The 57671-nt window shown below is 36.2% G+C and carries 62 protein-coding genes (1 of these 62 running past the window's edge); 52 read left to right on the top strand and 10 right to left on the bottom strand.

What is annotated here, in order from left to right; all coding sequences use genetic code 11:
* The 4 genes in view from RV15_RS07305 to RV15_RS07290 are tightly spaced (at most 32 nt apart) and all read right to left on the bottom strand, a layout consistent with a single transcriptional unit that may run on beyond the window.
* Positions 1–499, bottom strand: the start of a protein-coding gene (locus RV15_RS07305; RefSeq protein WP_071877403.1) for a hypothetical protein. Its footprint begins 671 nt before the window's first position; 499 of the gene's 1170 nt are visible here — the first part of the coding sequence; the start codon lies at positions 497–499; its stop codon lies beyond the left edge, outside the window.
* A 32-nt stretch (positions 500–531) separates the two neighbouring features.
* The gene (locus tag RV15_RS07300; RefSeq protein ID WP_071877402.1) at positions 532–1377 is read right to left on the bottom strand and encodes a YitT family protein; all 846 of its coding nucleotides are present in this window, start codon (positions 1375–1377) and stop codon (positions 532–534) included.
* Entirely contained in the window at positions 1374–2513 is a 1140-nt protein-coding gene (locus RV15_RS07295) for a M20/M25/M40 family metallo-hydrolase (RefSeq protein WP_071877401.1), read from the bottom strand. The genes RV15_RS07300 and RV15_RS07295 overlap by 4 nt, the downstream gene beginning before the upstream one ends.
* 29 nt (positions 2514–2542) lie before the next feature.
* Complete coding sequence (locus RV15_RS07290) at positions 2543–2752, bottom strand: hypothetical protein (protein WP_071877400.1); 210 nt, start codon at positions 2750–2752, stop codon at positions 2543–2545.
* 327 nt (positions 2753–3079) lie between these two features.
* Between RV15_RS07290 and cls the strand changes: the two genes are divergently transcribed.
* Together cls and RV15_RS07280 are read left to right on the top strand one after the other, a co-directional pair.
* The gene (gene cls / locus RV15_RS07285) at positions 3080–4576 is read left to right on the top strand and encodes a cardiolipin synthase (RefSeq protein WP_071877399.1); all 1497 of its coding nucleotides are present in this window, start codon (positions 3080–3082) and stop codon (positions 4574–4576) included.
* A gap of 99 nt (positions 4577–4675) precedes the next feature.
* Positions 4676–6157, top strand: coding sequence for an AcpB/EbpR/MafR family transcriptional regulator (locus RV15_RS07280; RefSeq protein WP_071877398.1), 1482 nt, complete (start codon positions 4676–4678; stop codon positions 6155–6157).
* A 68-nt stretch (positions 6158–6225) separates the two neighbouring features.
* Here the strand turns inward: RV15_RS07280 and RV15_RS07275 are convergent, their stop codons facing one another.
* From RV15_RS07275 to RV15_RS07265, 3 genes are read right to left on the bottom strand one after another with little or no spacing between them, the layout of a single operon-like run.
* The gene (locus RV15_RS07275) at positions 6226–7371 is read right to left on the bottom strand and encodes an ArgE/DapE family deacylase (RefSeq protein WP_071877397.1); all 1146 of its coding nucleotides are present in this window, start codon (positions 7369–7371) and stop codon (positions 6226–6228) included.
* Between the two features lie 13 nt (positions 7372–7384).
* Entirely contained in the window at positions 7385–8785 is a 1401-nt protein-coding gene (locus tag RV15_RS07270) for an MFS transporter (protein WP_071877396.1), read from the bottom strand.
* Between the two features lie 2 nt (positions 8786–8787).
* A complete protein-coding gene (locus RV15_RS07265) occupies positions 8788–9984 on the bottom strand; it encodes a M20 family metallopeptidase (RefSeq protein ID WP_071877395.1) in 1197 nt (398 codons plus the stop codon).
* Positions 9985–10171: 187 nt separating this feature from the next.
* Between RV15_RS07265 and RV15_RS07260 the strand changes: the two genes are divergently transcribed.
* The 11 genes from RV15_RS07260 to RV15_RS07210 all read left to right on the top strand — a co-directional run bounded on the left by RV15_RS07260 (position 10172) and on the right by RV15_RS07210 (position 25897).
* Entirely contained in the window at positions 10172–12508 is a 2337-nt protein-coding gene (locus RV15_RS07260; RefSeq protein ID WP_071877394.1) for a helix-turn-helix domain-containing protein, read from the top strand.
* An 83-nt stretch (positions 12509–12591) separates the two neighbouring features.
* Positions 12592–13065: a glutathione peroxidase gene (locus tag RV15_RS07255; RefSeq protein WP_071877393.1), complete on the top strand. Its 474-nt coding sequence runs from the start codon at positions 12592–12594 to the stop codon at positions 13063–13065.
* A gap of 388 nt (positions 13066–13453) precedes the next feature.
* Positions 13454–15136: a potassium-transporting ATPase subunit KdpA gene (gene kdpA, locus RV15_RS07250; protein ID WP_071877392.1), complete on the top strand. Its 1683-nt coding sequence runs from the start codon at positions 13454–13456 to the stop codon at positions 15134–15136.
* Positions 15137–15155: 19 nt separating this feature from the next.
* Complete coding sequence (gene kdpB, locus RV15_RS07245; protein ID WP_071877391.1) at positions 15156–17216, top strand: potassium-transporting ATPase subunit KdpB; 2061 nt, start codon at positions 15156–15158, stop codon at positions 17214–17216.
* A gap of 75 nt (positions 17217–17291) precedes the next feature.
* The gene (locus tag RV15_RS07240) at positions 17292–17822 is read left to right on the top strand and encodes a potassium-transporting ATPase subunit C (RefSeq protein WP_071877390.1); all 531 of its coding nucleotides are present in this window, start codon (positions 17292–17294) and stop codon (positions 17820–17822) included.
* A 98-nt stretch (positions 17823–17920) separates the two neighbouring features.
* On the top strand, positions 17921–20575 hold the full coding sequence (locus RV15_RS07235) for a sensor histidine kinase (RefSeq protein WP_071877389.1): 2655 nt from the start codon (positions 17921–17923) through the stop codon (positions 20573–20575).
* A gap of 4 nt (positions 20576–20579) precedes the next feature.
* Positions 20580–21266 (top strand): response regulator transcription factor, encoded by a 687-nt coding sequence (locus RV15_RS07230; RefSeq protein ID WP_071877388.1) that lies wholly within the window; start codon positions 20580–20582, stop codon positions 21264–21266.
* Between the two features lie 213 nt (positions 21267–21479).
* Complete coding sequence (locus tag RV15_RS07225) at positions 21480–22601, top strand: glycerate kinase (protein WP_071877387.1); 1122 nt, start codon at positions 21480–21482, stop codon at positions 22599–22601.
* Between the two features lie 256 nt (positions 22602–22857).
* Entirely contained in the window at positions 22858–23538 is a 681-nt protein-coding gene (locus RV15_RS07220) for an ABC transporter ATP-binding protein (protein ID WP_071877386.1), read from the top strand.
* Positions 23539–24822, top strand: a complete 1284-nt coding sequence (locus RV15_RS07215; protein ID WP_071877385.1) for an ABC transporter permease — start codon at positions 23539–23541, stop codon at positions 24820–24822.
* 133 nt (positions 24823–24955) lie between these two features.
* Entirely contained in the window at positions 24956–25897 is a 942-nt protein-coding gene (locus tag RV15_RS07210) for an NADP-dependent oxidoreductase (RefSeq protein ID WP_071877384.1), read from the top strand.
* A 77-nt stretch (positions 25898–25974) separates the two neighbouring features.
* Here the strand turns inward: RV15_RS07210 and RV15_RS07205 are convergent, their stop codons facing one another.
* Complete coding sequence (locus RV15_RS07205; protein WP_071877383.1) at positions 25975–26865, bottom strand: LysR family transcriptional regulator; 891 nt, start codon at positions 26863–26865, stop codon at positions 25975–25977.
* Between the two features lie 166 nt (positions 26866–27031).
* On the opposite strand from RV15_RS07205, the gene RV15_RS07200 reads away from it, so the two are divergent.
* The 6 genes from RV15_RS07200 (at position 27032) to RV15_RS07175 (ending at position 33003) form a co-directional block, all read left to right on the top strand.
* Complete coding sequence (locus tag RV15_RS07200; protein WP_071877382.1) at positions 27032–27700, top strand: CoA transferase subunit A; 669 nt, start codon at positions 27032–27034, stop codon at positions 27698–27700.
* A gap of 2 nt (positions 27701–27702) precedes the next feature.
* A complete protein-coding gene (locus RV15_RS07195) occupies positions 27703–28383 on the top strand; it encodes a 3-oxoacid CoA-transferase subunit B (RefSeq protein WP_071877381.1) in 681 nt (226 codons plus the stop codon).
* Positions 28380–29570, top strand: a complete 1191-nt coding sequence (locus RV15_RS07190) for an acetyl-CoA C-acetyltransferase (protein ID WP_071877380.1) — start codon at positions 28380–28382, stop codon at positions 29568–29570. The genes RV15_RS07195 and RV15_RS07190 overlap by 4 nt, the downstream gene beginning before the upstream one ends.
* Positions 29570–30886: a GntP family permease gene (locus tag RV15_RS07185; protein ID WP_071877379.1), complete on the top strand. Its 1317-nt coding sequence runs from the start codon at positions 29570–29572 to the stop codon at positions 30884–30886. The genes RV15_RS07190 and RV15_RS07185 overlap by 1 nt, the downstream gene beginning before the upstream one ends.
* A gap of 499 nt (positions 30887–31385) precedes the next feature.
* On the top strand, positions 31386–32156 hold the full coding sequence (locus RV15_RS07180; protein WP_071877378.1) for a cyclase family protein: 771 nt from the start codon (positions 31386–31388) through the stop codon (positions 32154–32156).
* The gene (locus tag RV15_RS07175; RefSeq protein ID WP_217265807.1) at positions 32146–33003 is read left to right on the top strand and encodes a beta-keto acid cleavage family enzyme; all 858 of its coding nucleotides are present in this window, start codon (positions 32146–32148) and stop codon (positions 33001–33003) included. The genes RV15_RS07180 and RV15_RS07175 overlap by 11 nt, the downstream gene beginning before the upstream one ends.
* A gap of 48 nt (positions 33004–33051) precedes the next feature.
* Here RV15_RS07175 and RV15_RS07170 read toward each other — a convergent pair whose 3' ends face one another.
* Entirely contained in the window at positions 33052–33360 is a 309-nt protein-coding gene (locus RV15_RS07170; protein ID WP_071877377.1) for an ArsR/SmtB family transcription factor, read from the bottom strand.
* A 103-nt stretch (positions 33361–33463) separates the two neighbouring features.
* Here RV15_RS07170 and RV15_RS07165 point away from each other — a divergent pair, with 103 nt between their 5' ends.
* The 26 genes from RV15_RS07165 (at position 33464) to RV15_RS07035 (ending at position 51680) form a co-directional block, all read left to right on the top strand.
* Positions 33464–34102 (top strand): nitroreductase family protein, encoded by a 639-nt coding sequence (locus tag RV15_RS07165; RefSeq protein WP_071877376.1) that lies wholly within the window; start codon positions 33464–33466, stop codon positions 34100–34102.
* Positions 34103–34113: 11 nt separating this feature from the next.
* Positions 34114–34479, top strand: coding sequence for a DUF1304 domain-containing protein (locus tag RV15_RS07160; RefSeq protein WP_071877375.1), 366 nt, complete (start codon positions 34114–34116; stop codon positions 34477–34479).
* Between the two features lie 164 nt (positions 34480–34643).
* Positions 34644–35240: a nitroreductase family protein gene (locus tag RV15_RS07155; RefSeq protein WP_071877374.1), complete on the top strand. Its 597-nt coding sequence runs from the start codon at positions 34644–34646 to the stop codon at positions 35238–35240.
* A 24-nt stretch (positions 35241–35264) separates the two neighbouring features.
* Positions 35265–36110: a VOC family protein gene (locus RV15_RS07150; RefSeq protein ID WP_071877373.1), complete on the top strand. Its 846-nt coding sequence runs from the start codon at positions 35265–35267 to the stop codon at positions 36108–36110.
* Between the two features lie 349 nt (positions 36111–36459).
* Positions 36460–36642 carry a hypothetical protein gene (locus RV15_RS07145; RefSeq protein WP_071877372.1) on the top strand — a complete coding sequence of 61 codons (183 nt, stop codon included), beginning with the start codon at positions 36460–36462 and terminating at the stop codon, positions 36640–36642.
* A gap of 446 nt (positions 36643–37088) precedes the next feature.
* Positions 37089–37574, top strand: a complete 486-nt coding sequence (locus RV15_RS07140) for a hypothetical protein (protein ID WP_071877371.1) — start codon at positions 37089–37091, stop codon at positions 37572–37574.
* Between the two features lie 32 nt (positions 37575–37606).
* Positions 37607–38260, top strand: a complete 654-nt coding sequence (locus RV15_RS07135; protein WP_071877370.1) for a hypothetical protein — start codon at positions 37607–37609, stop codon at positions 38258–38260.
* A 191-nt stretch (positions 38261–38451) separates the two neighbouring features.
* The gene (locus RV15_RS07130; protein WP_071877369.1) at positions 38452–40689 is read left to right on the top strand and encodes a glycoside hydrolase domain-containing protein; all 2238 of its coding nucleotides are present in this window, start codon (positions 38452–38454) and stop codon (positions 40687–40689) included.
* Positions 40690–40831: 142 nt separating this feature from the next.
* The gene (locus tag RV15_RS07125) at positions 40832–41440 is read left to right on the top strand and encodes a hypothetical protein (protein ID WP_071877368.1); all 609 of its coding nucleotides are present in this window, start codon (positions 40832–40834) and stop codon (positions 41438–41440) included.
* Between the two features lie 143 nt (positions 41441–41583).
* Positions 41584–42099 carry a hypothetical protein gene (locus RV15_RS07120; RefSeq protein WP_071877367.1) on the top strand — a complete coding sequence of 172 codons (516 nt, stop codon included), beginning with the start codon at positions 41584–41586 and terminating at the stop codon, positions 42097–42099.
* A gap of 219 nt (positions 42100–42318) precedes the next feature.
* Complete coding sequence (locus RV15_RS07115; RefSeq protein WP_425429272.1) at positions 42319–42423, top strand: putative holin-like toxin; 105 nt, start codon at positions 42319–42321, stop codon at positions 42421–42423.
* Positions 42424–42886: 463 nt separating this feature from the next.
* Entirely contained in the window at positions 42887–43330 is a 444-nt protein-coding gene (locus RV15_RS07110; protein ID WP_071877365.1) for a hypothetical protein, read from the top strand.
* A gap of 48 nt (positions 43331–43378) precedes the next feature.
* On the top strand, positions 43379–43825 hold the full coding sequence (locus RV15_RS07105) for a GNAT family N-acetyltransferase (protein ID WP_083429126.1): 447 nt from the start codon (positions 43379–43381) through the stop codon (positions 43823–43825).
* 564 nt (positions 43826–44389) lie between these two features.
* Positions 44390–44866 carry a hypothetical protein gene (locus tag RV15_RS07095; protein ID WP_071877363.1) on the top strand — a complete coding sequence of 159 codons (477 nt, stop codon included), beginning with the start codon at positions 44390–44392 and terminating at the stop codon, positions 44864–44866.
* Between the two features lie 45 nt (positions 44867–44911).
* Complete coding sequence (locus RV15_RS07090; protein ID WP_071877362.1) at positions 44912–45160, top strand: hypothetical protein; 249 nt, start codon at positions 44912–44914, stop codon at positions 45158–45160.
* A 107-nt stretch (positions 45161–45267) separates the two neighbouring features.
* On the top strand, positions 45268–45585 hold the full coding sequence (locus RV15_RS07085; RefSeq protein ID WP_071877361.1) for a hypothetical protein: 318 nt from the start codon (positions 45268–45270) through the stop codon (positions 45583–45585).
* Positions 45586–45639: 54 nt separating this feature from the next.
* A complete protein-coding gene (locus RV15_RS07080) occupies positions 45640–45975 on the top strand; it encodes a hypothetical protein (protein WP_217265806.1) in 336 nt (111 codons plus the stop codon).
* Positions 45976–46014: 39 nt separating this feature from the next.
* Positions 46015–46410 carry a hypothetical protein gene (locus RV15_RS07075; RefSeq protein ID WP_071877359.1) on the top strand — a complete coding sequence of 132 codons (396 nt, stop codon included), beginning with the start codon at positions 46015–46017 and terminating at the stop codon, positions 46408–46410.
* Between the two features lie 58 nt (positions 46411–46468).
* Entirely contained in the window at positions 46469–46969 is a 501-nt protein-coding gene (locus RV15_RS07070; RefSeq protein WP_071877358.1) for a hypothetical protein, read from the top strand.
* A gap of 279 nt (positions 46970–47248) precedes the next feature.
* Positions 47249–47431 (top strand): glycine zipper domain-containing protein, encoded by a 183-nt coding sequence (locus RV15_RS07065; protein WP_071877357.1) that lies wholly within the window; start codon positions 47249–47251, stop codon positions 47429–47431.
* Positions 47428–47880 carry a hypothetical protein gene (locus RV15_RS07060; RefSeq protein WP_217265805.1) on the top strand — a complete coding sequence of 151 codons (453 nt, stop codon included), beginning with the start codon at positions 47428–47430 and terminating at the stop codon, positions 47878–47880. Before RV15_RS07065 ends, RV15_RS07060 begins: the two co-directional genes overlap by 4 nt.
* A 68-nt stretch (positions 47881–47948) precedes the next feature.
* Entirely contained in the window at positions 47949–48200 is a 252-nt protein-coding gene (locus RV15_RS07055; protein WP_071877355.1) for a hypothetical protein, read from the top strand.
* Between the two features lie 308 nt (positions 48201–48508).
* Positions 48509–49438 (top strand): helix-turn-helix transcriptional regulator, encoded by a 930-nt coding sequence (locus RV15_RS07050; protein WP_071877354.1) that lies wholly within the window; start codon positions 48509–48511, stop codon positions 49436–49438.
* Positions 49439–49651: 213 nt separating this feature from the next.
* Entirely contained in the window at positions 49652–50584 is a 933-nt protein-coding gene (locus tag RV15_RS07045; protein WP_071877353.1) for an alpha/beta fold hydrolase, read from the top strand.
* Positions 50581–51138 (top strand): YdeI/OmpD-associated family protein, encoded by a 558-nt coding sequence (locus RV15_RS07040; protein WP_071877352.1) that lies wholly within the window; start codon positions 50581–50583, stop codon positions 51136–51138. The genes RV15_RS07045 and RV15_RS07040 overlap by 4 nt, the downstream gene beginning before the upstream one ends.
* Before the next feature lie 257 nt (positions 51139–51395).
* Positions 51396–51680: a hypothetical protein gene (locus RV15_RS07035; protein ID WP_071877351.1), complete on the top strand. Its 285-nt coding sequence runs from the start codon at positions 51396–51398 to the stop codon at positions 51678–51680.
* Positions 51681–52036: 356 nt separating this feature from the next.
* Here the strand turns inward: RV15_RS07035 and RV15_RS07025 are convergent, their stop codons facing one another.
* Positions 52037–52492: an AraC family transcriptional regulator gene (locus tag RV15_RS07025; RefSeq protein WP_071877349.1), complete on the bottom strand. Its 456-nt coding sequence runs from the start codon at positions 52490–52492 to the stop codon at positions 52037–52039.
* Positions 52493–52641: 149 nt separating this feature from the next.
* On the opposite strand from RV15_RS07025, the gene RV15_RS07020 reads away from it, so the two are divergent.
* The 7 genes from RV15_RS07020 (at position 52642) to RV15_RS06990 (ending at position 57549) form a co-directional block, all read left to right on the top strand.
* Positions 52642–52863: a hypothetical protein gene (locus RV15_RS07020; RefSeq protein ID WP_071877348.1), complete on the top strand. Its 222-nt coding sequence runs from the start codon at positions 52642–52644 to the stop codon at positions 52861–52863.
* Between the two features lie 67 nt (positions 52864–52930).
* Entirely contained in the window at positions 52931–53344 is a 414-nt protein-coding gene (locus RV15_RS07015) for a PH domain-containing protein (RefSeq protein WP_071877347.1), read from the top strand.
* A gap of 103 nt (positions 53345–53447) precedes the next feature.
* On the top strand, positions 53448–53753 hold the full coding sequence (locus RV15_RS07010; RefSeq protein ID WP_071877346.1) for a bacteriocin immunity protein: 306 nt from the start codon (positions 53448–53450) through the stop codon (positions 53751–53753).
* A 75-nt stretch (positions 53754–53828) separates the two neighbouring features.
* Positions 53829–54467, top strand: coding sequence for a DNA alkylation repair protein (locus RV15_RS07005; RefSeq protein ID WP_071877345.1), 639 nt, complete (start codon positions 53829–53831; stop codon positions 54465–54467).
* Between the two features lie 14 nt (positions 54468–54481).
* On the top strand, positions 54482–55120 hold the full coding sequence (locus tag RV15_RS07000; protein ID WP_083429125.1) for an ABC transporter ATP-binding protein: 639 nt from the start codon (positions 54482–54484) through the stop codon (positions 55118–55120).
* Entirely contained in the window at positions 55120–55878 is a 759-nt protein-coding gene (locus RV15_RS06995; RefSeq protein WP_071877343.1) for an ABC transporter permease, read from the top strand. Before RV15_RS07000 ends, RV15_RS06995 begins: the two co-directional genes overlap by 1 nt.
* A gap of 270 nt (positions 55879–56148) precedes the next feature.
* A complete protein-coding gene (locus RV15_RS06990) occupies positions 56149–57549 on the top strand; it encodes a glycoside hydrolase family 1 protein (RefSeq protein ID WP_071877342.1) in 1401 nt (466 codons plus the stop codon).
* The last annotated feature ends 122 nt before the right edge of the window (positions 57550–57671 follow it).

Here is a 57671-nt window from a genome sequence, read left to right as displayed (position 1 = left end):
AAATCAATGAAGTCAATGGAAAACCGATCAACCCTTGAAAGGCCGAAATCAAAACAGGTAAAACAGCAACAGATAATAAGCCAGCAGCTATAGCGGCATCTTGGACCATGATAATGGAAATTGTTCCACCAGAAATTGCCCCAATCGCTGCAATAGCGTAACTTTGATCTTCAAATAAAGGGCCGACAAGTAATAATGCTGCGACAATTCCCAACGTTGCAGCTACTCCAATCAAAAAGGTTCGCCACTGTTGCTTAAATTCTTTCAAACTAATTGTTGTACCAAGATGAACCAAGATGAAACCGACCACAGTTGTTCCTAAAGCTAGTAATGAAGAACTAGGCAATAAATCCTCTGGAAACAGGTTTGTTTTAAAGCCAACTAAAAAGATCAACGAGGCAATCAATAGTGTTGAAAGTAGTGACTTTGTTTTTTTAGAAATGTAATCGCTAACCGTCCAAACAAGCATAATAATCGTAAAAGCTAACACAGAATTCATAATTTTTGCACTCCTTTTTTGATAGGTTATTTTTATTGAATAGGATGATACGTAAAGCCTAAACCGTGTACTTCAGCAACATTTGATACAATCACAAATGACGTTGGATCGATACGATCGATCGTTTGCATAACGGCAGGATACTCACTATTTGAACTGACGATCATCAGCATTTGATTTTCCTGTTGCGTTTTACCCCCAGTAACATTGAAAAGTGTGATACCACGATTTACAGTGTGCAGTAGTTCCTCTTTGATTTCAGTTGTTTTATCCTGACTGAAAATCAAGATAGATTTTCTTCGTTTCACGCCTGTTTCGATATAAGTCATGACAATGGATGTGATGATGATCGACAAGATCGCAAAGAGAAACGATTCAACACCAAAAATAAATACATTCAGTAAGACGATCAAGGCATCGGTCACGAGTAAACCTGTTGAGGTATTGATATGCCAATATTTTTGTAAAATCAGTGGTGGAATTGTTGTGCCACCGCTAGAAGCACCGATTTTATACAGAATCGCAACACCGATGCCAAAAATCGCACTGCCAAAAAGCACGGAGAGTAAACGATCTGAGGTAACCATGATTTCAGGAACGACGGCTAAAAAGAATGGGAACAATAAACTACCGATCAGTGTATTAAAGAAAACTTTTTTACCTAAAAAGATGATCGTTAAAAGCAACATCAAACAATTTAAGACCAACACAACGATTGACCGATCGATCGAAAAGGCCGCTTCTGCCAAAATACCTAATCCGCTCACCCCGCCTGCCGCTATCTGATGAGGACCTAAAAACATATTGATGGAAATGCTCAGCAGTAGGACCGCTAGGATAATTAAAGAGATATTTTGAACTTTACGCAGCGCAGTCATTTTACTGACCCACTTGAAGAAGCGCTGTCGGGCATTTCATTGACGATAGCTAACGCTAATTCAACTGACTTTAGCATTTCAGCAATTGGGATATATTCGTTGACCGTATGAATTTCTTCATATCCGATTGATAAATTCAGCGTTGGTTTGCCTTGTGCGTTAAAAATATTGGCATCACTACCGCCACCACTGATTTCAGGAGCAAAGATTCGACCAATTTTGGCTGTTGCAGCTTTCGCGATTCTAACAGGATCAGAATCATCAGCTAGATGAAAACCAGTTGCTTTTTGATCCACTGAAAGAGTAAAGTCACCACCATGTAAGTCAGTCGCATGTTTGAATGATTGTTCTAATGTCGTTAGAAAGTCACGGGCTTTTTCATCTGAAATCGATCGTACTTCCCCTTGAATCATTAAGTGTTCCATCACAACATTGATTCCTGCACCACCAGACATTTTTCCGATGTTTGAAGTAGTATGCTCATCGAGTCTGCCAAAAGGAATTCCTTCTAATGCAGTTTGAGCAATCGAGAAGGCTGAAATCCCCTTCTCTGGTTCTAAACCAGCATGAGCAGCTTTTCCTGTAACGTCAATATCAAACATATAGAGGAAAGGACTAGCGACGATGCCATTTCCAGCAGGTCCAGAATTATCAAATACATAGCCAAATTTTGAATCGAACAATGCCATATCTAAAGCTGCTGCACCAATCAAGCCGATTTCTTCACCAGGAGAAAAGACAAGCTCGATCGGTCCTGTTTCAATATTATTTTCTAAAATCGTCTCAATCATTTCTAAAAGAATCGCAATACCCGCTTTATTGTCTGCGGCTAAAATCGTTTCACCTTTAGAATACAGAATATCGTTTTTCTCAATCACTTCAATTCCTTCACCAGGTTCTACAGTGTCCACATGACAAGAGAAGAAGATTGGCTCCTTCGCTAAATTTCCAGTGTATTTGGCAATCAAATTGTTCGAGCCAAGTTTTGTTGTTTTCATTGAATCATCTTCTGTGACCGTCAAACCTAATGTGGTTAATTTGTCGCTCAATAATTGGACAAATTTTCCTTCTTCACGTGAAACCGAAGCGACTTGGACCAACTCAGTAAATGTCTTTACTAATCTTTGCTTATTCATATAAAACATCCTTTCTTATTAACAATCGTTTATTCTGTAACCATCCATACTTCATCGATCAGTTTGATTTGATGCAATTTAAAATCTTGCAGTAAAGAGATATGAGAAATTATTTTTTCCATGGCAATTTCTTCATTAGGCTCCATCGAAACAAACTGCTTTGCAATTGTTTCGCCATGTTTATTCAAAAGTTTGGCTTCAAAAAGGAAGCCGTAAGAAAAGTACTGCTCGATTTTCATGATTAATCACCATCCATTCTGGTTAGATTGTTTACTATGTCACAAATTTACCACGGAGGGTTCTTGAAGTGAATGGCAAAAAAAGGACTGAAACGCCCTTTTTTGTCATTATGTTTTTTTATTTTAAGCTCAAGTCAACAGGGGTAAGGGGTTAGCAAATAGAAGTCACATTTTCTGGCAATGTTTTCCTTTAAAGTGAAAAAAATGCCTGTATTATTAGATTTTTATCCGCTATTATAATGAATAAATAAGCTTTTTTAGAAAAGGAAGTCAACCATTTTTATAGTGGTTGAATAAAAAACTCGTGTTATTTTAAGGAGAGTATTCATGAATCAAACATTACGTCAATTTAGTATAGTTTCAATTGTGACAATCATCACATTTTTATTGATCTTTATTTTTTTTCCACAGTTTGCTTTGATTATGCTGTCATTGTTTGAACTGATTTCTATTTTACTAAGTATGTATATTGTTTTTAGACGGAAGGATGTCACGAGCGTTAAAGTGGCTTGGGTGTTGACGTTATATTTTGTTCCTGTTGTAGGGTTGTTTGTCTATCTGTTCTTCGGGCGCAGCAACTTAAAAAGCAATGTCATCCAAAAGCGAGAACAAGATAGAATGGTGCGTTATGTTCAGAGTTTAAATACGAAGATGCTGGAACCATTAAGTTCTTTGGAAGAAAAAAATGAACGATTGTCAAAAAAAGCCGTAGTCGGAGGCAACCAATTTGAGGTACTTACTGATGGTGAAGAGACCTTTTCCGCTATTTTTGCGGCTTTGAATGAAGCGAAAGATCATATTCATTTGTTTTATTTCATAATAAAGGAAGATGAACTTGCAGATAAGCTCAGAAAAATCTTGATAGCGAAAGCTTCAGAAGGGGTAAAGGTTCGCTTTGGAGTAGACGGATTAGGTTCAGTGAAATTATCTGATGCGTATCTTGATTCTTTAAAAGCAGCACAGGTGGAGGTCGAAATTTTCAATCCGATCCAATCGCTTTATCATATTGCGAGAGCGAATTGGCGCAATCACAGAAAAGTGATTGTCATCGATGGCACGCTTGGTTTTGTTGGAGGTTTAAATATTGGAAATGAATATTTAGGCATAACACCAAAATTTTCACATTGGCGGGACACACATTTGCAAATAACTGGTCCTTTAGTGACGCAATTACAAGAAAGTTTTTTATATGATTGGCTTTATATGAAAAATAGTGCTGGTAGTGCGAATGAGTTTATGGTGGAAAGCTATTTTCCTACAATTGAAGTAGGAAGTGATGAAGGACAAGTGATTTATGGAGGGCCATATGATCAAGAACGCGTGGTTCGGGATGTTTTGTTTAATTTGATCGATTCAGCGAAAGAGAAAATTTCCATTGCCAGTCCTTACTTTGTGCCAGATGATGAACTGTTGGCTTTATTAAGAAGAGCTGCTCGTAATGGTATCAAGGTGGAAATCATCATTCCAGGAAAAGGGGACAGAAAACTTTCTTATTATGGCAATGACTTTTACTTGGAAGAGTTAATCAGTGCAGGAATTCAGGTCTACAAATACGATGATACAGCCTTTTTACATTGTAAAGTGATGATCATTGATGAACAGGTGGCAACGATTGGCTCGACAAATTTCGACATTCGCAGTTTTGATATTAATCACGAAGTGTCCGCTATTTTATACACTGGCCAAGCAATTCAAAAATTAGCGGCTGATTTCAAAAAGGATCGGACCAATGCAAGACAAATCACGGCTCTTGAATTAGCACAAAGAAGCCCTTGGAAAAAAATCAAAGGTAAAATTTGTGGTTTGTTTGCACCACTTTTATAACGTTTGTAAAATCATATCAGGCGTGTTTTAAAAGCGCTCATGCTATACTACTATAAAGGATTTTAATAGAAAATGATGACACATCCAAGGGGGCAAAACATGCGGAAATTGTATATAGATCTAGTAACAGATAAAAAAGCGATCCGGTTGATTAATTTAATTTATTTCTTAGCGGATACCTCTGATTTACTGACAATGGAAGATGTGGCAGCAAAATTGGGTGTGACAAAAAAGACGTTAAAAAGTGACCTAGCTCTACTGCAGGAGTACAGTCCTGTGATTGATGGATTTGTGCAAGTGAAAAAGGAAACGATTATTTTTAACAGAGATAGTACCTACACGATCGAAGAAATATTATCGGATATCATCGATCAGCAGCCGCTTTTTACGTTGTTGAGTGCTTTATTGGATGGTGAAGAGTATTCGATTGAAACTTGGTGTGATCGGATTTGGTTGTCAGAGCGCACCTTGAGACGCTATTTGCCTCATCTAACTGAAGTTTTAGAACGATATAATTTGACCTTACAACTATCCCCGCATATGGCTTTGATAGGAGAAGAAGCTGATATCCGATATTTATATTTTGATTACACAAGTCAACGGGGCTGGCGAGAAGAGGATGTTCATCTTGATGAGATGGTTCAAAAATTTTATTACGAATTTCAAGAATCATTTCTAAATAGGTATCAAAGGGTGTTAACGCTGGACGCAAATCGGACGAAAATGTGGCACCATGTTATCTTACAAAGAGTGGGTAAGCATTTGTACATCCCAAAAAAGCAAAATCCTGATCAAAAATATGCTATGACAGATCGTTTTGAAGTGTTTTCTGAAATCTATGATCAATTGATGAAGAAGTATTTTTCAATCGAAAATCTACCTTATGAAGAACACATTTATGCTTATGTTACAACCTTAGCAAGCGTCATTTATTTACCTCCTGAGGGGGAGATTTACTCAATCAATCTGACGCGGAAATCCAAGTATGACAATCAGTATAATACGATCTTTGATTTTGGTGAAAGCATTCCTCTGGATCCTTCAAGAAGCAAAGAGATGTACCATTGTGTGAATTCGTTTTTAGAAAATCTCAGTTTATTATCTAGATTGACCCCACTATTTCAAAGAAATTCATTCGAGCTGAATCAGTATGCCGAAAGAGAATTTCCTGAGATTTACCAAGCATGTTTGGCTAAATTAAAACAAGTTAAGTTATCTCACGATGCGCGATTAGTCTATCCAGAAGATGTAGCAACGAATTTGAGTTTGTTGTTTAGTTCCTATTTAGTTGATACGACGATTGAAAATAATAAAAAAATTCTTTTAAGTATTTCTGGTGAGGCCTGTTATGTTCAGCATTTGATTGCTATTTTAAAGAAAAGAATTCCAGGAAATTTTGATGTTATTTGGGTTTTTAATGAAAAAATTACCGAAGAGTATGCAAAAAGAGCAGAAATTGATGTGATTATTTATAATCATGTGATGCTAGTGCCGATTGAAGGGTGTTTAAGTATTAAGGTTTCGCAGTTTCCGGCAACAGGTGAGTTGGAGAGACTGACGAAAAAGTTATTTGAGCTTTGAGTAGAATCTTAAACAATAGAAAAAGCCGAAATGAACTTTAGTCTGTTCATTTTGGCTTTTTCTATTGTTTAGTTTAAAAATTCTTTTGCAATGTTTTCATTGATCGTAATCATTTGGTAAAAGTCGTCAATATTCACGAATTCATTTGGCTGATGCGCATATTTTGTTTCACCAGGACCTAGAATCAAAATAGGAAATTCTTTTTTCACGCGACCAAATTGAGAACCGTCAGTGTATCCAGTCATACCAAACGTACTCGCCGTGTTACCAGTAACGTTAGCAACGACTTTTTGTGTTAATACTGTAAATGGATCGTCGAGTTCAGTTTTCATAGAAGGTAAATCATTGATGAACTCGATTTCCGCTTTAAAATCAGGAACGGTTGCTGTCAACTTATCCAGCATCGCTTTAAATTGTTGTTTTAATTCAGAGTGATCTTGTGCTTTGATCGTGCGAATGTCGATTTCTACTGTACATTTATCGGGCACAACATTGGTTCCGTTACCGCCATTGATAATATCTAAACTTGAAGTTGAGGCACCCACTAATTCGTCCACAGATTGAGAGAAATCAAAGGTTTCTTTAAAAGCATTCAACACCAAAAGCATATGCTCGATCGCATTCACCCCTTGATCTGGCATGGAACCATGCGCTGTTTTTCCGTAAGTTGTGATGCGCGGCCATAAAGCACCTTTGTGAGCTACACCGATCTCAACATTGGTAGGCTCACCGATTACTAATGCATCTAGATCATCTGCATAGCCTTTGTCGACTAATTGACCAGAGCCAATAGCACTCGTTTCTTCTCCCACAGTAGCTAAAAGTTTGATGGTTCCTTTAAATTTCGAACCAGCTTCTTTCAAACGAATCATCGCAACGACGGCTGCGATCAAGCCTGATTTCATATCACAGGTTCCCCGTCCATAGAGTAAACCGTCTTTTTCAATTGCCGCAAAAGGCTCTTCATCCCAAGGGATTTCTCCCACCGGAACCACATCCATATGCCCAGAAAAACCTAGGACAGGACCTGCTTCATTGCCCTTTAGAGTTGCAACTAATTGATTTCGTCCCTCACTATATTCGACTTGCTCACAAGGAATATCATACGTTTCAAAAAGAGCCTGTAGCTTATCTGCAACTAATTTTTCTTTCCCTAAAATACTTTTGATTTGAATGACTTCTTTTAATAATTGTAATGCCTCTTGATTATCCATGGATGCTCTCTCCTTATACTTGTTTTTCTTTTGGAATAATAAATACGATTGAACCTAAGGCTAAAACGCAGAAAAGAATATTTGTCAGTAAGCCAAATGTTGCGCCTTGTGTATAATTCCCACCAGCACTAAAGCCATTGTAAACCGCAGCAGAAATCGCGACTCCTAATGCGCCACCAAGCGAGCTGGCCATTTTATAAATCCCAGAAGCGACGCCGGCTTTTTCATTTGGTACACTGGAAATCGCTGTGTCGGTAGAAGGTGTTGCATACATGCCAAGACCCATTCCGAATAGACTATAGCCAATAAAAACTAGTATGAAATAGGCCGAGCCAGTCACCATCGTTAAAGCCATCAAACCAACACCTGTACCAGAAAGAATCGTTCCCCACAACATTGGTTTTTTCGCACCGATTGTTTGCAATAATTTTTCGCCAATCCGGATTGTGATCAAGACTAGGCACAAGTAACCGATCGATAACATCCCTGTTTTAGCGGAAGACAGACCACGTCCTTGTTGGACATAGGTATTGATAACAATCAACGTACCAGCAACAGCATTTAATAAGAAATTAGAAATGGTTGCGCCGAGATAACCGCGGTTTTCAAATAAAGCAAACTCAACGAAACTATTATCGATTGCTTGTTCCACTTTATAAAATGTGATCAATCCAATGATGACTACTACAGCTAAAATAAGTACGATCGGACTTGTCCAACCAAGTTCAGAACCTTTAGAAACGACAACGTTTAAAGCAACCATTGAAACGATAAATAAAAGCAAGCCAATTGAATCGAATTTACTATTACTATCGCTGGTAACCTTACTTTCAGGTGTCCCAAAAATCAATAGCGCACTACAAATCGAAACAATAATCGAAAAAATAAAGACATAACGCCAACCTAAAGAACTGGCAACGGCACCGCCAAAGAATGAACATAAACCAGAACCGCCCCAAGAACCGATCGACCAATAACTTAACGCTCGTTGCCGATCTTTGCCTTCATAATACGTTTTGACTAAGGCCATTGTTGCAGGCATGATACACGCAGCTGATAATCCTTGTAAAATTCGACCACCAATAAATAAAATAGGGCCGTGTGTAATGACTAAAGCCGCTGAGCCAATAACACTTAAAATAAGACCAATATATGTTAATTTCATTCTGCCTAATTTATCTGCTAACCCGCCAGCTACGACGATAAAAATACCAGAAAATAAACCAGTCATGGAGATTCCTATGTTTAAAACGCCAGCGGAAACCCCTAAGTCACTTTGAACGGCTGGCGCCATATTTAGTAAAGATTGGGCAAACAGCCAATAAGTCAAAACGCTTAAAACGATGCCTATCAGTAATTTGTTTGTCCCTTTATATGTTGCAGCATCTGCTGCTGTATGTGTTGTTGCTTTCATGATTAAACTCCTTCAGATAAATAATGTAGAACAGCTGCACCCATTGATTTTGCAGCAATTAATAAACAATCTTCGTCAATATAAAATTTTGGATGATGATGTGGATACATTGGTGTTCCCTCTTTATGCGCACCTACGAAAAAGAAACAGCTTGGTCGTTCTTTGGCATAATAAGCAAAATCTTCAGAAGGTGTTTGTGGACCGCATTCGACCAATTGCTTCACTTCTGGAATGTGCGCTTCGCTCAATGCTTTAGCAACCATTTCAGTGGTTTTGGCATCGTTGACACATACTGGATAATCATTGGCATAATCGAGTTCATAGCTGATGCCGAATGTCTGGCAGATACCGTCTAGAATTTGTTTGAATTCTTTTTCCACGATTGTCCGAGTTTCTTCTTTCATGATCCGCACATCGCCTTCTAGTGTGACAGAATCTTTGATAACGTTGGCTGAACCTTTGCCGTCAAATGAACCGATCGTGACAGTTGCAGTATCAAAAGGATCAATTCTGCGACTGACGATGGTTTGAACGGCTGTGACAAATTGAGAAGCTGCTACGATCGTATCATTCGCATCTTGTGGTGTTGAACCATGTCCGCCTTTTCCTTGCATCACTACTTTAAAGGTTGCTCGACCAGTATGAACGGATCCTGGATGATAAAGAACGTCGCCAAGCGGCATTAAGCTCATTACGTGAATCCCTAAAACATGATCCACACCGTCTAAACAACCAGCTTCGATCATTCCTTTAGCACCACCAGGCGGTACTTCTTCAGCAGGCTGGTGGATGACACGAATCGTTCCAGCTAATTGCTCTTTTAATTCGATCAGTGAAGCGGCTAAAATCATCATGTACGCTGTGTGCCCGTCGTGACCGCAAGCATGCATGACGCCAGCCTTTTTAGATGAAAAGGGGAGGCCAGTATCTTCTTGAATCGGTAACGCATCAAAATCTGCTCGAATCGCTAAGACAGGTCCTTTTTTGCCACCATGAATATCAACTAAAATACCGTTACCGCCGCCTACATTCGTTTGAACCGTACAATCTTTTCCAGCGTAAAAATCAGCAATATATGTTGCTGTTTCAGTTTCATGAAAAGATAGTTCTGGATTCTCATGAAAATGTCGACGAATCTTGATCATATCTGCTTCTTTTTGTTGAAGCTTCGTAAATAATTGAGTACGTAAATCATCCATTTAAACTGCTCCTTTCAAATACACTACATATTCTATGCTTAATTAAAAACTTCACAAGGTTAGAAATTTCTAAATATCAGAAGGCACTTTTGGACTATGGAGTTTAGAAAGTAAAAGATTGGTGAACGAACGATATTTTCCTTTTGCGTGTTATAATGAGAAGGAAATAAACAAAAGAGGGGAAAAAATGATTGTAAACGAAAATTATCAGATCGATTATCGACAGTTACAGGTCGAAGAAAGTGCATTTTGCAAAGAAACAACTATTTTGATCGTTCTACAAGGAAGTATGGGGATAACGTTGGAAGAGTCGACGGATCAAGTAAGCTCGGGAGAAATAGTGGTAATTAATACAGGAGAATATTTTCTTTTGACACCTAATACAGCAGCAAACTGCTCTTATTTGAGATTAAGCATTAATAGCGTGTTCTTTGCTGCCCAATTTCCTGCTTTTTTCTATACACACTTTGAGTGTCGACCTATTCAAAAAGAACACGGAAAGATGCATGCAATCGCTGCTTTGAGAAGACAAGTTGCTGAATTATGCTTAGTTGAATTTAGTGATGATCCTTCAAAACGACTTAAAATCACTTTATTTTTAACGCAAATCATTTTGTCTCTTGTCCATCATTTTCAAAAAGAAGAGGTCACAGACTATCATCCTTCTGACAATCAAAAATTAAGAGAGATTTTAGAATTCATCGAGGAACATTATCATGAAGGTATTTTATTAGCTGACGTAGCAGATCAATTTTTTATGTCGGAATCCTCGTTGTCGAAGTTTTTTAAGAAAGAAACCGGTGACTACTTTTCTCATTATGTGCGCACTGTTTGTGTCAAGCATAGCTTGTCTGAATTGCTGTATACGAAAAAAAGTATTGAGCAAATTGCTTTGGACAATGGTTTTAGCAATAGCAAGACTTATCGGCAACACTTTAAAAAAATCTTTAACGATTCTCCCACCAGTTACCGGTCATCTCACATAACGGAAGCGAAAATACCTCAGAAAAGCAAGCAAACGGTTAAAGCAACTGAGCTTCAAATCAAAGAGATCTTAGTACCGTTATACAGTTATATGCAAATGGGGTTGGAAGAATCACGCCCGTCAGAATTAACGCTAAAGACAAAACAGCTGTATATTACGACAGAGCAAATTGAATCTGAGTATGTAAAAAAAGACGTAATCATTCATGTTGGTTCGTGGGAAGTTTTAGGCTCTAAGAAAATTCAAAGGGAAATTCTGGATATCAAAAAGCAAATTGGGATCAAGTATATCAGTGTCCAATCGTTGTTTACGCAAATTCCTTTATCTGTACAGATCCATCAGGAAGCTGGGATGAATTCCTTTCCCGCTTTTGAACAATGGGACTATATTTTGGCCTTCTTAGAAGAAACACAGCTAGGTATTTTTTTTCAGTTATCTCTTGTTGAATTTAAACAACTCAGTGTTAGAGTAAAAGAGATCTGCCGTAAATTTTTTCGACATGTTCAAAATAAATTTGGGACAAAAATGACTGAACAGTGGAAGGTCAATTGTCTATTTAAAGATCAAGCTCTTGTGGAATATTATCCTGAATTTTTAGAAGTCAAAAAAAGTCTATTTGAGATCTCGTCTAAAATAGCGGTAGGCGCAGAAATTCCGTTGACTGATCCATTTTTTGAGCAAAAGAATCCAGAACAAATACGTTTTTTTTGCGAGACGATTGCGAAAAAATGCGATTTTCTGTCTTTTTCTGCCGAGCCTAACTACGTATTTCAAAATTTAGATAGCACTTTTCCTGATTTGAAAAATTATCATCAATATGTGTTGAATAAAACCTTGTATATCAAGCATTTGTTAAAAGAATATGAACTCCAACTACCGTTGTATCTTACGGAATGGAACACTTTGACTGGGATGACGAGAAATAGTAATGGAACCTTCTTTAGAGGGGCGATTATTTTAAAAGATCTCTTAGTCTTGGATACCTTGGTGGACGGTTTCGGTTTTTGGCTGAATATTGAATTGTTTGAAAAACAAACACAAGATCGACCACTAAAAAATGATGGCTTAGAGCTATTTCATTTTTACAGTGGAAAAAGACCCGTCTATTTTTGTTTGTGGTTAGCTAGAAGGATGGCAGGGTTGGTCTTGGCACAAGGGGAAGAATACCTGTTGACTTATCTGGATGGTAAGTATCAGTTATTATTGTTTAATACAAATTATTTTGATCCTCATCTTTCTTCAGAAGAAGCTTTTCTTAAAAGTCAGGCTGTGGCTTTTGAAATTGAATTGGCAAATATTAAACCAGCAAATTATCAGATTAAACAAATCGACTTTAATCGGCATAATGGCGCATTATTTTATACGTATGAAGAATTTCGTAACGCAGATACACTCGACTTAGAGACGCAAGAATATGTTGTAGAAGGCACTCGACCTAAGATCAAAGTTTTTGATACTCAAATTAATGATCTCTTTAATTATTATGCGATGCTAGATACAAATGGCATTGTACTGCTAGAATTAACGCCGATTTTATGATAAATCAAAGGTCGTTTCCTTGACGAAACGTATTCTACTGGCTACTATTTAGTTAGACAGGTAACTTGAGAGGAAGAAGTAGAATGAGTATTTATGATTATCAAGTGAAAACGACAAATGATGAGACCATTTCGATGGAAGATTACCGTGGCAAAGTACTCCTGATCGTAAATACAGCGACAGGTTGCGGATTTACACCTCAATATGAAGGCTTAGAAGAGTTATATAAAAAATACCGTGAGCAAGGCTTAGAAATCTTAGATTTTCCTTGTAATCAATTTGGGCACCAAGCACCTGGAACCAATCAAGAAATCAGTGATTTTTGTCAGTTGACCTATCAAACGACGTTTCAAACATTTGGAAAAATCGATGTGAATGGCGAGAATGCAGATCCATTATATGAATTTTTAAAAGGTGAAAAAGGTGGACTTTTAGGTGGCGCGATCAAGTGGAACTTTACGAAGTTTTTAGTGGATCGTGACGGCAATGTAGTAAAACGCTTTGCACCGACTGTGGAGCCTGAAAAAATCGCCGGAGATATTGAAAAGTTACTGTAGGAAAGTTTTTTTAGCTATCAATAATCAGCTCATGGTATAATTTATTCCTGAAAAAGAACATAAAGAGTAAGCCCCAGAAGAATTTGGTTCTTCAGGGGCTTTTTTTGCTAATGTTGCTATTCAGTTGTGCGACAGCAACATAAAATACTTAAAATTCGGAGTAAATTCATTTTTTTACGGATGTTCTAGCAGGGACAAATTGAAACCCCTTACTAGTATAAAGATCGTATAAAGAACCAACCCCAACTTTAACACTATCTTTATATAAAATTTGATATGCTAATCTCATCAAATGAAGGAGAGGAATTTTGATGACGATTATTACGGGAATTATCGCAGGACTACTGCTTATTTATTTATTTTACCAACTATTTTGGGGGGATCAACAGTGAGTGCAATTATTATCCAACAAGCTAGCTTTTTCATCGTCTTGATCGGTTTAGCTGTTCCAATCGGTTTTTATATCCATAAAGTGATGACCAATCAAAAAACGTTCCTGACAAAAATCATCAACCCAATCGAAACGAAGATCTATCAATTTCTAGGAACGCCAGCCCAAAAAGAAATGACTGCTAAGCAATATGGCTTAAGCGTTTTGTTTTTCAGTTTCTTTTCGTTTGTTCTTTTGATGGCAATGCTTTTAGGACAAGGTTTTTTACCATTAAATCCAGAAAAGCTACCGGGCACTAGCTTTTCATTAGCATTTAATACTGCAGCAAGTTTTATTACCAATACCAACTGGCAAGCTTATGCTGGTGAAGATACGTTATCGATCTTTACACAAGCCTTTGGACTAACCGTTCAAAACTTTGTATCAGCAGCTGTTGGGATTGCCGTGTTGTTTGTTTTGCTTCGTGGCTTTACCAATCGGACAACGAAGCAGATTGGCAATTTTTGGCAAGATTTAACGAAAATTATTTTATATATTTTATTACCGATTTCTTTTGCCGTTTCTCTGCTCTTGATTTCTCAAGGCGTTGTTCAAACATTTGCTGGTTCTGTTGAAACGACCAGTTTAGAATTAGGGCAAAAAATCTTTTTACCATTAGGAACTGTTGCTAGTCAAGTCGCGATCAAACAATTAGGAACCAATGGTGGTGGCTATTTTGGCGCCAACTCTGCTCATCCTTTTGAAAATCCTAATTTGATCAGTAACTTTATTGAAAATATTTCGATACTCATCATTCCAGCAGCGTTGATTGTAGCTTTCGGCCTATTCGTGAAAGACTGGAAACAAGGCAGAACAATCATGATCGTTTCATTGGGCTTTTTGATTGCAGCCTTAATCGGTGTGACTTTGAGTGAATATTATGGACCTCAGTTTAATCATGTGATCGGTCAAATGAATCTGGAAGGAAAAGAAACACGTTTTGGCATTGGTTGGTCTGCTCTTTGGGCAGTCAGCACGACAGCTGCTTCCAATGGTTCCATTAATGCCATGCTGGATAGCTTTACACCACTTGGCGGGTTGATCCCAATGTTCCTGATGCAGTTGGGCGAAATCATCTTTGGCGGTGCTGGCAGTGGACTTTATGGGATGATCGTTTTCATCTTGCTAGCTATCTTTATTGCTGGTTTATTGGTGGGAAGAACGCCAGAATATTTAGGGAAAAAAATTGAACCTTTCGATATGAAAATGGCTTGTCTGGTGATCTTGACACCATTGTTGCTGACCTTAATCGGAACGATGTTGTTTATTTTGAACCCTCAAGCAATGTCATGGCTAAACAATCAAGGGCCGCACGGTTTTTCTGAGATTCTTTATGCGTTTTCATCTCTAGCTAACAATAACGGAAGTGCTTTTGCAGGTCTGACAACAGATACAACATTCTTGAATATATTGGGAGGCAGCATTATGATTCTTTCTCGGTTTATCCCGATGTTGGCTGTAATCTATTTGGCTTCCAATTTAGGGAAAAAGAAAATCGTAGCAACAGGATCAGGAACACTATCAACGACAAATGCAACATTTGTTACGATGTTGATCATTGTGATTTTAGTCATCGGAGCATTAAGCTTCTTGCCATCTATGGCATTAGGACCGATCGCAGAACACTTTATGACAAAATAAGGTAAAGAAGGGGAAACAAGTGAAAAATACACAAAGTAAGCGCCATGTTTATATTGATGCAGTTCGCTCGTCATTTAAAAAATTGGCCCCAAACATTCAAATAAAAAATCCAGTCATGTTAGTTGTTTATCTAGGTGCGATTTTAACGACGATCCTATATGTTCTAACATTCGTTGGATATACAGATACGGAACCATTTTTTATCTTAGCGATCGCGATTATTTTATGGCTGACGATTTTATTCGCTAACTTTGCTGAAGCGATTGCTGAAGGTCGCGGAAAAGCACAAGCGGAAAGTTTAAAGCAAGCAAAAAAAGATGTCATAGCGCATAAAGTTGCTTCAATAGAAGAAGCGAAAGCAAAAAAATTCACACAAATCAAATCATCAGAATTGAAAAAAGGCGACCTTGTTTATGTAGTAGTCAACGAACAAATTCCGATGGATGGTGACGTGATCGAGGGCGCAGCTTCAGTGGACGAAAGTGCTATCACAGGTGAATCGGCTCCGGTGATTCGAGAATCTGGTGGTGACCGCAGTGCTGTTACGGGAGGCACAACCGTTGTTTCAGATTATTTAGTGATTAAAGTGACCGCTGAAAATGGTGAATCCTTTTTAGATAAAATGATTTCCATGGTTGAAGGAACTGAAAGGAAAAAAACACCGAATGAAATTGGGCTACAGATTATTTTGATTATGCTGACAATCATTTTTCTAGTCGTTTCAGCAACCTTACTCCCATTCACAAAGTTTTCAAGTGAGTTAGTTGGTAACGGTTCTGCTTTAGCTTTAACAACGATCATCGCCTTACTCGTTTGTTTAGCACCAACAACCATTGGTGCGTTGGTTTCTTCTATTGGAATTGCTGGAATGAGCCGCTTAAACAAAGAAAATGTGATTGCTATGAGCGGACGTGCGATTGAAGCCGCTGGTGATGTTGATATTCTATTATTAGACAAGACAGGAACAATCACGTTAGGTAACCGTCGCGCAAGCGAATTTATTCCAGTCACAGGTGTAAGTGAATTTGATTTAGCAGATGCTGCGCAATTATCCTCTTTAGCGGATGAAACAGCCGAAGGACGTAGTATCGTCATCTTAGCGAAAGAAAAATTTGATATCCGCGGCCGTGAATTAAATCATGTTGAAGTTGAATTTATCGAGTTTACAGCCAAAACCCGGATGAGCGGTATCAATTACCAAGGGGACGAAATCCGTAAAGGCGCAGCTGATACGATGAAAAAATATGTAGAAGAAAAAGGCAATAAGTATCCTGAAGAGTGCGATGTAATCGTCCGACGAGTCGCTAATGAAGGCGGAACACCGCTAGTTGTGGTTAAAAACAACCAAGTTTTTGGCGTAATCTATTTAAAAGATATCGTAAAAAATGGTGTGAAAGAAAAGTTTGAAGATATGCGCAAAATGGGAATCAAAACAATTATGATCACAGGAGATAACCCAATGACAGCCGCCGCAATTGCGGCTGAAGCCGGCGTTGATGATTTTCTAGCAGAAGCAACCCCAGAAAATAAAATGAGTTTGATTCGTGACTATCAAGAAAAAGGACACTTAGTCGCAATGACAGGTGATGGTACTAATGATGCGCCAGCATTAGCTCAAGCTGATGTTGCTGTCGCCATGAATACAGGAACGCAAGCCGCAAAAGAAGCAGGGAACATGATCGATCTAGATTCTAGCCCAACCAAATTGATCAGTATCGTAAAAATAGGGAAACAATTATTAATGACACGCGGCGCCTTGACGACCTTTAGTATTGCCAATGATATTGCAAAATATTTTGCAATCATTCCAGTCTTGTTTTTCAGTATTTATCCCGCTTTAGATGCCTTGAACATCATGAAATTGACGAACCCGACCACAGCGATCTTATCAGCGATCATCTATAATGCTGTTATTATCGTAGCGTTGATTCCTTTAGCCTTAAAAGGCGTGTCGTATAAAGAAAAACCAGCAAGTAAAATTTTGAGTCACAACTTACTTGTGTATGGATTAGGTGGTGTCATAGCACCATTTATCGCGATTAAACTAATCGATATCGTTTTGACCTTCATTATGTATTGACAGAATGATTCACAGGTAAACAAGATACGAAATTGAAAAAATTGGTGCTCATTTTTTTATAGGAGAAGAGGACATATGAAAAAAATAATGATAGCTTCACTAAAAAGTATTTTACTATTTACTGTGCTCTGCGGTGTGATATACACCGCAGCAGTTACAGCAGTCGGACAAGTTCTATTTCCAGCCCAAGCTAATGGTAGTCTGATCAAAGAACAACAAGCTGATAAGACCGTTATCCTAGGCTCAAAATTGATTGGCCAGTCCTTTACGGAAGAGAAATACCTGCACGGACGCCCGGATCAGGTCAGCCAGTTATCACCTGTTTCCAAAGAACAACAAGCTCGTGTTAAAGAACGAGTACAAAAGGCTGACACAAAAGAAGTGCCCATCGATCTGGTCACAGCGTCAGCAAGTGGCGTCGATCCTGAAATCTCAATAGAAGCCGCAATGACTCAAGTTGAGCGAATCGCAGTTGCCAGAAATATGAAAAACACGCAAGTCCGTGCTATAATCAAACAAAATACCACTGGACTTAAAATCGGACCAGTTGATTCAAAACGTGTGAACGTATTAGGAGTCAATCAATTATTAGATGAGTCTGAATAACTGGTGGAATCAGAAGAAAAAGCCCCTCCATTTCAAGCGCCTATAGCTTGGAGGCAATCCCTTCTGTTTCAACCTCTGAATAAAGGATGGCATGACAAGTGGAAGATGAACGCTTAGATCCAGAACAGCTATTAGAAAAATGGAAGAAAAACGAACAAAGCCTGAGGTCTGGTCGACTGAAGGTTTTCTTCGGTTATGCGGCAGGTGTAGGAAAAACCTATGCCATGCTAAAAGAAGCCCATGAACAATTGACAGAAGGCAGAACCGTCTTGGTGGGCTATGTAGAGCCCCATGCTCGCCCTGAAACAGAAGCTCTAGTGGCAGGTTTACCCACATTACCAACAAAAAAATACAACTATAAAGGGATCACGATCAATGAATTTGACGTAGATGCTGCCTTAAAAGCAAAAGCAGATATTATTCTAGTAGACGAACTCGCTCATACAAATGCGATCGGTGCTAGAAATAGAAAAAGATATCAAGATATTGAAGAACTGCTAAAGGCTGGTATTGATGTATATACAACAGTCAATGTCCAACACATTGAAAGCCTAAATGATGTGGTGGAACAAGTCACTGGCATTCATATTTCTGAAACGGTACCAGATACATTTTTTGAAATCAGTTCATTAAAAGTTGTTGATATTGAAACAGAAGAATTATTGGAACGGCTAAAACAAGGAAAAATTTATCATTCAGAGAATGCTAAAAAAGCAATGGCTAATTTTTTTAAATCCGACAATTTAACGCTACTAAGGGGTTTAGCAATCCGCAAAGCGTCAGATCATATCAATACAACCAATCAGCAAGAAACACAAAAGAATACAGGGATCCATTCCAGATTATTAACGATCATTGATGAAAAAAATCCTGATATGACAAAAAAATGTTTACGCTGGACTGCTCGTTTGGCCCAAGCGCTTGGTACTGAATGGATCGCCTTAGAAATCCTAGAAGATATGTCTGAGCATTCAGAGTCCGATAATTCCAAACTGGCAACAAAGCTTGGTGGTGAAGTAGTCACCTTAGAAAGTGACAATCAGCGAGAAACGATCATTCAGTATGTAAAAATGCGAGGTGTGACAGACCTAGTAATGGGTAAAATTATCAAGCGATCACGTTTTATCCGTCTGTATCGACCCGATTTGGAAGATGAACTCGTTTCTTTTATTCCAGATGTGGATATTCATTTAGTCCCTTATCAATCATCTAAATATTTATTAAATAACTATACTACTAAGAAAAAGAATTTAAAAAATATTTTTACGTGGAAAGATTTTTACATGACCCTAGGGCTACTAGCCATCGCTACACTACTATCTGAACTAGGTTCCTATTATCATATTGGGGATCAAAATTTGATTTTGATTTATATTTTGTTTGTGCTGCTGGTGGCTCGGGTAACGACAGGTTATTTATGGGCAGCGTTAGCCTCGATTGTCAGCGTATTGATGTTCAATTGGTTCTTTGTAGAGCCACTTTATTCACTGACTGTCTATAAACAAGGCTATCCAGTGACCTTGATTTTTATGCTTTTGGTAGCATTATTAGTCAGTAATTTAATGATGCAAATCAAAAAACAAGCTTTTTATGCTATGAAACGTGAACATCAGTTAGAAATTTTATATGAATTGAATAAAAAGTACCTAGTGACCCATGACCAAAAAGAAATCTTGTCGACAACGGCCGAATATTTATCCAATATGTTGGATCGAGAAGTGGTTTTGTATGGCGAACCAGAATTAAAAAATCCAGCAGGAGCGCCCATTAAAGGACCTCTAAGAAGCTTAGAAGAGTTAGCTGTTGCCAATTGGGTTTTTGTGAATCAAAAAGAGGCTGGCTATGGGACAGACACGTTGATGGGGGCGAAAGCTCTTTATTTACCTGTGTTATCAAATGGTGTTACATTAGCTGTGATCGGTATCGAAAAAAGCAAAGAAACTCCAATTACAGATGAAATCATCAGCTTTTTAGAATTGATTTCCACCCAACTTTCTCTGGCCATCGAACAAAATAAATTGACATCAGAGCGTCAGAAAATTTTATTTGAAAGTGAAAAAGAGCGGATGCGGGGGAATTTATTACGGGCGATTTCTCATGACTTGCGGACACCTTTGACTGGAATTTCTGGTTCTGTTGAAACGATTTTAAATGATCGTGAGACTGCAAAACTTCCAGATGAAACCAAGCGTAAACTACTTACAGGCATCAAAGAGGATGCCGATTGGCTGATTCGCATGGTGGAAAATTTATTATCAATCACGCGTATCAATGAAGAAACCATGAAAGTTGCTAAAAGCAAAGAAGCTGCAGAAGAAGTAGTTTCTACAGCGATTCAACGCATCAGAAAAAGCTATCCGAAGAGTGAAATCAACGTAACTTTACCAGAGGAATTTGTATTAGTGCCGATGGATTCGATCTTGATCGAGCAGGTGTTGTTTAACTTGATGGAAAATGCGATCCGGCATTCAAAGAGTGACTCGCCCATTTTTGTGACGGTCACTTTAAATGAAAAAGAAATCACTTTTGAAATAGCCGACCAAGGGAAGGGCTTGACCACAGAGCAACTCAAACTATTGTTTAGTGGAATGACCAAACAGAGTACGCCAGTTGATTCTAAGAGTGGTATGGGAATCGGCTTGTCGATTGTCAAAACGATCATCATGGCTCATGATGGCACTCTAAATGCTGGGAATAGGCCCCAAGGAGGAGCAATTTTTACATTCACTTTACCACTGGAGCGAAAGGAGTAAAAAAATGGCGACGATTTTGATTATTGAAGACGATGATGTAATTGCTGAATTTATGGGCGCTGTTTTAGAAAAAGAAAAGCATACGATCCATTTGGCTCATTCAGCATTAGAGGGATTGTCAACATTTCGGATGTGGTCGATGGATTTGATTTTACTTGATTTGGGTTTGCCTGATCAAGATGGGATCGAAGTGTTGAAAAAAATCCGTGAAACATCTGCGATATCGATTATTATTATTTCTGCGCGAGATCATGAAAATAATAAGGTCGAAGCGCTTGATTTAGGAGCAGATGATTACATTACAAAACCATTTGGCACACCTGAATTACTTGCCAGGATCAGGACAGCCATGAGGCATGCTACAAGTAATTCCAGTCCTCAAAGTGAACTGAAGAAGATCAATAACGGTGATTTATGTATTGATATAGAGCATCACACAGTCAGTAAACAAGGCCAAGTGATCCACCTAACACCAAACGAATATAAGATCATCCAAGTGCTTGGTGAAAATATTGGCAAAGTGCTAACACATACCTATATCTCTCAAAAAGTGTGGGGACCATACAGTAATGAAAGCCAAACACTTAGAGTCAATATGTCGAATATACGCAAGAAAATTGAAGATAATCCCGTTGAACCAGAATATATTCTAACTGAAATCGGGATTGGGTATCGTATGCTGGAAAAATAGTATGCATCAAAAGTTGGGGATAACAGCTTTATTTCCGCGTGATCGAAGCGAAGCCCTGCTAACTATGTATTAGGATTTTTAAGGACTGAGGTTTAACTTTATGAGTTATGTCTTAGTCCTTTTTTTGATGAAACACTAGCAGTAATAGTACGTACTAAGAGTCAAAGGATGGTAAAATAGACAGTATCAAGGTAGCACGATGGAGGGTAGAAGATGAATATTGTAACAGCTATTGATTCAATGAAAGGCTCGCTGTCTAGTATTGAAGCGAATCAAATCGTCGCAGAGGTCTTTACAAAACAAGGGCATGTTGTGAAAGAAGTAGCTATCGCAGACGGTGGTGAAGGGACCGTGGCGGCTGTCGTAAAAAATAGTGGCGGACAGCAAATTCCTGTACAAATAAAGGCGTTAGATGGACAGTTGGTCACAGTCGATTTTGGTTGGTTTGAATCTCAAAAATTAGCTGTGATCGAATCTGCTGCAGCTTCAGGCATTCAATATTTAGATGGTACGGAAAAGACCCATCCACTAAATACGTCCTCTTATGGTACTGGAGAGCTGATTTTGGCTGCCATGGAGCAAGGGGCTAAAACAATCGTTGTCGGGCTGGGTGGAACTGGGACAGTAGATGGCGGAATCGGTTTATTGAGCGCTTTAGGGGTTGAATTTTTTGATCAAGCTGGACAACTGTTGCCAGCTAAAGGAAGCAGCTTAGGCCAAATCACTCATTTTTCAGATGAACATTTAGAATCACGTTTAGCAGAAATCACATTTTTGATTGCTTCAGATGTTGCGAGCCCATTGTTAGGTGATTCAGGTGCAGTCCACATGTTTGGCCGTCAAAAAGGTTTAACGGAAAATGAAGTAGACAAATATGAGTATGGCATGAAGAATTATCAAAAAGTAATAAGTGGGGCTCAAGATGATTTTTCAGGAGATGGTGCAGCTGGAGGTCTTGGCTTTGCGATCAGGGTATTTTTAAAAGGAGTCTTTTACTCTGGCTTTGAGTTTATTTCAGAACAAACAGACTTAGAACAAGCGATCGAACAAGCTGATTTAGTCATTACTGGCGAAGGGCAGATGGATGTTCAGAGCCTTCAAGGGAAAGTACCGATTGGCATTGGACGGATTGCAAAAAAATACAATGTACCAGTGATCGCATTTGTAGGCAGTTTTAAAGGCGATCAAAAACGATTTAGTGAAGAGGGGGTTTCAGTAATCGTACCAATCATTGATCATATAACAACACTGGATGAAGCGATGATTGAAGCTAAAACAAATTTATATAAAGCAGTACAGCGTACATTAGATATATTGTTATTGATGAAGGAATAGGGGAATAGTTCAATTTGTTTTTGTTATCAAAAAGACTGAGAAACAATGCTTGTTAGCGTTAACAGCTGATAGGTGTTGTTTTTTTATCAACCTTAAGTCCGTAAAATATAGGTCTTAGGTACCATGACAAGTTCGCTGAATTACCGCAAAATAGTAAGAGAAAGAAGCAGGAAGGAGCACATGAAAAAGAGGAATTAGGTTTGTAAAATAACGAAGAAATGCAGAATAAAGCGATAGAATTAGTGGAGGGGAAAACATGTCTGTAATTGAAGCAAGAAATATAAAGAAAAGTTATGGCCGTAATGAATCAAAATTTGATGCATTAAAAGGTGTAGATCTGAAAATTGAAGAAGGAGAATCCGTTGCGATCATTGGAAAAAGCGGATCAGGCAAATCGACATTGATGCATATTTTAGCATTATTAGATCAACCAACTTCAGGAGAAATTTTATTAAATGACCAAAATGTAACGAGTATTAGTAAAAAAGAGTTGGATAAAACGAGAAACAAACAATTCGGTTTTGTTTTCCAACAATTTTTCATGAACCCAAAAGATACCGTTTTAAATAATGTTATGTTGCCATTGAAAATCGGTGGTATTTCAAATAGTAAACGTAAAGAAATGGCGCTTGAAGCACTGAAAGCTGTTGAATTAGACGATAAAATCAACAATAAAGCTAACAACTTATCTGGTGGTCAAAAGCAACGTGTGTGTATTGCGCGAGCTCTAGTCAATAACCCTAAAATTATTTTTGCAGACGAACCTACAGGAAATCTGGATTCGACAACAGGGGATAAAATCGAGCAGCTATTATTTGATTTGAACAAAGAAAAAGGGATCACGCTGATTATTGTGACGCATGATCCAGAACTTGCAGCACGCTGTGATCGTCAAATCCATGTACGTGACGGATTAATTGTGGGAGGGAACGAGTAGATGAAAGTTAGTGATATTTTAAAATCAGCCAGTTCAAATTTGATGCGTAATAAAGGGCGGACGATTTTAACGATCGTAGCCATTTTTATAGGAGCATTTACGATTTCATTGACAACAGGTGTCAATATCGGGGTCAATGATTATATCGATAAACAAGTCGGTAGTGTGGGTGGTCAAAATCAAATCATGATTCAGCCAAAAATGAGTGGAGCTACTGGTGAGGAAGGCGAGCCACAAAAATATGATGAAGACCAAAAGACAAGCTCAATGCAGCAGCAGGAAGCTTTAGATAGCAAAGATCTTGAGAAAATTAAAAAAATTGATGGGATCAAAAATGCGGAAGCAATGAAATCCGTTGCGACAAGTTATATTTCAGGAAAGAACAATGAAAAATATGTCTTTTCAGGAATGCCGATGGTAGAAGAATTGAATGTAGATCTTGAAGCAGGCAAAGGACTTGATCAAAAGAGTTCGGAATTTCAAATCAATTTAGCACCTGAATATGTAAAATCTTTAGGTTATAAATCAAGTGAAGAAGCAATTGGTAAAACAATCAAACTTGCAGCACCTTCTGCTGCCACTGGAGAAGAAAAAACAGTTGAAGCGACCATCGTTGGTGTACGTAATACTAGTTTAATCCAAGGCGGAATGTCTATTTTGAACCGTTCGCTTGTGGATGAAATCTCAAAAATCAACGAAGAAGGTTTACCAGAAGCGATGACTGGCCAATATGGACTGATCATGGGTGAAATGAGCAAAGATGTGACAAAATCAGAAATCGCAGATGTAAAAGAACGTTTAGATAAAGCGGGCTATATGGGACAAACGGTTGAAGACCAAATCGGTATGATCAGAAATGTAATCAATGCGATCACGGGTGTCTTAACGATGTTTGGTGCGATTGCATTATTAGCGGCAAGTTTTGGAATCATCAACACATTGTATATGTCAGTGCAAGAACGGACAAGAGAAATTGGTTTGATGAAAGCGATGGGACTTAGCAGCGGCAAAGTCTTTACAATTTTCAGTTTTGAAGCCGCGTTGATTGGATTTTTAGGTTCCTTATTAGGTATTTTAGGAGCAGTCGGAGCAGGTGCGTTGATCAATCAAATCGCAGCTGACTCATTCTTGCAGTCATTAACTGGCTTTACCTTGATTCAATTTTCACTATCTTCGTCCGCTGTGATTATTTTGATCATTATGGGAATCGCATTCCTTGCTGGAACATTGCCAGCCAGAAGAGCAGCGAAACTAGATCCAATCGAATCATTGCGTTATGAATAAGCTATAAGTAAAAGATAAGAACAAGACGTTCAGCGTTTTGTTCTTATTTTTTGTAAGCATATTTTTTACCTAAATGAGAAATAAGGAGTATACTGAGTTCACATTTTGTTTAAAAGACGGAGGAATCGTAAATATGAAAGCAGTAGTCATCAATCAATATGGTAGCAAAGAAGAACTAACGGAACAAGACGTAACCTTACCTGAATTAAAAGAACACCAAGTACTTGTTAAAGAACATGCAACATCGATCAATCCAATTGACTGGAAATTAAGAGAAGGTTATTTAAAACAAATGTTTGACTGGCCGTTTCCAATCATTTTAGGTTGGGATGTTGCTGGTGTTATTACAGCAGTTGGTAGTGCGGTAACTGATTGGAAAGTTGGAGATAAAATCTTTGCTCGTCCTGAAACAACGCGTTTTGGAACCTATGCTGAAGAGACGATCGTTGATGAGAATCTATTAGCAAGAATCCCTGAAAATGTTACGTTTGAAGCAGCAGCAGCTGTTCCTTTAGCTGGGTTAACAGCGTTACAAGCACTTTTTGATCATGGACAACTTCAAAAAGGTGAAAAAGTCTTGATTCATGCTGGAGCTGGCGGTGTAGGAACCTATGCGATCCAATTAGCGAAACAAGCGGGTGCCTATGTTATTACAACGGCTAGCGAAAAAAATCATGCTTTGCTCAAAAAACTAGGTGCAGATGAAGTGATTGATTATCATACAACAAACTTTGCTGACGTGTTAACAGATATCGATTTAGTTTTTGATACAATGGGTGGCGATATCCAAAAAGCAAGTTTCTCTGTGCTAAAACCAGATACGGGACGCTTAATTTCAATCGTTGGGATTGCAGATGAAGAGTTAGCCAAAGAAAAAAATATTAAAGCTGAAAGTATTTGGCTTCAAACCAACGGCAAACAACTACAAGAAATTGCAGATTTAATGGCTTCTGGCAAAGTGATCTCAGTTGTGGGTGAAGTTTTCCCATTCTCTAGACAAGGTGTTTATGATGCTCATGCATTGAGTGAAACCCACCATGCTGTCGGAAAAATTGTTATAAAAATGGCTGACTAGCCTACCTAATTATCTAAAAAATATAGAATCTCCAGAACAAAACTTATTTAGTTTTGTTCTGGAGATTTTTTCAATGTTTATAATGCCGAAAAATAGTTCAAAATACTATTTAAAACAAATTTTTCCACATTCAAATAGTTTTTCTTCTTTTGTCGACACACGGTTACTTTCCAAGACAACGGATGATGCATTCGTACCGCTTTATAATCTCGCTCTTGAATAAAATCCTTAACGGGAGCAGGCAAAATAGTCAAAAAAGGTGTATCAAATGTTGTTTTTAGCAATAAATCCCAGGCGCCAGATTGAATTTTGACCGTTGGTTTTAAATTTAATTTATCAAAATAACTAATAACGAGATGGTGAATCATAAAAGTATCATTAAATAATGCTAATGGCTCTTTGGCTAACTCTTCCCAAGAAATAAATTCTTGCTCAGCAAACTTATTGTTGATGCTCATAAAGGCGTACAACTCGTCTTCAACTAAGGTATGTTCTTCAATACTTGTAAGTTCTGTCGGCTGCAGCAAAATAGCTAAATCAATTTCATTTACCAAGAGCATTTTTTTTAATTCATGAGCTCCTTCTTCAATGATATTGATTTTAATCTCTGGATGCTCAAGAATAAACTTAGATAAAAAACTAGCAAAAACCAAGGAGAGAATCAATGGAGGAATACCAATCGTGATCGTACCTTTTAAAAAGCGGTTTTTCGCTTCCAATTGTTTCATCATCTCTTCATACGTAGTAATAACCTCAAGGGCTTGTTCATAAAACATTTCTCCAACGGTTGTTAGTGAGGACAACTTTCCCTGATTGCGGACGAATAATGCGACATTTTCTTCTTCTTCAAACGTTTTGATCATTTTACTTAATGCCGGTTGAGATAGATGTATTTTTTTTGCAGCAGCAGATAAATTATTATCTGAATCAACGATCGTAACGAAGTATTTCAATTGTTTAATATCCAAAATGAATCCCCTCCAAAAAATGCTTCTTTTTAATAACTATTTTATACCTATAACCTTAACATATAGGTGATATAAAAATAAAGTCTTAGACAGTGGGCGCTAGCATTGATATTATAGAGCTATAAAAGAAATGCAACCGTTTTATTTTTGATTGTTGGAGGTAGTTATGAAAAGGATAAACAAAGAAGAATTGATAAATTATATTCATACGGGTGATACAATTATGATTGGTGGCTTTATGTCTGTTGGCATTCCTGAGACTGCGATCAATCAACTTGTTCAAACAAATGTTGAAAATTTAACGATTATTACCAATGATACAGGAGTTTTAGCTGGGGAAGATCAGAGTAAACTTGGTGTCGGTCATTTATTATTGCATCGAAAAGTTGACAAAGTTATTGCTTCTCATATTGGGATGAACGCTGAAACTGGAAGACAAATGATCAATGAAGAAATAGCTGTAGAATTAATTCCTCAAGGAACATTAGCCGAAAAAATCCATGCAGGTGGCTCCGGACTGGGCGGTTTTTTAACCCCAACTGGTGTAGGGACAATTGTTGAAGAAGGTAAAGAGATGATCGAAATTGATAATCGACAATATCTTTTAGAAACGCCGCTTAAAGCTGATGTCGCATTGATCAAGGCTCATAAAGCAGATGAGTTAGGCAATCTTGTTTACCAACAAGCAGCGCGTAATTTCAATCCAGTTATGGCACTTGCTGCTGATACTGTGATTGTAGAGGTCGACGAATTCGTGAAAGCTGGTGAATTAGATCCAGAAGCAATTGTTACGCCATTCGTCGTAATCGATAAAATTTTGGTGAAGGAGCAGTAGGTATGCAGCAAAAACAGTTATCATTAAAAGAAAAAATTACGCAAAGAGTCGCGCAAGAATTAAAAGACGGCGATGTTGTAAATTTAGGGATTGGGATGCCGACATTGGTCTCAAATTATATTGACCCTGATATTACAGTCTTTCTGCAATCAGAAAATGGGGTTGTGGGAATCGATAAACCATCTGGAAATCAGCAAACGTCAACATTAGTCAACGCTGGTGGTGCACCAGCAGGAATCATTAAAGGCGGCGCATTTATTGATAGTTTAACATCATTTTCACTGATCCGAGGTGGACATATCGATATCACCGTTTTAGGTGGACTGCAAGTAGATCAACAAGGTAATCTAGCGAATTGGATGATTCCAGGGAAATTGATTCCAGGAATGGGTGGTGCAATGGATCTTGTTGCAGGCGCTAAAAAAGTAATTATCGCAATGGAGCATACAACCAAAAAGAACGAGCCCAAAATACTAAAGGAATGTGCGCTGCCGTTGACAGCAAGTGCTGTGGTTTCGATGATTGTTACGGAGCTAGCGGTGTTTGAATTTATCGAGGGGCAATTAACCTTGATTGAAATTTGTAATGAAAGTACTTTAGAAGAGATCAAAGCAAAAACAGAGGCTGACTTTACCATTGGTCAGTCGCTGCTTGAGGGAATAGGAAAGGGAGTTGTTTTATGAAAGAAGTCGTGATCGTATCGGCAATGAGAACCCCGATTGGGAGTTTCGGCGGTTCACTTGCACAATTTTCAGCAGTTGATTTAGGTGTTAAAGTAGTGGAAAGACTCATTGAAAAAGCAGGTATTGAAAAAGAGTTGATTGAAGAAGTAATTATCGGCAATGTTTTATCGGCTGGTAAAGGTCAAAATGTGGCCCGGCAAATTGCCGTAAATGCTGGCATTCCTTTTACTGTTCCTGCATCAACTGTGGGCAATGTTTGTGGTTCCGGGTTAAAAGCTGTGATCAATGGGGCTCAAGCCATTTTGTCAGGGGATCGGGAAGTTGTTTTAGTTGGTGGTAGTGAAAGTATGAGCCAAGCAGGCTATGTTTCATCAGACAGCCGTTGGGGATTGCGAATGGGTCATGGTCAGTTAACGGATACGATTTTATCTGATGGTTTGACGGATGCCTTTTCTGGGATTCATATGGGGATCACTGCTGAGAATTTAGCGGAGCAATTCAATATTACACGAGAAGCACAAGATGCATTTGCTTTAAACAGTCAAGAAAAAGCGTTGAAAGCTATTGAGGAGCATGCCTTCGACGAGCAAATCGTCCCGATCACGATTCCTAGAAAAAAACAGGAGCCGTTTATCATGACAGCTGATGAAGGACCTCGAGCAGGTTTGTCTATCGAAAAATTAGGACAATTGAAGACCGTCTTCAAAGAGCAAGGGACGGTTACGGCAGGAAATGCCTCCGGTATTAATGACGGTGCTGCGATGATGCTCTTAATGAGTAAAGAAAAAGCAGAATTACTAGGCATTTCCTATATGGCAACGATCAAAGGTTATGCATTTGAAGGGGTGGATCCAGCGATCATGGGCTATGGTCCTGTGGTTTCAACAAAAAAAGTGCTGCAAAAAACAGGTCTGACGATTGAAGCAATTGATTTAATTGAGTCAAACGAAGCATTTGCGGCACAATCTTTGACTGTCGCAAAAGAACTAAATCTTGATTTGGAAAAAACCAATATTCACGGTGGAGCAATTGCCTTAGGTCATCCAATCGGCGCTTCAGGAGCCAGAATTTTGACTACTTTGTTACATGGATTAAATGAGACTCAAGCAAAAACAGGCTTGGCGACACTTTGTGTTGGCGGCGGGATGGGTGTATCGATGATCGTTGAAAGAAGGGAGTCTAGATAATGGAAATTTTAGCAATTGTCGGTGTTATATTTGCTACTGGATTGATCATTTATCTGTCTCTTAAAGGGGTAAATATTTTAGTGATTTCACCTTTATGCGCTTTGATCGTGATGTTGACGAATCGAATGCCGATTTTGGATAGTCTATTAAAAGGACCCACTTCTTATATGGGCGGCTTATCTGGGTTTGTTGCTTCCTTCTTTATTATTTTCTTACTGGGATCAGTTTTGGCAAAATATATTGAAGAAAGTGGTGCCGCAAATTCCATCGCAAATGGTATTCTAAAATTAACAGGCACTGAAAAACCGTATTCTGTGCTAGTAGCTATTTTTCTAATGAGCTTATTGCTAACATACGGCGGTGTGAGTCTCTTTGTAGTGCTTTTTGCAGTCGTTCCTTTAGCTAGAAACTTGTTTGAAAAGTTAAACATTCCTTGGCGCTTGATCATCACACCTTATTTTCTCGGTGTTGCAACCGTTACAATGACTATGATGCCAGGAACTCCTGCAATTCAAAATGTCATTCCCACAATGACTTTAGGGACAACCTTAACGGCTGCACCGATGCTAGGAATTGTCGCATCGATCGTTGTAACGATTTGGGGTTTGTGGTGTATGAAAAGAGAACTAAAAACAGCTTTGAATAATGGCGAAACCTTCGATCCAAAATATTCAAAAAAAGAAGACCAAAAAGAACAGAAAAATAGTCCAAATTTATTTTTAAGTTTACTTCCGTTAGTCACACTGATCGTTATTATTTTTGTTGGAAGTTTTCTTAAAATCGGAAATATTATCATACCGGCTTTAACAGTGTCGATCATTGTTTCTGGTTTGGCCTTTCATAGATATATTGATAGTCATAAGCAAGTGCTGAATTTAGGTGCTACTGGTGCAATCTCACCAACGATTTTTTCAGCATCTGCAGTTGGTTTTGGGTCCGTGGTTGCTTCGGCAGCAGGTTTTCAAACAATTTTGGCTGGAATTCAAAGTATACCTGGTAACCCGTTGATTAGCTTATCAGTTTTAACTGGCGCGATGGCTGGTGTAACCGGTTCTTCATCTGGTGCCTTAGGTATCGTGATGAACAATTTCGTTCAGCCTTATGTAGATATGGGGATTGACCCTGCGATTATTCACCGGATGTCAGCCATTGCTTCAGGCGTACTAACTTGTTTACCCCAATGCGGTGCGTTGTTGTCAATGTATGCGCTAACTGGTTTGACACACAAAGAAACCTATAAAAATTTATTTATCTCTGTGGTAGTAGGTAGTTTTATCGCGTTTATCGCAGCATTTATCTTGGCTGTTTTGTTTTAGTAGAATGAAGAATTATTAGACATGCGGGCTAGTCGTTCAGCTTTTGTATTATCTAGCTACGCGGGCTAGCTCTTCGGAAAAAAGATAAAAATGGAATGTGACAAAAAGCATCACAGTCAATTTTTCCTATTTTTCTGTCAGAGCTAAACGAGCCCGCTACGCTTTTGTATTATCTAGCTTCAAGAGCTAGCCACTACNGGCTAGCTCTTCGGAAAAAAGATAAAAATGGAATGTGACAAAAAGCATCACAGTCAATTTTTCCTATTTTTCTGTCAGAGCTAAACGAGCCCGCTACGCTTTTGTATTATCTAGCTTCAAGAGCTAGCCACTACGCTTTGCTTCGATCTCATCAATTCCTAAGAGCTAAAGCTCTAAGGATTGAAGGTTTCGGGAAAAAGATAAAAAATAATTGTGGTAAAGAGCACCACATTTATTTTTTCCTATTTTCCTGTCAAGGCTGACCAAGCTCTTTCAGCTTTTAAAATAAGGAGGAAACAACATGAAATTTATCGATTTAAGTACAACTATTGAAAGTGATTTGCCATCTGATCCAGTGGGGATGATTCCCGAAATCAAATACAAAGACCATAAAGACAGCATCGATTATATGCTGAGTTTTTTTGGAACAGCAACGACAGAAGATCTTCCTGAAGGGCTAGCTTGGGCTTTGGAAGATGTGTCATTGACAACACATGCGGGGACGCATTTAGATGCCCCTTATCATTATCATCCAACCATGAATAATGGTGAGAAAGCTTGGACAATTGATGAAGTTCCTTTAGAATGGTGTTATGGCGATGGTGTAGTAGTTGATTTTACTGACAAAGCTGACGGATCGGCCGCAACGATCGCAGATTTTGAAAAAGAATTTGCACGCCTAAACTATACGTTGAAGCCTGGCGATATTGTCTTAGTTAATACGGGTGCTTCAAAAAAATGGGGGACGATCGACTATCTTTCAGCAGGATGTGGAATGGGTCGTGAAGTTACTTTATGGTTGATCGATCAAGGCATTCATGTGATGGGAACTGATGCTTGGAGTTGGGATAGACCACTGAAAATCGTTGGAAAAGAATTTGATGAAACTGGTGATAAAAGTATTATTTGGGAAGGTCATTTTGCTGGAATCGAAAAAGCATATTGCCATATAGAGAAACTTGCAAATCTAGATCAAGTTCCTGCAACAGGGTTTAAATTCAGTTGTTTCCCTGTAAAATTAAAAGCAGCAAGTGCAGGTTGGATTCGTGCTGTCGCAATGATTGAAGAATAGAAAGGCTTTGATAAAATTGAAAAATAAAGTAATGATTACCGTGGCTACAACAGGTGGCTATACAACGAAAGAACATAATCCCAATGTACCATTGACTCCCGTGGAAATTGCCGAAGAAGTTTATAAATGTTACCAAGCAGGAGCAGCAATTGCTCATATTCATGTCAGAGATGACGCGGGCAATCCCACAATGGATTTTGAAAAATTCAAAGAAACAGTTGGTTTGATCAGAGAAAAATGTGATATTGTCATTAATATCACGACTTCTGGGGGAACAGGATTTAATGATGACGAGCGAATGAAACCATTTGTTGAATTATTACCTGAAATCGCAAGTTATGATTGTGGTACGATGAATTGGCAACATACGACTGTATTTGAAAACAATCCACTATTTTTAGAAAAACTAGGTAAAAAAATGCAGGAAGTCAATGTTAAACCAGAAATTGAAGTGTTTGATCCAGGGATGTTGTACAACGCACTTTATTATGCTAAAAAAGGCATCCTTACAGAACCACTTCATTTCCAGTTTGTCTTAGGAGCCCCAGGTGGGATTGCTGCAACCGTGGAAAATCTAGTCTATTTAAAAAGTTTATTGCCAGAAAATGCTACGTGGAGTGCTTTTGGTATTGGTAAAGAAAGTACACCGATTCTAATGACAACATTAGCACTTGGCGGACATGTTCGAGTTGGAATGGAAGATAATAGCTACCTTTTCAAAGGTCAGCTAGCAAAATCAAATGTTGAGTTTGTCGAACGGGCAAAAACGTTGATTGCTGAATTAGGTAAAGAAGTTGCTACACCAGATGAAGCAAGAGCGTTATTAGGACTTACTAAAAAAGTGTAATAGTAAATAAATAAACCAACATCAACAGCTTGCTGTGTCGATGTTGGTTTATTTAGGTGTTTTTCCTGCTCTAAAGCGAATTAATTCTAGTAGCCCAGGTAATTCTTGCTGGATATAGTCTTGATTTAAAACGTACGTTTTAGTGGTACCTGTTTTGATTTCTTGAATCAACTGAGCATCTTTTAGTAGTTTTATATGGTGAGATAAAGTAGATTTTACAATATGGTATTTTTCTGACGTTATCCGCTTTTCACCATCGATCAGTAAACAAGTAAGAATGTTTAAACGGATCGGATCACTAACTGCTTGTAATGCTTGAAGAACAGGATCGTTGGTATTGGACAGTTTATTTTTCATAAACAGATTATAACATAAACATTCTACTTTACATATTACTGAGAGAGTGATATATTTTTAATGTTCGAAAATATTCGAACGATCAAAAGAGATGAGGGATATTATGGAAAACACATATAGAGAAAATAATTTTGATACGATTATGAAGGGCCGAAGATCGATTCGCAACTACGATCCCACAGTTAAAATCAGCCATGAAGAAATGGAACAAATTATCAATGATACCGTTAAAGCGCCATCTTCAGTGAATATGCAACCTTGGCGTTTTACTGTTGTTGAAAGTGAAGCAGGCAAAGAAGCTTTGGCACCTCTTGTTCGTTTTAATAAGTTACAAAATGAAACATCTGCCGCAATGATCGTGATTTTTGGTGATTTAAATAGCTTTGAGCACGCCGAAAAAATCTATGGTACAGCGGTTGAACAAAACTTAATGCCCCAAGAAGTCAAAGAGCGTCAATTAGAAGTGTTGAGTCCTTTATTTGAGCAAATGTCCACAGAAGATAAAAAAGAAATGGCGACGATTGATGGTGCCTTAGCTGCGATGAACTTAATGTTAGTAGCCAGAGCGTACGGTTATGATACAAATCCTATCGGTGGCTTCGAACGTGAAAAAATTGCTGAAGCATTGGGCATGGATAAAGAACGTTACTACCCAGTAATGATCGTTTCAATTGGGAAAGCTAATGAAGCAGGCTACCCTTCTTATCGCTTACCAGCAGCTGATATTACAACTTGGAAATAGGAGGATAAATCATGCATATTATTCCATTAGTTTTGGCTGTAATCGTTGCGGTTGAACATTATTACATTTTATATTTGGAAATGTTTCAAACGACATCACCTGCAGCACAACGTAGCTTTGGTTTGGATAAAGAATTTTTGGATGATCCAAGAGTCCAAACGCTATTCAAAAATCAAGGACTATATAACGGCTTTTTAGCTACAGGAATTTTATGGGGTGCTCTTTTTGCAGCAAATAGTTGGAGTGCGGTAACATTTTTCATCATTTGTGTAGTTGTTGCTGCCGTGTATGGTGGACTGACTTCATCCAAATCAATTTTGATAAAACAAGGGATTCCAGCAATTATTACATTAATAGCCTTGTTGATTTTTAAATAGAAAGAGGAAAGTTTGAGGCAATAATTCCCTTGTCTTAGGCTTTTTTCTTTTTATCTGAAAAAAACTTATAAAAAGTAAGTCAAAACTCTTTACTTACTTTTAGTAAGACGATATACTATTCAAGTAATCTAAAAACTAATTGAAATCGAAAAGGAGCAATACACATGACAGAATTTATCCAAGCATTAAAAAAACGCCGTTCAATCTACGCTTTAGGAGATAACTTACCACAATCACAAGAAGAAATCACAGCGTTAGTGAAAGAGATCGTTAGAGAAAGTCCATCATCTTTTAACTCACAAACTCAACGTGTAGTTTTCTTATTCGGCGATGCACATAAAAAATTATGGTCAATGACAGAAGAAGCCTTGAAACCTTTAACACCTGCAGAAGCTTTCCCAAATACACAAGCTAAATTACAAAGCTTTGCAGCAGGAACGGGTACATTGCTTTTCTTTGAAGATATGGATATCGTAAAAAATCTACAAGAACAATTTGAATTATATGCGGATAACTTCCCAGTCTGGTCAGAACAAGCAAGTGGTTTGACTCAAGCCAACGTTTGGACTGCCTTAGCTCAAAAAAATATTGGTGCAAACTTACAACATTACAATCCAGTAATCGATGAAGCTGTAGCTAAAGAATGGTCTATTCCAAGCCAATGGAAATTAAGAGCACAACTTGTTTTTGGTTCAATCGAAGCGCCAGCTGGCGAAAAAGAATATATGGAAGATAGCGCACGTTTCTTAGAATTTAACTAATAACGAGCAATGGAGGAAAAGAGTATGGTATACAGATTACCTAAAGAAATGATTGTAAAACAAGTTAAATTAAAAGTAAAAAATCTGGATGTAATGACTGAATTTTACACGCAGATGATTGGACTTGTTTTACTGAAAAAAGAACAAAATACAGCTTTCTTAGGTGCACAACATTCTTCTGAAGCAATCATGGTTCTGGAAGAACTTGCTGATCCTGTGGTTAAAAACAATACGACTGGATTGTATCATACCGCTTTTCTCTTACCTACTCGTAAAGATTTAGGCAATAGCTTATTATGGCTGATGCAAAACAATGTTGAAGTTGGTGCTGCTGATCATGGCTACAGTGAAGCAATCTATCTGACTGATCCTGAAGGTAATGGCATTGAAATCTATCGGGATAAACCGATGACTGAATGGGATATTCGGGCAGATGGAGAAATCATTGGTGTGACGGAAGAGTTGGATGGAGATGGAGTTGTCGCAGAAGCTGATGGTCAGTGGTTAGGTATGGCGCCTGGATCAAGAATTGGTCATGTACATTTACAGGTCGCAGATTTAGAGGAGACCGAGAAGTTTTACGAACAGCTTGGTTTTTCGTTGAAATCTAATTTTGGCAGACGGGCTAAATTCTTCGCGGCAGGTGAGTATCATCATCATATTGGGACGAATACTTGGAATGGTGAGCATGTGGCTTTAATTGGTGAGAATCAGTTGGGGTTGGCATGGTATACATTTCAGTTACCTTCCAGAGATGCGTTTCAGTCATTTGTTCAACAGCTTGCTGAAACTGCTGTTGAATACGTTTTGGCAAATGAGCACATAACGATTCAAGATCCAAATAGGATGCAGATCAAGTTTGGGTATTAATTTGTAAAGGTCAACTTCTTGATTGAGGTTGGCTTTTTTTGAGTTTTAAATTAGTGATTGATTAGGACTGTTAATATGGTGTTTTTTTAACGACGGTTTTTGGGAAAGGAGAAAAAGAATGATTAGAATTTTATATCCACAAAAAGGTTGGTTTTGAACTAAATAATAATTACTACAAGAATGCATTACAACGTATTGAGAACAGACTATTAAATAATTAACGTTAGAATGAGCTAGCATTACTGGTGGTTCTTTTGTTTGTCTAGATATTTGCACAAAAATATAAAGATATCCTGTGTGATTGGATTGACCGTGTGAAAAATGACCTATATTTTTGGGAGATGAAATGATGGCTATAAAAAAAGGAAATAAATGTGTACAGTCAAATTTGAATCCAAAATTACAGAGTGAATTGTCTTACTTAACTAATAAATACGGAAAAAGCGAATCTAAAATTATGGCTATTGGATTAGAGTTACTTGCTATACAAGATCGAGCAGGATTTGATATTCCAAAACTAAATAGTAAGTGATGTTACTTTTGCGTTTTTTACAAAAAAGTGACATTGCTTTTAGGGGTTGAAATAACGAAAATTTTTGGAGATGTGAGAAAGGAAAGAGAAAAATCTATATGAGCCAGTAAAAAAATGGCTTCTAATGGAATAATGACTCTTGACATAGGAGCCATATAACGATATGAAAGAACAACGAACAATATCAAGTTCACAAATTTCGAAACGAAGGTATTAAATTATCTGAATTGTAGCGAATTTCTTTGATTAATACAACCATAATAGAGTATAGGAAAAATTTAATCTACCTGGAGCTGATGCCATTAGTTTTCTAGCGTTAATTTTAAATATAAGCTAATTGTATTTTGTTGAAAGATACAAATAAATTTACCAATTGTTCTAATTGTTGGCATATGGTATACTTTATGTTAGTAAGAGTTTGAAATTTACTAGAGGAGAGGTTCAATATGAAAGGTAAAATAGTAGGCTTTTTAGTAGTCACTGTATCAACTGTATTGTTAGGATCAACTTTTGTTCTCAGTAAAGATAATGCATATACTAAAAGTTCAGATAAAGTTATGATTAGTGAAGAGGCATCAAATATCAATTCGAGTAGTGACTCGGTACCTGAAAGTAGTAGTATCGAAGAAAATGACTCGATCGTTGATTTTAAAAATATAAATGGTGAGCAACTTTATAATACTTTTAAAGGCCCCAATGCTTCTGAAATTGTAAATCTGCTAGATCAATTTCATGATGATTCGGATCGAGTTGTTGTTACTTCGTATGGAGAAGTTCTAAGTGGTCAGATTGATTTTAAAGCGGAAGGGTCTAATAAAAGAAAGATAGACACTTCAACTTATCCAAAAGGCATAACTATTTACGACCTAAAGGTATTGATTGAAATTCATAAAGATGAAATAAATGAATTGTCTGAAAAGTACAGTCAATAAATTTATATAAATAAAAAAAAAGGAGCTTAAAAATGAAAAAAATATTATTAGTTCTATTATTGAGTCCAGGTCTGTTTCTTTCAAATACTCTAACGGAAGCTGCGGAGTATAAAGAACCCACGAAAGTAGCCCAAAGACCAACAGAAGATTTCTTTTTTCCAGGATTAAAAGATACAGATAAAGTTGTAAGGTTAGAAAATGGAACGTTTATTTATGGTGAAGCTACGGTAGGAGAATTTGGATTAAGAAAAAACTTGTTAACTATCGTTAACAGTGAGACAGATCCAAATTCTATAACGGTTGAAACAGCTAAAAAGATATTAGAAACAGAAAAACCTGAAGATAGTAACAAAATATCACCCAGAGGGATTACTTCTTCTTTTAATTATGTGGGATTAAGACACGGTGGACATGCAGAAGGGCATTTTTCAAGAAGTGCTGGATGGAATTCTCTAAATACAGTTTATCAATCTACAGCCAATGGTCCATATCTACGGTATTATTCAGGTTACGATTCAGCAATGGTTGGTACTGCGCAGCAAGCAGTACGCACGTTTTCAGGTGGATATGCAGGTAATTTTCTATCAGCAGATTCATATCAATACTTCTCAGGTATAAACACGATGTATACGTATTACGGAAGTGCTAATGTTCAATGGCAGGCGTATCAAATTATTAATATTTAATCCATCTAATAAATTATAATCATTTTTGGGCTCCTGTTTTTAAGGAGCTTTTTATATTGATTAGGTACCGGTTATGCATTATGGGAGATTTTTGTGAGAGAATGAATAGGTTTGATGATAGTGTTCTCGTTATACTCAATTTATATTATTGCGCAGTAATATAAAAATTATAATGAGAAAGAAGGATATACATGGATCAAATGGTTTTTGAAACACAAAAATGGTTAAACAAAACTTATTCTTTTGAAACAGGCATGGTGCCTCAAGATGGTAAATCTGGATGGCGTACAATTTATGCTTTAAGAAGAGCATTGCAACAAGAAATGGGTATCACAGCAACCTCTGATAATTTCGGACCTACAACAGAAAGATATTTTAAAGAAAAAGTAGAACCTACCTTTAGAGATGGTGGTACCCCAAAAGTAAATATTGTTAAAATTTTACAGGGTGGATTTTGGTGTAAAGGGATTATTCCAGGAGTTACTGGTAATGATCCACTAGATGGTAAATATACTAAGTATACAAAGGATGCTGTTTCAGAATTTCAAGAAAAGGCAGGATTAAAACCAGATGGTTATTTAACAGCAATGTTAATGAAAGCTTTATTGGATATGAGTGCTTTTGATCTAATTGGAGATCCGAAGATCCGATTGATGCAACAAGAATTAAATAGAAACTATAATGAATATTTTGGCTTACTTCCATGTGATGGAATTTATCAAAGGGATACAAACCAAGCGATTATTTATGGTTTACAATGTGAAATGGGCATGTTTGTTGGTTTTGCAAATGGTTATTTTGGACCTAGCACAACAGTGGGCTGTCCTACGATTAACGTCGGACATCCAAATAAAGCGAATATCAAGTTGTTACAGTATGCATTATATGTAAATGACGAATACAAAGGGCCTTTTGACGGAATATTTACTCAACAGGTTGCAGAAGCAGTTCGTAACTTTAGAAAATTTATGAAGATCGGAGATGTGGAGCGAGGAAGTGCAGATATGCCAGTAATAAAGGCGTTGCTAGCGACGACTGGAGATACTGAACGACCAACTAAAGCATGTGATACTTCGATGCAAATTCTAAAACAAGCACATGTAGATATACTAAAAAATGCCGGATATAACACGATTGGTAGATATTTAACAGGGACCGTTGGAGTTGATGCAGAAGAACGACCTAAAAACTTAACAGTGAGCGAAATAAATCTACTAAAGAAAAATAATTTTAAAATTTTTCCAATTTATCAAGATGGCGGTTGGTATTTAGACTACTTTAAAAAAGCAGGTCAGGGATGGACAGATGCCCGTTTAGCAGGAGCTGCAGCAAAATCATTAGGATTCAAAGATCATACAATCATCTATTTTGCATGTGATTTTGATGTCTTAGGTGATGAAATTCCGTATATTATTGCTTATCTAAGAGATGTAGTTGATTCTATGCGTCAAAATTATCCAGAGTATAAAGTTTCGTTATATGCACCAAGAAATGTATGTGCACAAGTGACCGACCAGATCGTTCAAATCACAAATTGTTTTGTTTCAGATATGTCTTCAGGCTTTAGTGCAAATTTAGGCTATAAAATGCCAAGAAATTGGTCGTTTGATCAATATCATGAGTACGAGCTACAAGGAATTCCGTTGGATAAAGTAGCGATGTCTGGTTTATTTGATGTTGGGCAGAGTACGTTTAATGCACCACAAAATGTCGACAAACAGGGTGTATCATCAGAAACCAAAGACGCCAAAGGAGCAGAAATTGCTAATGAAATTGCTAATCGATTAAAGGCTTTTCGTAAGGTTGTAGGACTTGATTTTAAATCAGAGATTGAGCATACTGTTTATTTTGGGCAAATTAAGATGACTTTGAAATTAGAAAATAAAATTTCAAGTAGTGGCGATGCAGATGCAAAATTCGTTATTAAAAATGGGAAACCAGAGATTAAATTTGCCAAAAAATTAGAAGAACTTCAAAATGCATTGGATATTGTGGGTGCCGATGATTCATTGGTGGAAACAATTAATCAGTTAGCAGATATCGCAAATGAAGGAGAAATCCAAGTGCGATTTAAAGCTGATTCGTTTACTGAAGTAGGAATGGAAATTTATTTTACAGGAAGTTATGTAGCTGGGAATATTGATGGTCAAGACGTACCATGTGATTATCAAGTTACTCTAGGAATCTTTGTCGATCCAAGTAAATTACCACCTGGTATGAATGCGGATGTTGATCGGATTCAAGAATCTATGAAACGAGTAGATGCACAATTAAAAGTTGCAGGTTTCATTGGTTTAACAGGATTAGCGTTATGTGGTGGCTTTGTCGTAGCATCAGGTGTTGGTTTTGGAACAACTGTAGCTACAACAGGTACTTCTATTATTCAATCAGTCGCTAGCTTTTTTGCTACATTGAAAGTAATTGGATAAGTGAAAGACGTATAGGAAAATAATTGTAGTGTCCACAAAAAGCTATTTTTTGTGGACACTATGTTTTTATTTAGTCGCATTCTTCCATATAAATTGATATTATTAAAAGAGAAACAATACAATATGAGGAGGAATAGATAAATTGCACATACAAAAATATATTTTTATAGCATTTAGCATCCTTTTTTTTGTGATAACAGGTTGTAGTGATCAGAGGCAATTAGAAGAATATAGAACTAAACTATCTAGTGTAGAGGAAGAAATAAAAAAAGATCAGCTGGTAGAAAAACACGATTTAGCAACAGAAAAAAAGGAATATGGCATAAATGAGCGAGTTGTCATAACAAAATCAAATCAGCCATTAGTTGCATTTACTATTACGAAAGCAAGTAGCAGTATGATTAACTTTAAAACAGAGGCTACTCTTACAAAAGAAAGTGAGCATGAGCTTCTGTTAGAAATAACTTATGAGAATATTAGTTACCCAGAACCATATGGGATGAGATGGACTCTTTTAAGTAACTCGAAAATAACTGATAATAAAGACGAGCTAGTAAATTTTGGTGGTAGACAGAACGATAAAGATGTAAATAAAGGTGAAACAAATACTATGACATTTTCAGTCAAAACCAAACAGTTAGCAAGCAAAGTAGATTATCTTACATTTAAATATTATTATCCTCAAAGTTTATTGAGAGGTACCTATTCTGAAAAAGATTTTTTAATAATAAAGGTACCAGTTGAACATTGATTGAAAGGTAGTTCTTTGTATATTGATTTTGTTAAATATAAATAAGTAAAATGTTCAATAGAGTTGCTCAAAATCAGTTTAGGATAAAAATGATCTCTACTCTATTTACTTATCCCTAAAACATGGAAAGGCAGATAGAAAGAGTGGACAAAAAAGCAAAAGTTTTAATGAAAGGAAAGTTTAACTACTCTAGTTCAAAATTTAAAAAAATGTTAGTAAGAATCTTTTTAGTTCTTACATTTATCTTTGTATTTCTATTTGGAATAGAGATAATTAATAGCGCTAGCATTAATCTGGATGGTGAAGTGCTGCTAATTCTATTTGGAACAATTTATTTTGTAGGAGCAATATATTTATCTGAGATAATTTATGAAAAGTTATTTTTGAAAGAAGTTGTAATAACTAAATACACAAATGGGATAAAGATTTTGATTGATAATGACGAAATTATAATTCAGATGAATAAAATACGTAGAGTTAAGGCAGAATTGAGTTATGGTGTAGGTTCAAGAGGAAGCTCAAAAGGAAGTTCACGATCAAGCACTAAACTAGTAATTTACACAAACACTGAAGTATTTCATTTTACTACCTTGGGAATAAACGAAGGTGTTAAAAAAGTTGAGAGCTATATCAACAAAGGTATAGAGATAAATACCTAAAAGAGTCTATAGAAGAGTTCTAAATGAACTAGAGACGTTGTTTCAAAAAGGATAAATAGAAAGTAACAATTTTTACTAAAAGGGTACTAGGAAAAGTGAAAGAAATAAACTCAAGTATGATATACTAATCAGTGTAGGAAAGTTATGACGGTGGCTACTTCCGAAGGGTGGTGGTGCTTATGAGAATAAGTGCTGAAATCTATGAAAGGAGAAAGCCTTTTGTCCGCATCAGAAGCAATTCAGTTGATTCTAAGTTTTGGTATGTTTACCATTACTTTGATTAAATTGATTGTGGACTTGCTAAAAAACGACAAAAAGAAATGACCGCTCATTAACTTTGGCAAGTTAGCGATCATTTCTAATGATTAATTAACCAATGCTACCGTCTTAAACGGTTCTACATAAGAGAGGTATGTTAGCGCATATCTCTCTTTTCATTGTTATTATAGCACTTTTTTGTGAAATTAGCTAACAAAATAAGCTTACAAACTGACTTACAATAATTCTCATTAACTTATTCAAACCTTTGATATAAGTAAGTTTGTATCAGTATAATAAATTTTGGTTAGCTAAATGTAAAATAAATTGAAATTCTTAATAAGGATCGTTCGGGAAAACGACTTATTTTGTCCAGTTGAAGTGTGATATCCACCAAGTAAAATACATTAAGAAGCGAACAATTGATCACGCCAGGACAATGTCCGAACTGAAAATGCCGAATTAAACGTCAAAAAGGATTGGTAGGTTTATTAACAAAAAAATAGATCAATAACTGAAGGGGGAAAACATGATAAAAATATTTAAGTATGGATTTTATAGGTATGTGAAAGCAATTTTTACTTTAGTGATTTTAGTAGGAGGATTTTTCTTTGTATACAGAAATGAACTGTTGAATTTTGAGGCAATCGTTTTATTTATTCTGCTTGCCAATTTTTTAATGATTCTTATTTGGTGGCAACTATCCAGTCAAATCATACTCAAAGAAGGAATCATTACAATTAAGTGTTTTGGAATGACCATTAAAGAAATGAAGATAAATAATACAATATTCAAACTTAATGGATATGAAGACCCTAATACTTATCGTTCTTTGACCAATAAGTCGGAACCTTATTATTGTATTAGTACTACAGATAAGAATTCAAAAGACCACTATAAAATAAAGATATATGATAAGAAAGACTATCTGATTTTTTCGAACATACTTCAAAAAATAGTGAAATTAACTTAGTTCTTAAAAAGGATGATAAACTAAATTCATAAAAAGGATGTGTCAAATTTGTCTTCACTAAAATTAGTAAATATTGATAAAAAAAATTGGGATATATTTTGTTCCATGTACCCAGGAGATGTAGGAGCAAACTTTGTATCCTCAAATGCATATTCTCTCGTACAGTCTTATTTTGAAGAAAGTTGGATTACTAAAGGTATTATATATGATGGAGAATCTGTTGGTTTTACGATGTATGGGTTCGACAAAGAAAATGAACGCTATGAACTCTGTCGTCTTATGGTTGATTATCGTTATCAAGGTAAAGGAATCGGTAAGAAAGTCATTCCTCTTATTATATCTGAAATGGTTGATTGCTTTAATTGTCAAAAGATTTTTCTCAGTACTGGATCTGAAAATAAAAAGGCTATTTCCTTATATGAATCGTTCAACTTTTTTAAAACTGGAGAGGTACTAGAAAATGAACTTGTTTTTTGTCTAGAAGTTTCAATTTAGAATCATTCTGTTTTAGGTTAAGTTTATATGAAAGTAATTTTTGGGATTCTCAAAAAAGATCGATAGCTACATGCGTGAGATCCAAAAATGATCAAAAAGAAGGTAAATAGAATGGAAACTGAAGACTTATTAAATGTTTAAGGGAAACAGTATTGTAAAGAGTGTGAAACAACATTTACAGTTTATAGTGATAACAAAATTGAGTTCCTAAAAAGGATGGATCAATTAGTTAGGAGAGGATGTTTTTATGGAAAAGTTTATAAGTAAATTACTAAAATATAAATATTTCTTTTTTGGGTGGATTGTAAATGTTCTCAGTTTGATTTTAAGTATGGGGTTTAATATTAGATGGAACTTTTTAAACTTAATATCGATGTTAGCATACTTAGTTCAATTAATTGTTATAGGTTACAATGCCATTAAGTCGGGGGAAATTAGAATAAAAGATATTCTTTACCCTGTTCTTATAGTCGGTAGTTTATATGGGTTATGCATTCTTGTTAGTTATTTGACTTATAAGTTCAGTTTATAGTGTCCCAAAAAGGATCAGTAGGAGGAGTCAGAATGGAAAACGAATCCTTAAACAAAAATCAGTCAATTGTGGTTGATTATTTACGAGAATCGGTCTTAGAAAACAGAGAGTATTCTATTTACTTTATACTCAATAATTTTCATTACAATATTATTATAGGGTTTGGAAACAAACTTATTAATAATGCTTACAGAAATTTGTCTATAAAAGAACAATATGAAGTTTTAGAAAAACTGGCATATAGCTTACTAGACAGTACCGAAAAAAAATGGATAGATCTAAACAAGAATCAAGTTGTAGTTCATGACTATTTATTTGAAACGTCACTACATTTTGATAAACAACCTTTCTTTGCAATATCTGAATTGTGTGAAATTATTTCAGAAGAATTGAAACCAAAAAAAGTTATAAATGCATTCAATAAGCTAAGTGAAAAAGAACAGTATGAATTATTGAGTGAGTTCGCTCGCTTTCAAATAGCGTTTAATAGAATTGATTGGGATATCTGAATTGTAGAGTTTCCCAAAAAGGATGAAAATTGGAGGAAACAAATTTTGGAAGATAGAATTCGAGAGTTAGAAATTCAAGTGATGGGTTTGTCATTTTTAAATGAAATGTTGATGGATAAAATAGGTATTACTACAAAGGACATTCAGAACTTTGCAATAAAATGTTTAGACAATTTAGATAGTAATGAAAAAAATACCGATTTATATTATTCACTTATGGAATATGCTTATCAGGAGAATACGGCTGGAATTTTAAGAAAAGATTTTGAAAAATCTTCATTCAAAAAGGATTAGCACAGAAGGAGGAAAGAATGGAAAATAATGAAATGTACAGTTAAAATGTGAAGGCTTCCAGAAACATGGAAAAATAAGGATATACGTACAAATTTGAAGAAACTGGAATGCCATTTCCGACAGTTGATTTTTGCATAGTAAATAAAGACGATCTACCTAAATTAAAATTAGGGTTTTCATTTATAGCAAATATCAATCATGATTCTTCATATATGGACTTATCAGAATTAGAAGTACAAGATCTTTCAGATAGAAAAAGAGGTGTAGCTACTTTCTATTTAAAAAAGAATCACCCCGATATTGAAATAGACCGGATTGTTAATAATGCGGATATTGAAAAAGTAGAGATATGGGGTAAACTTTATGAAATAAAAATTAATGGAGGAACATTTTCTTCGTTTAAAAACTATTTTGAACATTATTAATAGTAAATTATGCCAAAAAGGATAAGAAGGAGTGAAGGATTTGTGTGGTTGTTTTTGTTTGGAAAAATTCAAAGAGAAAAGGAAAGTAAAAAATTAAAAAAAGCGTTGACCGATTTTAGATTGCCATTATTAAAAATCAAGTATCTATCCAAAAGGCTAGACTATCCGGGCTTTACAAAAATGTTTGAGAATGCATTGGAAATTTTGGATTCAGATTTAAATGATCAAGACAAAGCGAAACAAGTAATAGCAAAAACTCAAATATTTGGTGGGATGGGTTCTTGGGGAGATTCTCCTCCTTATACAGCCCAAACTCTAGGGATACGAAGTGAATTTGACGAAATAACAAATCAGTTTTCTAATGCTAGGGACAATCTAAAAACAAAGTGAAATTATTACCAAAAAGGATAAATAAAATAAGGAGCCAATATGGAAATTAAAATTGATAGACAGAGTGTATGTATGGGGGATGATGTTACAAGTCATAAAAGCACACATAAAATAAGTGAACATACTACATTTCTAGAACTCTTTTTAGAGTTAATAGAAAAAAATTATTTTCCTCATATTCAAGGAAATAATGTCGTTTGGGTTCTAAGATTCGATGGAAAAGATAGGATCGCTTGGAAAACAAAAGAAAACAATTTTCATGAATGTAATATGACTCGTTGTTCGATAAATAGTAAGGTGAAAAGAATTCCTATGGTTACTTTTATTTATTACCCATCGCTTAAAGAGTGGGAAGAAAAATATGAAGACTATCAGGAAAATAAGACAGTGCAAATAAACTGGTTAAATAAGTTGAAAAATTATTTTCTGAAATAGTTATTTACGAAATACTGAAGGTAGTTCTAGTAATGAGCAATAATTAAGGAGAAGTGAAATGAAAGTGACCAGTCGGACAGTAGTAGTTACAGTTTTTCTATCATTATTTGTGTTAGGTTCGATAGGTAGTATAGTATATAGAAAAGCTGAAAATAAGAAAGCAGAACAAGAAACTGAACAATATTATTACGATTATTTAATATATGGACGTAATGACCGAAGTAAAATAAGAATAGAAGATTCAAAAAAAAGATTAGCTGAATTAAATGAAAATGGAATAAGTGGTATGTATATTGAACAATTAAATATAACGATTAAAGAAAAAATGCAACAAGTATACAATATCGGCGATGAAAAAGGGCAAAAAAAGTGGGGAGATTTAACTACCACAGAACAATATATTGCTGGTGAAGGAACAGGGAAATTGGGAGATGAGTCTTGTAAGGCGCAAAATGTAAGGGATGAAATTGATGATTTTGCACGTATGGCGGGACTTGACAAGACAGATATATATGATTATATATCTGATATTCCTAAAAAGAATCAGAATATGAAATAGATTATGAAAGTGTAGGCTGTTATAGTGAAATGGCTCTCAGCTACTTTCGTTTGTATCAGTAAATAGAAATGGGAGTATTAACAATTTCATGCTTTCATTCGAGTTAAAGGACAAATAATTCAGAGAATATCTAGAAGCGGATGCTTATTCTATAACTACTAATGACTTTAAAAATTTGAATAAAGCAGCTTAAAAAAATATGCGTTTTCCAAAAAGAATGGGTAATTACAAATCCAGAATTTATTAATTAGATTTTTTACAATCAGAAAGGAGAAAACAATGAAAAAAGAAAAGAGTGATTCTATAGCTATTGGTATGTGTTTGGGTGTAGCATTTGGTATAATTTTTGATAACTTAGCCTTAGGAATAGCTATAGGAGTGGCAATGGGAGCTACAGGGGTTTTTGACAGTAAGAAGAAATCAAAGAAAGAAAGTCATAAAAATGATGAATCCGAACAGTGAAAGGGCCTGAATCTGAAAATTATTCGAATTTTACTGTAGATATGCGAAATACCGAGACGAATAAAGTTCGTGATTTCCCAAAAAGGCTCAGTATTGAAGGAGGCTTTAATATGATTTTTTTGCTAATGCCAGTTTTTGTTTTTGTAAAAATAGGAGTAACGCACTTTTTAATATACTATTTAACTAATAGGCTAAGTTGGAAGTTAACTTTTGGACTGAGCTTATACTTAACGGGAATCATAGCTGGATTGATTAATTTTGTAGTAGATTGGAGTTGTATTTATTCATTTCTGTTTGCTAAATCGAATGAGGGATTTAAGATGGGATTTGGATTATTTATATATATGTCCTGGTTAATAGTGCCAGTATGTTATTTGGTATTTTTGAGTATTTTTTATTTGATTAAAAAGAAGGCTAAGAAAAAAATGTTAGAAGCGGATGGATTTTAAGTTTTAGCTCCTGACTAAACTAAAAAAAACTATGAACCTAAAAAGATCAATAGAGGTGGTGTAAGAGAATGCGACAAAATCATAAATTAGGAGATTATCTTTATAAAAATGGGAATGTTTATAAAATAGTGCCGCATTGGGATGATATGTTCGCTGTTGGTGGACTTGTTTCTATTTTCTTGAAAGAATCTACCGATCAAATATTTTGTAGTCCCTACTTAATTGAAAAAAATGATTTTAGCTATATTTCTGCAACGAAAGAGCAAATAGATAAGTTTGATTTGATCGAAAAAGAATATCGATGGTCCGTAAAAGAATAGGTAATACTTCTTCAATCGTTCCTATTGAAAAAATTTTGCAACAGCAGCTTTAAAAGTGTTATATTAATCCTACTGAGCTTCATAATTACTGGAGGAACGATAGGAGTAGCGCTGTTGTTACTATAACAATAGTTTAAACACGGGTCTATTGAAGCAATCTACTCAAGCTGAAATGGCTATTTTTTTGGTTAATTTGTTCCAAAAAAATTATTTAAACAATCAGGACAGCTCCTAACAACTCTAATATAAAACATTTGTTTAATTGCACTTACTACATAATAAAGAAAAATATTTTTAAGGAGAACAAGATGAAAATAGAGCGTATGCTAACAATCATTGTGATGTTACTTAATAGAAATCGTGTAACAGCAAATGAATTGGCTGAGAAATTTGAAGTGTCGGTCCGGACTATTTACCGAGATATTGAAACAATCAATCTGGCTGGCATTCCCATTATTTCCCATTCTGGGAACAATGGTGGGTTCAGCATTTATGAGAGTTATAAATTAAATCATCAAGTCCTGACTCTTAATAACCTATCCTCCCTGCTTTCTGTTCTAAAAGATATTAATGTCACAGTTGACGACATTGAGCTAGAATCATCCATAGAAAAACTAGAAAATATCATTCCTAAAAATCAGACAGATTATCTAAAGCTACATATGGAACAAATCATCATTGATTTACATCCTTATGGCGACTCACCAAATCAAAAAGCATTGGTTAAGACGATAAGAAAAGCTATTGCGCAGACTAATTTACTGACTATTGGTTATAGAAATTATGATAATATCGTCAGCAAAAGACAAGTTGAACCTATGTCGCTCGTATTTAAAAATTATACTTGGTATTTATTTGCTTATTGTCTTTTAAAAGAAGATTTCAGAACCTTTAGAGTTTCCCGTATCAGTGATTATCACATTGAGAATCAATCATTTGAACGTCGAGAAAAATCCTATCACGAAATTACGGCATTATTAAATGAGCAAACAAGAATGACAACAATTGTCTTAAAAATTTCCCCTCAAATGAAGTCTCGGGTAGAGGATGTTTTTAATAAAGAAGATATTGAGGTGTTAGAAACAGGTGAACTTCTTGTTACAGCGACATTCCCCGAAAAAGAATGGTTGTTCTCACTCATATTTAGTTTTGGAGAGCATATAGAGATCTTAGCGCCAGAAGAAATGCGTCAAGAGATTGCCTCCAAACTTAAATTGATGGCTGAAAAATATCATTAAACGAGTTTCTCAAACCTGACAGACTGTTGTCAAACCTTCATGATACTATTGTTTTTGTAAGACAGTTTTATTTTCATTATCTAGCTTCGCAGGCTAAGTCTTCAGAAAAAAGATAAATTCTGATTGTGACAAAAAACGTCACCCTCAGATTTTCCTATTTTTCTTTCAGAACTGAACGAGTCTGCTACGCTTTTATATTTAGGAGGATGTTAAATGACAAACAATTATGAATTTCCAACACCAACACTTATCTCAGTTAACGGTGTGGAGCTAGAGGTTTTTGAAGCGGGACAAAAAAATGGGGGGCGACCTATCGTTCTCTGCCACGGCTGGCCTGAGCACGCCTATTCTTGGAGGCATCAAGTGACGCCTCTTGTAGAAGCAGGTTATCACGTAATCATTCCTAATCAACGCGGATATGGAGAATCTTCTTGTCCAAAAGAAGTTACAAAATATGATATTGAACATTTAACGGGAGATCTTGTAGCGTTGTTGGATCACTATGGGTACAAAGATGCTATTTTTATGGGACATGATTGGGGCGCAAGCGTTGTTTGGAGCATGGCTTTGCTACATCCAGAACGTGTTCGGAAAATGATTAACTTATGCTTGCCCTACCAAGTTCGTGGAGAGAAACCTTGGATTGATTTCATGGAAGAATTTTTTGGAGATGATTACTATTTTGTTCATTTTAACAAACAACCAGGTGTTGCAGATGCTATTTTAGACGAAAATACATCCCAATTTCTTCAGAATTTATATCGGAAAAACACGCCAGCCCAAGGTCCTGCGGAAGGGATGGAAATGATTAATCTGGCTAAAGCAAGCAAGCCCTTAGGTGAACCTGTTATGAGTGATGAAGATCTATCTGTTTATATCACAGGCTTCAATAAGACAGGTTTCACTCCAAGCATCAATTGGTACCGAAATTTAAATCGTAATTGGCATTTATTAGCGGATGTATCACCTATTCTTCATCAGCCAACATTAATGGTTTATGGTGAAAAAGATATTATTCCACCACTTCCAAACATCAAAGACTTTGTACCAAATATAGACATTAAAAGTTTAGACGCGGGTCATTGGATTCAAGAAGAAAGACCTGCTGAGCTCAATCAAATGATTTTAGAATGGCTAGGTAAATGAGTGAAGCCCTATTTTTTAGGAATCAAACAGAATTTATTGATTGGTTGGCTATGCATCACCAAACGGCTAGCGAACTTTGGGTAGTTTTTTTTAAGAAAAAGACAAATAAAGCAAGTCTCACTTGGTCCGAATCAGTAGATTGCGCATTGTCGTTTGGTTGGGTTGATGGGATACGAAAAACAGTTGATGAAGATCGCTATAAAATTCGTTTTACGCCACGTAAGCCTAATAGTCTCTGGAGTAAAGTCAATGTGCAAAAGGTGTACAAACTGATAGCGCTCAATCAAATGAGACCTGAGGGATTGGCTGTTTTCAATCAAAGAAAGGATCAAACAGGTTATTCTTTAGGCCATAGGAACGCTACTCTAACGAAAGAATACGAGGATGAAATTAGAAAAAATCCAAGTGCTTGGAAATTTTTTAATCAGCTCTCGCCGTCTTACAAAAGAGATTCTATTTGGTGGGTAATGAGTGCTAAAAAAGAAGAAACTAGGTTAAGAAGATTGAATCGATTAATTGTTTCTTGGGAAGATGGAGAGAGGTTAAGACCCTAATTTTTTTATTTTGCTTCATTGTCACAGAGAAGGTATATAAGGGATTATGACGTTCACTAAATTGAACCGCCGTTAAATCGGGGTTCTTTTTTTTGATTAACCGATATGGTTGATTCGTGAACCTCTGTATACTTTAGTTAAAGGTGAGTGTACACTATAATCAAAGAGATATCGAGACGGGGGCATCTGGTAAGAGTAGACCGTTCCAAACAACCGATTCTCAAAAGTATCAGTCCCGAAAAGAAGGTGTATGAGATATGAAAAATAGTGATTTAATGATTACTAAATCAAAAGTAGTTTTCTATTTAGTATTAATCAATGTAGTTCCTATAAGTTTTTGGGTTAATAAAAAATATGATATTTCTTTTAGTGATATATTTTTAAATTATAGCGTACCTTACATCATCATATTTATGTGTTTATTTATAAAAGGAGGAAATAAAATCTTTAGAACTGTCATAATAACTCTAATTATGACTTGGTTTATTTTTTTAACGCTGCATTATTTAATTGGATTCCATAATCCATATTGGGGAAATTGAATATACAGCCTGCGAATCAGAACAGACAAGAAAGGATAACTTATTTAGTAATGATGAAACACCCGTGGTTTCTAATTGTAGCTCTTATTGTTTTTCTTCTATTATTAAAATTAGAAAATTATTTAGGTATAGCAATTCTTTTCTTTGGTACAACTGTATATCTTAAAGGTAAGTATCAGAAATAATAAAAATTTTATACTGATCTTAAAAGAATCAAAAGTAAAATAAGAACGTGATATGTTAATAACTTGTCTTTTTTGAAAAATGCTGACTGACGATTTTTCAAAAAATTACAGATTTAGGAGAGGAATAAAATAAAGAAATCCATCTCCTAAACGTTGTGTACTTTTGTTATATTAATCTATAGGAACACACATTTCACAGTATCCATTTTCTATTAAATTCGTATCATATCTTTCTAGAATTGATTTTGCTGTATTGTAAGTGATATTTTGTTGTTGGATTTCTTTTTCAAAAGTCATCCAAAACTGTTTAACTCCTTCAGCAGTGTGCTCAATTTGAAATAGTGCATACTTACCACCAGAAAACAAAGAGCCGATATTTACATGTGTAGAGTCAGAAAAGGTTGATAGGATAGGAATACCAACATCATACCTACATTTATCTGGTAAAGTGGTTTTAGGATTATCTCTAGCAACACCATAAAGAACAGTGTTCTTTTCAAATAACTGTTCATTTTGTGCCCACTCTTTGAAGGTTGCCATCAACCTGTAATTTTCATTACCATAAGCCCCAGTACGGCGCATATAAGCAAATTGTTGAGTGGGAATATTTTTAATAGTATAGTTCATAAATAAGTCTCCATTCATTGTTTAGTTACTATGACGTCATATTTCGAAGCTTCGATAGTCTTACTGTATCTCGATATAAAATAAAGAGCAAGAAAATTTTTAAAAAATAGATAATAATTCTTAAAAAGAAACGGAAAGGGGACTAAGCGATGGATAATGAAAAGAAGATTATTGAATGGCTAAGCGTTTGTCCCGATTTTGAAATAAGTAAGATAGAAGAAAATCAAATTATGGATAAATCGTTGATATGGGGGAAGTTACCGAATAAATCATTCAGTAAGGTATCATTCGCAGAACTAAAGCATTTTCTTGTTGATAGTTATGAATGGAATAGGGAAGGTCATTTTCAAAAAAGGAGCAGCAAAGGTTAAATAGTGGATCAAAAACGTTAAACAGATACTCAAAAAAGAAAAAGTGTAGCCAATAGGAGGAGAAAGAATGAATCAAGCAATGAAATTAGACAATATTATGGCGTTTGTAAAAGAGACGGATATAATATTGATTGATGATAAGAATTTTATTTTTGGTTATGTTGAGCCGAAGTTTTGGAAGTATATGGTATTTCAAGCTGGTGCTGTAGCAGATATGAAGAACTTACTTGTGTTTTTTACTGAGGGAGAAATTATTCTTGTGGGTCTAAGTTTGTCAGGCGATTTTACAGAAAATATTTCCTATTTGGAACATAAAGATATTACAGAGTTTGAATATAAAAACGGACTAATGCAGACAAAAATCATTTTTAAATACAATGATGCAAAAGTGGTAGTAAAGACGCCTCAAGTCGTGCTGACTTCTAAGTGGCAAATGACCAATCTTAAATATCTAAAAGAAAAGAATTTTTTTAGGAAATAACTTTCTAAAAAATAATAAAGTTATCCAGCTTTACGGACTGGCTCTTCGGGAAAAAAGAGTTGAGCAAGTCAGTCCGCTTCGCTTTTAAATTAGGAGGGTTATAATGAATAAAGAATCTAAGAAATTAGTTCATGAATTGTACAATAGCTTAGGAAATGAACAGGGAGAAAGTTATTTGGAGTTAAAAGAAGTTTTGTTGAAGGTTTACAAAAAATTGGATAAAGATGTAAATGAAGATTTTTTGATGTCTAGGCTAGTTAATTATATCTATTTCAAAAATCTGACTGAAAAACTGACATTTACCGAAGAACAAAATCAAGTGATCAATAAAATGAATAGCATCGCCAAAACGTCTGGTGTGAATAATAATTATAGAGGATACTTAGGAAGCCTCTCTCAGTTTGATTAATATTCAGTGCAAGAATTGTTCCAAATAATACTAGGATGCTTTTGAAAAGGATTAGAGAAGTGAAAGGAGCATAAATTGAATTTAGAAGAAGAGCTGAATGAAATTGCAAAAATTCCTAATGGGTTTAAACCAATGGAACGTTTAGCTGATTCACTTGAAAAGAAGCTGACGGAAAAGGAATTAGAGGATGTAGCATTTAAGTTATATTTGTCTGAGATCTATCAAATAAGAATGTTCGCTGTTTTTCTGTTTGGAAAGCTCGCAGCCAAAAATAGTGATGTGCTAAACTTTTTGAAAAATAATGTTTCAAAAGATGACAATTGGCGAGTACAAGAAATAGTAGGGATGGCATTCGATAATTTTTGTAAAGAAATTGGCTATGAAGAAGCGCTGGAGACGATCAAAGAATGGTTAAACTTTGACCATTATAATACTAGAAGAGCCGTCTCAGAGGGGTTGAGAATTTGGACGAATCGCCCTTATTTTAAAGATAATCCTGATAGTGCCATTCATTTATTATCATCACTTAGAAATGATGACAGTGAATATGTTAGAAAATCATGTGGCAACGCTCTAAGGGATATAAGTAAAAAGTATCCTGAAAAAATTTTAGTTGAATTATCGTTATGGCAAGGTAGTCAGAAAGAACTTCAAATAGAAAAAAGTATATTAAAAAATAAGAAGTTATTGGACCTTTCAAAAATCCACAAATAAAGGAATGAATAAGCTTGTTAAAAACTGAACATATATCTTTTCAAATAGAAGAGCAAACGATTCTAAGCGATATTACAATCTCTTTTGACAAAGGAAGCCACACCACTATTACCGGACCCTCTGGCAGTGGGAAAAGCACCTTACTTAAGTTACTAGCTTCTTTATTGACACCAACTAAAGGAAAAGTTCTCCTGAATGATCAGGATATCATGGCGCTTGCACCAGAAAATTACCGTATGAAAGTGTCATACTGTTTTCAGCAACCATCCTTATTTGGTGAAACCGTACGAGACAATTTTATGTTTCCTTATGAGGTTCGCAAAAAAGATTTTCAAAAGAGTCACATACTAGAGTTATTAAAGGAAGTAAAACTTCCTAAAAGCTATCTCGATAAAAAAATCACCGAATTATCGGGTGGAGAAAAACAGCGGGTGGCATTGATTCGTAATGTGATATTTTTACCAGAAGTCCTGCTTTTAGACGAGGTAACGGCAGGATTGGATGAAGAAAGCAAAGCAATCGTCAATCAATGGCTGTTGCAATTGAATCAAGAGAAAGGCATTACATTGATCCGAGTGACTCATGATGCACAAGAAATTGCCCAATCAGCGATTGTCAAAAAAATTGTAGCTGGCAGATTGGAGGAAGCCTAATGAATTTAGCAGTCAATGATCTATCACTTTTATTTGCTGGAATGTTGGTCGTGGTGGCGCTATTGATCAGTTATAAGGAGAAATTGGGCTTTACTAAAGATATCATGATTAGTGTTTGTCGAGCGATTATTCAACTCGTTTTAGTTGGTTATCTTCTTAAATATGTATTCCAAATTGACAATAAGATTTTAACGTTGGTAATGGCTGGAATCATTATTATCAATGCAGCGCTGAATGCTGGAAAACGTAGTAATCATCTGAAGAACGGCTTTTGGATTTCATTCTTGGCAATCTCTTGTAGTACAGGGGTGACGATTGCTATATTGGTTTTATCAGGTGCGATTCGTTTTATCCCTTCTCAGATTATTCCAATCAGTGGAATGATCGCAAGTAATTCGATGATTGCAATTGGATTATGTTATAGAAATATGGACAGCTTGTTTCATGATCAACGCCAAGCCGTTCTTGAAAAACTAGCTTTAGGAGCGGATATCAAGCTAGCTTCACGATCAATTGTTAGAGCAAGCATCCGAACAGGGATGGCACCAACGATCGATTCTGCTAAAACAGTTGGGATTGTCAGTCTACCTGGAATGATGTCAGGTTTGATTTTTGCTGGAGTCGATCCAGTACATGCTATAAAATATCAAATTATGGTGACCTTTATGTTGCTTTCCGCAACAAGTATTGGTTCGGTTATTGCGACTTATTTAGCATATAAAAGTTATTATAATGAGCATAAGCAGTTGACTATATAGTCGGTTTGCTTCTACTTCCGCCGTTTATTAGGGGGAGAATGTGAAGAGGTTGGGACAGGAGTGTTCAACTTATTTCCGAAAGAGTTGCTCCTGCTCCCACCGTTTATCCGGATTTTATGTGGCTAGGATGTGACTCGCAGAGTTATGTCCTAGCCACTTTATTTTTTTGCATACCTTATATATTAAAAGTATAGACATTTAGAGGTATTAGCTTTATAATATTGGTGAATACGATAATTGAAAAACAAGTCGATGAAAGTAGGGACAGTCATGCAAAGAATATTTAAAGAAGACTTTTGGTGGGGCGCTGCGACATCAGGTCCGCAAAGTGAAGGACGTTTTAATAAAAAACATGCAAATATGTTCGATTATTGGTATGAAATCGAACCAACAGATTTTTATGATCAAGTAGGGCCAGATGTAACGTCGAATTTTTATAATAGTTTTAAAGAGGATATTGCCTTGATGAAGGAAGTTGGGTTGAATAGTGTACGGACTTCTATTCAATGGACACGTTTGATCGATGATTTTGAAACTGGAACGGTCAATGAAGATGCGGTTCGTTTTTACAATGCAGTGATTGATGAGTTTATTGCAGCCGGAATTCGACCTGTAATGAACTTGCATCATTTTGACTTACCTGTGGAGTTATTCCATAAGTATGGCGGCTGGGAATCGAAGCATGTTGTGGATTTATACGTGAAATTTGCAGAAAAATGCTTTGAATTATTTGGTGATCGAGTGAAAGATTGGTTTACCCACAATGAACCGATTGTTGTCGTCGAAGGTGAGTACTTACACCAATTCCATTATCCCAAAATCGTGGACGGTAAAAAAGCAGTGCAAGTAGCTTACAACTTAAACCTAGCTTCGGCAAAAGCAATCCAAGCTTTCAGAAAAATGGGTCTGCAAAATGAAGGTGGAAGAATCGGGATTATTTTAAATCTAACGCCAACCTACCCTGCTTCTGATTCCCCCGAAGACTTAGCTGCGGCGAATATTGCTGAGTTATTTAACAATCGGATGTTTTTAGATACAGCAGTCCACGGAGAATTTCCACAAGAGTTAGTCGATTTATTTATCAAAGACGGAGTTCTTTGGGAAAGCACGCTAGAAGAATTAGCCTTGATCAAAGAAAATACGATCGATGTTCTAGGTGTTAATTTCTATCATCCAAATCGTGTGAAAGCACCAGATGTAGCGCCAAATAGTGTTGGTGCATGGCTACCGAATCGTTATTTTGATGAATACAATATGCCAGGTCGCCGAATGAATATTGATCGTGGTTGGGAAATTTATCCCAAAGCATTGTACGATATTGCCATCAATATTCGTGACAATTATAATAATATTCCATGGTTTGTTTCTGAAAATGGGATGGGAATTTCAGGCGAGGAGCGATTTATGAATGATGCAGGTGTTGTTGAAGACGACTATCGGATTGGTTTTATTCGGGAACATTTAGAGTGGGTCCATCAAGGGATCGAAGAAGGCTCGAATTGTTTTGGCTACCATTTGTGGACACCAATCGATTGTTGGTCTTGGGCGAATGCCTATAAGAACCGCTATGGCTTTATCTCTACCAATATCCATACGCAAATCAAGACAATCAAAAAATCGGGTCATTGGTTTAAAACAGTTGCTCAAACAAATACACTAACAGATCAATAAAATGAAGAAAGTGATACAAAACTGATTTCCAGTTTTGCATCACTTTCTTTTTTTTACTAGGCATAATCAACGTTTAAAATAGAATAACTTCTGGTTCTATAATATATTGTGTTGGTGGAAAT

This window comes from Enterococcus silesiacus, assembly GCF_001886225.1.
Taxonomy (GTDB): Bacteria; Bacillota; Bacilli; order Lactobacillales; family Enterococcaceae; genus Enterococcus_L; species Enterococcus_L silesiacus.
The sequence above is the reverse complement of the archived record's forward strand: the minus strand, read 5'-3'. Positions and strand labels throughout refer to the sequence as shown.

Bases quoted from the DNA above. Each gene is read 5' to 3' on its own strand.
- RV15_RS07300 (WP_071877402.1), bottom strand. From the start codon at position 1,377: ATGACTGCGCTGCGTAAAGTTCAAAATATCTCTTTAATTATCCTAGCG.
- RV15_RS07295 (WP_071877401.1), bottom strand. From the start codon at position 2,513: ATGAATAAGCAAAGATTAGTAAAGACATTTACTGAGTTGGTCCAAGTC.
- RV15_RS07290 (WP_071877400.1), bottom strand. From the start codon at position 2,752: ATGAAAATCGAGCAGTACTTTTCTTACGGCTTCCTTTTTGAAGCCAAA.
- cls (WP_071877399.1), top strand. From the start codon at position 3,080: ATGAATCAAACATTACGTCAATTTAGTATAGTTTCAATTGTGACAATC.
- RV15_RS07280 (WP_071877398.1), top strand. From the start codon at position 4,676: ATGCGGAAATTGTATATAGATCTAGTAACAGATAAAAAAGCGATCCGG.
- RV15_RS07275 (WP_071877397.1), bottom strand. From the start codon at position 7,371: ATGGATAATCAAGAGGCATTACAATTATTAAAAGAAGTCATTCAAATC.
- RV15_RS07270 (WP_071877396.1), bottom strand. From the start codon at position 8,785: ATGAAAGCAACAACACATACAGCAGCAGATGCTGCAACATATAAAGGG.
- RV15_RS07265 (WP_071877395.1), bottom strand. From the start codon at position 9,984: ATGGATGATTTACGTACTCAATTATTTACGAAGCTTCAACAAAAAGAA.
- RV15_RS07260 (WP_071877394.1), top strand. From the start codon at position 10,172: ATGATTGTAAACGAAAATTATCAGATCGATTATCGACAGTTACAGGTC.
- RV15_RS07255 (WP_071877393.1), top strand. From the start codon at position 12,592: ATGAGTATTTATGATTATCAAGTGAAAACGACAAATGATGAGACCATT.
- RV15_RS07240 (WP_071877390.1), top strand. From the start codon at position 17,292: ATGAAAAAAATAATGATAGCTTCACTAAAAAGTATTTTACTATTTACT.
- RV15_RS07230 (WP_071877388.1), top strand. From the start codon at position 20,580: ATGGCGACGATTTTGATTATTGAAGACGATGATGTAATTGCTGAATTT.
- RV15_RS07225 (WP_071877387.1), top strand. From the start codon at position 21,480: ATGAATATTGTAACAGCTATTGATTCAATGAAAGGCTCGCTGTCTAGT.
- RV15_RS07220 (WP_071877386.1), top strand. From the start codon at position 22,858: ATGTCTGTAATTGAAGCAAGAAATATAAAGAAAAGTTATGGCCGTAAT.
- RV15_RS07215 (WP_071877385.1), top strand. From the start codon at position 23,539: ATGAAAGTTAGTGATATTTTAAAATCAGCCAGTTCAAATTTGATGCGT.
- RV15_RS07210 (WP_071877384.1), top strand. From the start codon at position 24,956: ATGAAAGCAGTAGTCATCAATCAATATGGTAGCAAAGAAGAACTAACG.
- RV15_RS07200 (WP_071877382.1), top strand. From the start codon at position 27,032: ATGAAAAGGATAAACAAAGAAGAATTGATAAATTATATTCATACGGGT.
- RV15_RS07195 (WP_071877381.1), top strand. From the start codon at position 27,703: ATGCAGCAAAAACAGTTATCATTAAAAGAAAAAATTACGCAAAGAGTC.
- RV15_RS07190 (WP_071877380.1), top strand. From the start codon at position 28,380: ATGAAAGAAGTCGTGATCGTATCGGCAATGAGAACCCCGATTGGGAGT.
- RV15_RS07185 (WP_071877379.1), top strand. From the start codon at position 29,570: ATGGAAATTTTAGCAATTGTCGGTGTTATATTTGCTACTGGATTGATC.
- RV15_RS07180 (WP_071877378.1), top strand. From the start codon at position 31,386: ATGAAATTTATCGATTTAAGTACAACTATTGAAAGTGATTTGCCATCT.
- RV15_RS07170 (WP_071877377.1), bottom strand. From the start codon at position 33,360: ATGAAAAATAAACTGTCCAATACCAACGATCCTGTTCTTCAAGCATTA.
- RV15_RS07165 (WP_071877376.1), top strand. From the start codon at position 33,464: ATGGAAAACACATATAGAGAAAATAATTTTGATACGATTATGAAGGGC.
- RV15_RS07160 (WP_071877375.1), top strand. From the start codon at position 34,114: ATGCATATTATTCCATTAGTTTTGGCTGTAATCGTTGCGGTTGAACAT.
- RV15_RS07155 (WP_071877374.1), top strand. From the start codon at position 34,644: ATGACAGAATTTATCCAAGCATTAAAAAAACGCCGTTCAATCTACGCT.
- RV15_RS07150 (WP_071877373.1), top strand. From the start codon at position 35,265: ATGGTATACAGATTACCTAAAGAAATGATTGTAAAACAAGTTAAATTA.
- RV15_RS07145 (WP_071877372.1), top strand. From the start codon at position 36,460: ATGGCTATAAAAAAAGGAAATAAATGTGTACAGTCAAATTTGAATCCA.
- RV15_RS07140 (WP_071877371.1), top strand. From the start codon at position 37,089: ATGAAAGGTAAAATAGTAGGCTTTTTAGTAGTCACTGTATCAACTGTA.
- RV15_RS07135 (WP_071877370.1), top strand. From the start codon at position 37,607: ATGAAAAAAATATTATTAGTTCTATTATTGAGTCCAGGTCTGTTTCTT.
- RV15_RS07130 (WP_071877369.1), top strand. From the start codon at position 38,452: ATGGATCAAATGGTTTTTGAAACACAAAAATGGTTAAACAAAACTTAT.
- RV15_RS07110 (WP_071877365.1), top strand. From the start codon at position 42,887: ATGATAAAAATATTTAAGTATGGATTTTATAGGTATGTGAAAGCAATT.
- RV15_RS07095 (WP_071877363.1), top strand. From the start codon at position 44,390: ATGGAAAACGAATCCTTAAACAAAAATCAGTCAATTGTGGTTGATTAT.
- RV15_RS07085 (WP_071877361.1), top strand. From the start codon at position 45,268: ATGCCATTTCCGACAGTTGATTTTTGCATAGTAAATAAAGACGATCTA.
- RV15_RS07075 (WP_071877359.1), top strand. From the start codon at position 46,015: ATGGAAATTAAAATTGATAGACAGAGTGTATGTATGGGGGATGATGTT.
- RV15_RS07070 (WP_071877358.1), top strand. From the start codon at position 46,469: ATGAAAGTGACCAGTCGGACAGTAGTAGTTACAGTTTTTCTATCATTA.
- RV15_RS07065 (WP_071877357.1), top strand. From the start codon at position 47,249: ATGAAAAAAGAAAAGAGTGATTCTATAGCTATTGGTATGTGTTTGGGT.
- RV15_RS07055 (WP_071877355.1), top strand. From the start codon at position 47,949: ATGCGACAAAATCATAAATTAGGAGATTATCTTTATAAAAATGGGAAT.
- RV15_RS07050 (WP_071877354.1), top strand. From the start codon at position 48,509: ATGAAAATAGAGCGTATGCTAACAATCATTGTGATGTTACTTAATAGA.
- RV15_RS07045 (WP_071877353.1), top strand. From the start codon at position 49,652: ATGACAAACAATTATGAATTTCCAACACCAACACTTATCTCAGTTAAC.
- RV15_RS07040 (WP_071877352.1), top strand. From the start codon at position 50,581: ATGAGTGAAGCCCTATTTTTTAGGAATCAAACAGAATTTATTGATTGG.
- RV15_RS07035 (WP_071877351.1), top strand. From the start codon at position 51,396: ATGAAAAATAGTGATTTAATGATTACTAAATCAAAAGTAGTTTTCTAT.
- RV15_RS07025 (WP_071877349.1), bottom strand. From the start codon at position 52,492: ATGAACTATACTATTAAAAATATTCCCACTCAACAATTTGCTTATATG.
- RV15_RS07020 (WP_071877348.1), top strand. From the start codon at position 52,642: ATGGATAATGAAAAGAAGATTATTGAATGGCTAAGCGTTTGTCCCGAT.
- RV15_RS07015 (WP_071877347.1), top strand. From the start codon at position 52,931: ATGAATCAAGCAATGAAATTAGACAATATTATGGCGTTTGTAAAAGAG.
- RV15_RS07010 (WP_071877346.1), top strand. From the start codon at position 53,448: ATGAATAAAGAATCTAAGAAATTAGTTCATGAATTGTACAATAGCTTA.
- RV15_RS06995 (WP_071877343.1), top strand. From the start codon at position 55,120: ATGAATTTAGCAGTCAATGATCTATCACTTTTATTTGCTGGAATGTTG.
- RV15_RS06990 (WP_071877342.1), top strand. From the start codon at position 56,149: ATGCAAAGAATATTTAAAGAAGACTTTTGGTGGGGCGCTGCGACATCA.